Genomic DNA, 55,866 nt, shown 5'->3' with positions numbered 1-55,866 from the left:
CGATTCTGACCGAAGACAACACCAACGCCGCCGCGCTGATCCTGTACGCGCGCTGCCTGGCCGAGCGCGGCGAGATTGCCGAAGCGCGCACCGTACTGGACGCGGTCAAGGGCGATGAGCACAAGGCGGCGCTGGCTGGCGCCAAGGCGCAACTGACCTTCCTGGCCGAAACCGCTGCGCTGCCGGATGTCGCGGATCTGAAAACGCGCCTGGCGCAGAATCCGCAGGACGATGAAGCGCTGTACCAACTGGCGATTCATCAGTTGTCGCGCCAGCAATACGAAGCGGCGCTGGAAGGCCTGCTCAAGCTGTTCATTCGCAACCGCAGCTACAACGAAGGCCAGCCGCACAAGACGCTGCTGCAGGTGTTCGATCTGCTGGGCAACGACCATCCGCTGGTGACCACCTACCGCCGCAAGTTGTTTGCTGCGTTGTATTAACGCGTGACGCCAAACCTGTAGGAGCGAATTCATTCGCGAAAAATTTATCAGGCGACAAAGGTGTATCGCCTGAAAGATTTTCGCGAATAAATTCGCTCCTACAGGGTTTTGGCGCGATTACTCAACCCAGTAATACTCCGGCGCATCGCCATGGCTCTCGACCCTGACGTTGGGGCTGTGGCGCATGCGCACCATCAGGCGCTTGCCCGCCGCCGTGCTGCCCGCCAGCCCCTCCAGTTGCCCCAACAGATCCGGCCCGCTCAGGTGCCCGGCCTTGCGCAGCAGATCCTGGGCGATGTCCCACGCCGCGTCGTTGCGGCTGGCCACAGGCCTGGCGGGCGAGTCGGCGGGAACAGCGTCTGGTTGTACTTGGGCGCCAAGCTGCACACCCAGCTTCGCCCAGTCGCCATCGTCCATTTCCACAGTCAGATCCACCGGCACATCGCCAACGGTTCCACGGATTCGCAACATGTCATTTGCCCTCTGTTTGCCTGAGGCGCATGGTCCCACAGGTAGTATTGCGTTGCATGCCCCGTAGCAGCACGGCTTGCCGGCGGTCACGGTGTGTCAGCGCCGAAGATGTAGGCTGACACACCGCCCCGCCGGCAAGCCGTGCTGCTACGGATCATTACCACCCATATGGATGGCGCCGAATGCCACGGCATCGAAAAAGTTAAGAACCGCCGCAAAATATTGTTATAAGATCACATAACAATTTTTAACCCCTTCCCGGAGCCCTCCCTATGCGTCGTCTGTTACTCGCCCTGCCCTTCGCGCTGCTGCCTTTGACCCTCGCCCACGCCGCTGACGAACATGACCACGATCATGAACACGGCAGCCTGGGTGCGCATGTGCATGGCGTGGCGCGTCTGGACATGGCGCTGGACGGCCGTACGCTGGAGTTCGAGCTGGACACCCCGGCGATGAACATCGTGGGCTTTGAGCACGCCGCCACCAGCGATGCCGACAAGATGAAACTGGCGCTGGCCAAGGAAACCCTGCTCAAGCCGCACGCGCTGTTCAGCATTCCCGAGGCCGCTGGCTGCTCGGTCACCAAGGCCCGGGTGGAAAGCCCGCTGTACGGTGACAAGGACGACGACGGCGACGCCGACGAGCATGAACACGAGCACAGCGAAATTCACGGCCACTACCAGTTCACCTGCAGCGTGCCTGCGGTGCTGAACAAGCTGGACCTGACGCAACTGTTCACCAGCTTCCCGGCCACCCAGACCATCCAGGTGCAACTGGTCACGCCAAAACGCCAGATGGGCGCCGAAGTGCGTCCGAGCAATCCAGTGGTCAAGTTCTGAACATGACCCAGGCACTCATCGAGCTGTCCGAACTCAGCTTTGCCTGGCCCGGCCACGCGCCGCTGCTGGACATTCCGGCGTTTCGTCTGGAACCCGGCGAAACGCTGTTCCTCAAAGGCCCCAGCGGCAGCGGCAAGACCACCTTGCTGGGCCTCTTGGGCGGGGTGCAGAAGCCTGATCGCGGCAGCATTCGTTTGCTCGGCCAGGAGCTGACGCAGTTGTCCGCCGGTGCCCGCGACCGCTTTCGCGTCGATCACACCGGCTACATTTTCCAGCAGTTCAATCTGTTGCCGTTTCTCTCTGTGCGGGAAAACGTCGAGTTGCCCTGCCACTTCTCCCGGCTGCGTGCAGAGCGGGCGACCCAGCGCCACGGCAGTGTCGACAAGGCCGCCGCGACCTTGCTCGCGCACCTGGGCCTGAAAGACCCGGCCTTGCTGGAACGCCGCGCGGATTCCCTGTCCATCGGCCAGCAACAACGGGTCGCTGCGGCCCGTGCGCTGATCGGCCAGCCGGAACTGGTGATCGCCGACGAACCGACCTCGGCACTGGACGCCGACGCCCGCGAGGCGTTCATCCGGTTGCTGTTCGCCGAATGTCGCGAAGCCGGGGCCAGCCTGCTGTTCGTCAGCCACGATCAGAGCCTGGCGCCGCTGTTCGACCGCAACCTGTCGCTGGCCGAACTCAATCGCGCCGCCGTCGCCATAGAGGTTTGAGATGTATCTTCTTCGCCTGGCGCTGGCCAGCCTCGCCAACCGCCGCTTCACCGCGTTTCTCACGGCCTTCGCCATCGCCCTGTCGGTCTGCCTGCTGCTGGCAGTAGAGCGGGTGCGCACCGAAGCCCGCGCCAGTTTCGCCAGCACCATCAGCGGCACCGACCTGATCGTCGGCGCCCGCTCGGGCTCGGTGAACCTGCTGCTGTATTCGGTGTTCCGCATCGGTAACGCCACCAACAACATTCGCTGGGACAGCTTCGAGCACTTCGCCAACAGCAAACAGGTGAAGTGGGCGATTCCGATTTCCCTCGGCGACAGCCATCGCGGCTACCGGGTGATGGGTACCAACGAATCGTATTTCGAGCATTACCAGTACGGCCGCCAGCAGCATCTGCAAATCGCCGATGGCCGGCCGTTCGCCACCGACCCGTTCGAAGTGGTGCTCGGCGCGGAAGTCGCCGAAGCGCTGCACTACAAGCTGGGCGACAAGCTGGTGCTGGCCCACGGCGTGGCGACGGTGAGCCTGGTCAAGCATGACGACAAACCTTTCACCGTGGTCGGCATTCTCAAGCGCACCGGCACCCCGGTCGACCGCACGCTGCACATCAGCCTGGGCGGCATGGAAGCGATTCACATCGACTGGCACAACGGCGTGCCCGCCCAGGGCGCCGGGCGCATCAGTGCCGATCAGGCGCGCAACATGGACCTGACGCCGACCCAGATCACCGCCTTCATGCTCGGCCTGAACAGCAAGATTTCGACCTTCGCCCTGCAGCGCGAGATCAACGAATTCCGTGGCGAGCCGATGCTGGCGATCCTGCCCGGCGTTGCCCTGCAGGAGTTGTGGAGCCTGATGGGCACCGCCGAAAAAGCCTTGTTCGTGATTTCGCTGTTCGTGGTGCTGACCGGTTTGATCGGCATGCTTACGGCGATTCTGACCAGCCTCAACGAACGTCGCCGCGAGATGGCGATCCTGCGTTCGGTGGGCGCGCGGCCCTGGCATGTCGCCAGCCTGTTGATTCTGGAAGCCTTCGCGCTAGCCTTCGCCGGAGCGGTCAGCGGCCTGGCGCTGCTGTACATCGGCATCGCCTCGGCTCAGGGTTACGTGCAGGCGAACTATGGTCTGTACTTGCCGCTGTCGCTGCCGAGCAGCTATGAATGGACGTTGCTGGGCGGCATTCTGTGCGCGGCGCTGTTGATGGGCACCGTGCCCGCGTGGCGCGCCTATCGCCAGTCGCTGGCCGACGGTTTGTCGATTCGCTTGTGAGGACGTTGTGATGCGCAGGGTGTGGGTACTGTTTTCATTGCTGCTGAGCGCGCAGGCCTGGGCGCAGGATCTGCGGGTGCTGACCTGGCAGGAAATGATCCCGCCCGATGCGCCGCCGGTGAAGCTGATCACCGCGCCCATCCACGACTTGTCGAAAATGGCCGACACCCTGTCGATGGAATCCGCCCCCGCCGCCCATCAACTGGCGCCCAATGCGCCGGTGGTCAAGTCGCTGGACGGCCAGATGGTGCGCCTGCCCGGTTATATCGTGCCGCTGGAAGTCAGCGAAGAAGGCCGGGTGACCGACTTTCTGCTGGTGCCGTATTTCGGCGCCTGCATCCACGTTCCGCCCCCGCCGCCCAACCAGATCGTGCACGTCACCAGCGAGCTGGGCGTGAAGGTGGACGAGCTGTACCAGCCGTACTGGATCGAGGGGCCGATGCAGGTCAAAGCCACCAACACCGACCTGGCCGAGGCCGGGTATCAGATGGAAGCGGACAAGATTCTGGTTTACGAGCTTCCTGACCAATAGGCATCTCTCATGATCTGTGCCTTCACTGGCCTCTTCGCGAGCAAGCTCACTCCTACAGACGAACGCGATCCCCTGTAGGAGCGAATTTATTCGCGAAGATTGGTCAGGCAATAGAGATGCATCGCCTGACCCGGCCATTCGCGAATGAATTCGCTCCTACAGGTCAGCCGGCTTAATCGACCGTCTCTTGAGCCAGGTCAAAACCCTCGCCCCAGACGCTTCGTACCCTAAGGCATCCCTTTTCAATGCCTTTACGGAGCCCCCATGAACAAGTCCCTGCTCGGCGCGCCGCTGGTTGCGCTCGCCCTTCTCACACCTTTGGGCGCCCAGGCGCACGTGGAAGGCGATGTCATCGTGCGCGCAGGCGCGGCGCGGGTCGTGCCCAATGAAGACAGCGGCAATGTGAAGCTGGACGGCACCAAGGTCGCGGGCACCAAGGCCACGGCCGACAATTCGACCCAGCTGGGCCTGACCTTCGCCTACATGCTCACCGATCACGTGGGCCTGGAACTGCTCGCCGCCACGCCGTTCAGCCACACAATCGGCGTGAAAGGTCTGGGCCCTGGTCTGGACGGCAAGCTGGCGGACGTCAAACAGCTGCCGCCCACCCTGTCGCTGCAGTACTACCCGATGGACAGCGCCTCGAAGTTCCAGCCCTACGCCGGGGTCGGCCTGAACTACACCAAATTCTTCAACGAAGACCTCACCGGCGAGCGCAAGCAGCAGGGCTTCAGCAACCTGAAACTCAAGGACTCGGTCGGCCTGGCCGCGCAGATCGGCATGGACTACATGCTCACCGACCACGTCATGCTCAACGCCTCGATCTGGTACATCGACATCGACACCAAGGCCAGTGTCGACGGCCCGTCGGCGTTGAGCGTGGGCAAGACCAAGGTGGATGTGGATATCGACCCGTGGGTGTACATGGTGGGGTTGGGTTACAAGTTCTGAGAACGATGTGAATTCAATGTGGGAGTGAGCTTGCTCACGAATGATTTCGCCACCCGCCAAAGGTGCTGCGAATGCAACGCCCTCTTCGTGAGCAAGCTCACTCCCACACACCCTCATTCGGCCATATCGTTTTTCGGGCACAAAAAAGGCACCTGAACAGGTGCCTTTTTGCGTCTGCGGATTCAGCGCCCCAGCAAGCGCGCCAGCCCGACTTTCAACGGCGTCGGCTCGGGCACCATGAAACGCTCGAGCAAACGCTGGTTGTTGGCCCGCGAATGCTTGATGTCCCCCGAGCGCGCAGCCAGGTGAGTGACCGCTGGCAGCCCTCCGACCACCTCAGCCAGGGCCGCGAGCAGTTGGTTCAGCGACGTGGTGGCATTCAGGCCGACGTTGACCGCCCCCTCCTCCACAGCAGGCTTCTCGAAGCCCTGCACCACCAGGTCCACCAGGTCCTCGACGTAGAAGAAATCCCGGGTCTGTTCGCCATCGCCGAACACCGAAATCGGCAGGCCCTTCTCGGCGCGCTCGGCAAAGATGCTGATCACCCCCGAATACGGCGAAGACGGATCCTGGCGTGGGCCGAAGATGTTGAAGAAGCGGAACACCACCGGCTCCAGGCCGTGCTGGCGACGATAGAAATCGAAGTAGTACTCGCTGGCCAGCTTGTCCGACGCATAGGGCGTCAGCGGTGCCTTGGGCGTGTCTTCGGTGATCGCCTCGCCCTCGCCATTGTTGCCGTATACCGCCGCGCTGGAAGCGAACACCACGCGCTTGATGCCCGCCTGGCGCATGGCCTCGCAGACATTGAGCGTGCCGATGAAATTGCTCTGATGGGTCTTCACCGGGTCATCCACCGAGGCCTGCACCGAGGCCACGGCCGCCAGATGTGCGACCGCCTGGCAGCCCTGCGCGGCGCGGGCGACCAGCGCGGCATCGGCGACGTCGCCCTCGATCAGCTCGACCCGGGGATTGTCCAGCGGCAGGTTGCTGCGCTTGCCGGTCGACAGATCGTCGAGGACGCGCACGGCGTAACCCTTGGCGAGCAAGGCGTCGACCAGGTGCGAGCCGATGAAACCGGCGCCGCCGGTGATGAGAACAGGTGCATCAGACATGACGGTAATAGCGGTCCAGTAAGCTGGGCAAACCGGCACGCCAGGCGCGGGGTTTGATACCAAAGGTGTGAAGGATTTTCTTGCAGGCCAGCACTGCGTTCTGCGGCTCGTCGCTCACGTCGGGGCTTGCGGCATGGGCCTGGGCGGTCGGCGCCTCGACCTTGAGCGCGTGCAGCGCGCGGGCTTCGGTCAACACCGCCTGGCCCAGCGCCAGCGGCGTGGTGGCCTCGTGCCCGGCGTAGTGATAGGTGCCCCACAGCGGCGCGGCGCAGTCGAGCTGCTTGAGCACCGAAATGATCACCCGGGCGGCGTCGTCCACCGGCGTCGGATTGCCCCGGCGGTCATCGGCCATGAGGATTTCGTCCAGGCGCTCGGCGCGGTCCAGGAACCGTCCCAGCAGCCCGTCGGCGCTGTCATCGAGCAGCCAGCCGAAGCGCAGCAAGACATGCTGCGGGCAGGTGGCGCGCACGCTCTGTTCGATCCGCCACAGCGCCTGGCCCCGGGCGCCCAGCGGCACCGGTTCATCTTTTTCGCTGTAGGCAGTCGCCCGCGAGCCATCGAACACCCGATAGCTCGAAGGCTGGAGCAGAATGATGTTGTGGTGCTGGCACAGCTCGGCAAGACGCTCGACGGAGCGCTCCTGCGTGTCCAGCCTCTCGGTGCTCACACTCTGCGCCTGAAACCAGTCGAAGTAGTAAGCCAGATTGATCAAGGCATCCGGGCGGGTGTCATCGAGCAGTTGCGTCAGGCTTGCCGCATCCCAACCGTCTTGCGGTGGACGCGGTGCGAGGAAGCCAATGTCCTCCTCGGCACCCAGACGGATCAACGCCTGCCCAAGGGCATTCCCGCCGCCCAACAGCATAAGGCGCATTCGCATAGAGTCAGCAGGCTCGGTCTTGGAATTCAGTTGAAAACAGGTGAAAAACGGTCGCAAACATAACACGTCCTGTGGATAAGTCCCAAGGGGTGCAAAGCCCCGCCCGCCGATCAATGACCGGTTTGCACCCTTGCATCACGCGGCCCGTACCCGCATAACTGGCTGCATGAACCTCATCCAGACTCCCGCGCCTGTGCCCGTTGCCTTTCACCCGGCGGTCAGCGCGTGGTTTGCCAGCCGGTTTGCCGCGGTCACGCCAGCCCAGGCCCAGGCGTGGCCGCTGATCAAGCAACGGCAGTCGACGCTGATCGCCGCGCCCACCGGCTCGGGGAAAACCCTCACCGCGTTTCTGGCGGTGATCGACGATCTGGTCCGCCTCGGCCTTGAAGCGGGCGGCGAGTTGCCGGAGCAGACCTACGTGGTCTATGTCTCCCCGCTCAAGGCGCTGTCCAACGACATCCAGATCAACCTGCAGGAGCCGCTGGCCGGGATCACCGAGCATCTGCGCCTGATGGGCCTGCCGCAATTGCGCATCAGCACCGCCGTGCGCACCGGCGACACGCCGCAGAAGGAGCGCAGCGCGATGCGCAAGACCGCGCCGCACATTCTGGTGACCACGCCCGAATCCCTGTACGTGCTGCTGGGCTCAGACTCGGGCAGGCGCATGTTGTCGAGCACGCAGACGGTGATCGTCGACGAAATCCACGCCATCGCCGCCAGCAAACGCGGCAGCCATCTGGCGTTGAGCCTGGAGCGCCTGCAAGGCTTGTGTGACCAGCCGTTACTGCGCATCGGCCTGTCGGCGACGCAGAAACCCATCGAGCGGGTGTCGCGCTTTCTGGCAGGCAGCGATCCGCTCAGCCGGCCTTGCGCCATTGTCGACATCGGCCACGCCCGCCCGCGCGATCTGGCCATTGAAGTGCCGCCCGTGCCACTGACCGCGGTGATGGCCAATGATGTCTGGGAGCGGGTCTATGACCGGCTCGCCGAGCTTGCCCGCGAGCACCGCACCACGCTGATTTTCGTCAACACCCGGCGCCTGGCCGAGCGCATGGCCCGGCACCTGAGCGAACGTCTGGGCAAGCAGGCCGTGGCCGCCCACCACGGCAGCCTGGCCAAGGAGCAGCGGCTGGACGCCGAGCAACGGCTCAAGCGTGGCGAACTGCAAGTGCTGATCGCCACCGCCTCGCTGGAACTGGGCATCGACATCGGCGATGTGGATCTGGTCTGCCAGATCAGCTCGCCGCGCTCCATCGCCGCCTTTCTGCAACGGGTCGGCCGCTCGGGGCACCATGTCGGCGGTACGCCCAAGGGCCGGCTGTTCGCCATTTCCCGCGACGACCTGATCGAATGCGCGGCGCTGCTGGACTGCGTGCGCCGCGGCGAACTCGACACCTTGCTGATCCCCAAGGCGCCGCTGGATGTACTGGCGCAGCAAATCATCGCCGAGGTGAGCTGCCGGGAATGGCAGGAACAGGACCTGCTCGCGCTGTTTCGCAACGCCTGGCCCTACGCCGAGCTGGACGAAGCACACTTTCAGACGCTGCTGGCCATGCTCGCCGAGGGATACAGCGGGCGCCAGGGCGTGCGCGCGGCGTATCTGCACCGTGACGCCGTAACCCGCACCCTGCGCGGGCGGCGCGGCAGCAAGCTCACCGCCGTGACCAGCGGCGGGACGATCCCCGACAACGCCGACTACAGCGTGATCCTCGAACCCCAGGCGCTGAACATCGGCACGGTCAACGAAGACTTCGCGGTGGAAAGCATCGCCGGTGACATCTTCCAGCTGGGCAACACCTCGTACCGGATCCTGCGCATCGAAGCGGACCGGGTGCGAGTCGACGACGCCCAGGGCATGGCGCCGAATATCCCGTTCTGGCTGGGCGAGGCGCCGGGCCGCAGCGACGAGCTTTCATTCGCCGTCGCCCGCCTTCAGGCCGACATCGATCAGCACCTGAGTGAACATCCGGGCGATCTGCAACCCGCCATCGACTGGCTGACGAGCACACTGGGGCTGAACGCAGACAGCGCCGGGCAAATGGTCGAGTACCTGGCCCGCGCCCACGCCGCCCTCGGCGCCTTGCCGTCGCAAGACACCTTGGTCATGGAGCGCTTTTTCGACGAATCCGGCGGCACTCAACTGGTGATCCACACGCCATTTGGCAGCCGCATCAACCGCGCCTGGGGCCTGGCCCTGCGCAAGCGCTTCTGCCGCAACTTCAATTTCGAGCTGCAGGCCGCCGCCAGCGAAGACGCCATCGTGCTGTCGCTGTCCACCAGCCACAGTTTCGCGCTGGATGAAGTCTGGCGTTACCTGCATTCGAACAGTGCCGAACATCTGTTGATTCAGGCGGTGCTCGATGCGCCGCTGTTCGGCGTGCGCTGGCGCTGGAACGCCGGGGTCGCCCTGGCCCTGCCGCGCTATGCCGGCGGGCGCAAAGTGGCGGCGCAACTGCAGCGCATGAAGGGCGAAGACCTGATCGCCACGGTGTTTCCCGACCAGATCGCGTGCCTGGAAAACCTGGTGGGCGAGCGCGAGGTGCCGGATCACCCGCTGGTCGAGCAGACCCTCGACGATTGCCTGCACGAAGCGATGGACGCCGAAGGCTGGCTGGCCCTGCTGCGCCGTATGGAAAGTGGCGACGTGCACCTGATCAGCCGCGACCTGCCCGCGCCGTCACCCCTGGCCGCGGAAATCCTCAACGCCAAACCGTACAGTTTTCTCGACGACGCGCCGCTGGAAGAACGTCGGACCCAGGCGGTGCTCAATCGCCGCTGGAGCGACCCCGAATCGGCTGATGATCTCGGTGCCCTCGATGCCGACGCCATCGACGCCGTGGGCATCGAGGCCTGGCCGCAACCGCAGAACGCCGACGAAATGCACGAAGCGCTGATGAGCCTGGGCGGCATCAGCGGCGTCGAAGCGCGGGACAATCCGCACTGGATGAAATGGCTGGAAAGCCTGGCCCGCGCAGGGCGTGCGACGCGTCTGCAAATCACGTCGGAAAACGCCCTGTGGATACCGCTGGAGCGTCTGACGTGCTTGCAGGCACTTTACCCTGCTGCCGAAATGCATCCGCCGCTGGCCGCTCTGGCCGGATTCGATGAAGCCTGGAATGACAACGAAGCCCGGGTGGAGATCCTGCGCGCACGCTTGAGCGGCTTCGGCCCACTGCCGGTTCAGGCCATCGCCGAACCGCTGGCCATGACGGCAAGTGACGTCACCCAGGGCCTGGCCCAACTGGAAAGCCAGGGCTATGTGCTGCGCGGGCGTTTCAGCCCCGGCACCCGCGAGGAGCAATGGTGCGAGCGGCATCTGCTCTCGCGTATTCATCGCTACACGGTCAAACGCCTGCGTCGGGAAATCGAGCCGGTCTCGCTGCAGGACTTCACCCGTTTTCTGTTCGACTGGCAGCACCTGTCCGCATCGACCATCAGCCAGGGCAAGGCGGCGCTGCCGGAAGTGCTGGATCAGCTCGAAGGTTTTTCCGCAGCGGCAGGCGCCTGGGACAGCGATATTCTTCCGGCGCGCCTGAAGGATTATTCCCAGAGTTGGCTGGATGACCTGTGTCGGTCCGGCAAAGTGGTGTGGATGCGTCTGACCAGCCGCAACAAGGTGGCCAGTGTCGCGCTGCGCAGCACGCCAATCGTGTTGCTGCCCCGCCCACAAGTGCGTTTGTGGAGCGGCCTGACCGAACAGACGTCGCCTGACGAGTTGTCATTGCGCGCGCAAAAGGTTCATCAGGTGCTGTCGGAAAACGGCGCGATGTTCTTCGATGAGCTCACCGGCGAGGCGCATCTGCTGCGCACCGAACTGGAAAACGCGCTGCAGGAGCTGGTGGGCGCCGGGCTGGTTAACGCTGACAGCTTCGCCGGCCTGCGCGCCCTCGTGACCCCGGCCAGCAAACGCGCGGCGCACACCAGCCGACGCAATCGCGGGGCCTTTATCGGTGGCATGGACGACGCCGGGCGCTGGGCCCTGCTGCGTCGTGCGCCCACATCGGCGGCGCCCGCGCAACTGGACAATGACACGCTGGAGCACATAGCGATGACTCTGCTGCGTCGCTACGGCGTGGTGTTCTGGCGCCTGCTGGAACGTGAGGCGGATTGGCTGCCCAGCTGGCGCGAGCTGCTGCGCACCTTTCATCGGCTGGAGGCTCGCGGGGAGATTCGCGGCGGGCGTTTCGTGGCCGGGCTGGCAGGCGAGCAATTCGCCCTGCCCGAGGCCATTCCATTGCTGCGCGAAGTGCGCAAACGGCCACTGGATGGCAGCTTGATCGGGGTCAGCGGGGTCGATCCGCTGAACCTGGCCGGCACGCTGTTACCCGGCGCGAAGGTGCCGGCGGTGGTGGGCAATCGCCTGGTCTATCGCGACGGCGTTCCCATTGCCGCGATCATCGCGGGCAAGCCGCAGTATTGGGGCGAGCTGGATCAGCAGGTGATGTTGCAGGTGCGGGATCGGTTGTTTAGGTGAGCCATTCTCGATTCTCCGGCTCGACGCAAAACCTGTGGGAGTGAGCTTGCTCGCGAATGCGGTCTGGCAAACGCTAAATTGGTGCCTGATGGGCCGCATTCGCGAACAAGCTCACTCCTACAGAAGCACGTCTAAACCGGGCTCTCGGAGCCATCCTTGTTCACCACCGAGGTCTTGCCCGGCACCGGCTGCGGCGCATCGCCCTCCTCCATCTGCGAGAACTGCCCGTTGTGCGGGCTCATCACCAGTTGTGGATAAGTTTGCGCGAAGCGCACGTCGGTGGACTTATCCACAAGGCGCTTGAGCTTGTCGTTGAACGCACGGCTCACCGCGTATTGCCCGCCCGATGAGGTGCGGAACTGCGCGGTGATGACGATGCCGTTCATGTCCATGCGATCGAGCCCGAACACCTCCAGCGGCCCTTGCAGCTTGCTGGCGAGCAGGAAGTCGTCAGACACCGCCTGCCCCGCCTCGCGAATCAGCGAAGTCGCCGAGTCGACATCCGAGTCGTAGGTGAACTGGAACGAGAAGAACGCGTAGGCAAATTGCCGGGACTGGTTGGTAACGGCCTTGATCTGGCCGAACGGCACCGAATGCACGAAACCCTTGCCGTCGCGCAGGCGCAGCGTGCGGATGGTCAGGCTCTCCACGGTGCCCGCGTGGCCGGAGTCGAGCACCACCCAGTCGCCGATGGAAATAGTGTCTTCGATAATGATGAACAGGCCGGTGATCACGTCCTGCACCAGTTGCTGGGAGCCGAAACCGATGGCCAGGCCGACCACCCCGGCACCGGCCAGCAGCGGTGCGACGTTGATCCCCAGGTTGGCCATGGTGGTGATGGTGCAGATCACCACCAGGATGATTTTGATCGCGTTGCGCAACAGCGGCAGGATGGTTTTCACCCGGGTGCTGGGTTGGCGCGAGGAGCGGCTGTTGGTCGGCGGCTTCAGGGCTTCCTGGATCGCGGTGTCCATCACCACCCACAACAGCCAGGTGACCAGGAAGATCAGGCCGATGCTGCTCAGCGAATCACTGATGACCTTGCCAAGGGCGTTGCGCTGGGCAAATTCGAACAGCGAAAAGCCCCAGATCCTGCCCAGAATCTCGATAAATCCTACCGCCAGGGCGATGCGCAGCACGGCATGCAGCAGGCTGAGCAAGCGCTCCTTGTAGACCCGCTCGGTGCGCGCTTCCGCCGGTTTGAACATGTGCTGGAACAGCGTGCTGAGGAACACCGTGCCGATCAACAGCACCGTGGTCAGCAAGGCGCAGCGCAAGGCTTCCTGGCTGTCCTCGCCCGCGCCGATCAGGTTGACCGCCGACACCAGAATCATCAGCAGAATCGGCAAGTGCCAGAGGCTGGAGAAGATCTTCAGGGTCTGCTGCAAGGCCGGGCGAGCCAGCCGCGCGCTCAGGGAGCGGTTGCGAATCAGGTGCGCCACCGGCCGACGCATGCGAATCACCACGATGCAGAACATGACCGAGGCCATCAGCCCGGTGAACGCCGCGACGCTGGTGGTCACGTTGCCGCCGAATTGCCGGACGATCTGCGGGCTGGTCAAGGCGTCGCTCAAGGCCGCGAGAAAACCGATGATGAACAGCGGGTGCGGCGCGTAGCCACGGATGATGCGCACCGCCGTGCGTTTGTGGCCGAAATTGAACAGCACCACGACAGACATCAGCACCGATGTGGAGAAGATGCCGCTACTGGTCGCGTAGGAAAAACACAGCGCCAGCGCGCGCCCAATGGAAGGCGACATGAAATGGCTGACATAAAGCGTCAGCGGCAGGCAGACCAGCGCCGGCAGAGTGAACGGCAGCACATAGCCGAGCACGCCCAGCGTGCGCTCGCGTTGCGCCAACAACCGGTGTCGCGACAGACGGCTGACGACGAAGGTCGCGATGCGATTGATCAGCAGGAAGCTGCCGATCCACACCAGCGACAGAATCAGGAAGTCACCGACGATGCTCCAGGGCGAGCGAGTCAGCGGCTTGTTGACCAGCGTATCGATTTCATCCGCCGCACGATCAGCCCTCAGCCGCCAGGCGTCGATCAGGTTGCCGTCCAGATCGAGTTTGTCCTGCACGCTGTCGATGCTGGAGCTGATCGCCCCCAGCAATCCCCCCTTGACCAGCAGCTCCGGCTTGGCGGGCTCCGCTGCCGGTGCAGGATCGGCCGCAGCGGCGGATTGAGCGGTACTGGCCGCCGGTGCAGGGTCGGCCGCCCAAAGGTGAAAACTGCTGACGCAGAGCATCAGGCACAAGGCCAGGGCTGATTTGAAGTTCGACAAAACGCAGGTCACTCCCTGTGGGTTGAGGACAGTGGCGATGGACAGCCAAATCGGGGCGCTAAGGGAACTGATCGAATTTCAACCGGCAAGTTCGGCGGATCCACGAAACCTTCATCTGCAATTTCTCCCGCCCACCGACACACGAAGACTTTTTTCAACAGCGTCTTGACCAAGGAGAACGTGCGTTCTACTTTAGGCAGCATGAACACACCAACGACCGAAACACGCGAAAAAATCCTCGCCACCGCCGAGCGACTGATCTACGAGAACGGTATCCACGCCACCGGCATGGACCTTCTGGTCAAGACATCAGGCGTCGCGAGAAAAAGCATCTACCGTTACTTCGCCACCAAGGACGAAGTCGCCGCCGCAGCGCTGAACGCCCGCGACGTGCGCTGGATGAACTGGTTCAGGACCGAGTCCGACAAGGCCGAAACGCCGCAAGGGCGCATCCTCAACATGTTCACGGTGCTCAAGGGCTGGTTCGAATCCGAAGGGTTCCACGGCTGTGCCTTCATCAACACCGCCGGCGAGGTGAGCGATCCGAATGATCCGATCCGGCTGATCGCCAAGCTGCACAAGCAGAAGTTGCTCGATTACGCACAGGAGCTGTGCGAGCAACTGAACATCAAGCAACCGTCAGCACTGGCCACCCGGTTGCTGATTCTGATGGAAGGCGCCATCACCATCGCTCGCGTCATGGGCGACTACAGCGCCGCGGACAGCGCAAGGGACGTTGCGCAGTTGTTGCTGAAACAGGCCTTGCCTCAGTCTCGCTGAAGGCCTGCGCTTCACGAACGCTCACTCACTGCCGTATCCACCGACTGTCTGGAGGCTTCGCCATGTCCACTGCCCCAACTCGTCCACCCCTGCCGCCGTTTACCCGTGAATCGGCCATCGAGAAAATCCGCCTGGCCGAAGACGGCTGGAACAGCCGCGACCCGGAAAAGGTGTCGCTGGCCTATACCCTGGACACGAAATGGCGCAACCGCGTCGAGTTCGCGACCAACCGCCAGGAAGCCAAGGATTTCCTCACCCGCAAGTGGAAAAAGGAACTGGACTACCGGCTGATCAAGGAGCTGTGGGCGTTCACCGACAACCGCATCGCCGTGCGCTACGCCTACGAATGGCACGACGACTCGGGCAACTGGTTCCGCTCCTACGGCAACGAGAACTGGGAATTCAACGAAGACGGCCTGATGCGCCACCGCTTCGCCTGCATCAACGACATGCCGATCAAGGAGTCGGAGCGCAAGTTCCACTGGCCCCTGGGGCGTCGTCCGGATGATCATCCGGGGCTGAGCGATTTGGGGCTCTAGGCTCTAGGCACCGCCGCCCGCCCCGCGTAGCAGTCCGGCTTGCCGGCGGTAGCGGTGTGTCAGGCGACATCTTCGTCACAGACACACCGCCCCGCCGGCAAGCCGTGCTGCTACGGGTGGAGCTTTAACATTCGAGTTTTTCGAATATCTACGGCGAACTACCTGTAAGTCATTCGAACAACAACCGCGCAACATCACCTCCAGATTCGTTCACATTCCTCTGGAGGTCACCATGTTCAAGATCAGCCTGTCCCTCGCAGCCGCATCCCTTGTCGGCGCCCTGACCTCGGCAACTGCCCTGGCCGATATCAAACCCTTTCCCGAAAGCTTCACCACCCAGGAAATCACCACCAACGGCACCACCCTGCATGTGCGCGTCGGCGGCAAAGGCCCGGCGGTGGTCCTGTTGCACGGTTTTGCCGACACCGGCGACATGTGGCAGCCCCTGGCAGCAGAGCTTGCGAAAAACCATCAGGTCATCGTTCCGGACCTGCGCGGCATGGGCCTTTCCGAGCACCCTGCCGACGGCTATGACAAGCAGAACCAGGCCAAGGACATTGCCGGTGTGCTGGATACGCTCAAGGTCGGCCCGACCGAAGTCGTCGCCCACGACATCGGCAACATGGTCGCCTACGCCTTTACCTCGCAGTACCCCGACCGCGTCAGCCGCCTGGTGCTGATGGACGCGCCGCTTCCGGGGCTGGGTCAGTGGCAGGAGTTTCTGCTGAACCAGGGCGTGTGGCACTTCAACTTCCGCGGCCCGGATGTCGAGCGTCTGGTGGCCGGCCGTGAGCGCATCTACCTGGATCGGTTCTACAACGAGATGTCCTACGCCCCTTCAAAGATCGACGAAGAAACCCGCAATCACTACACCGCGCTCTACGCCCGCCCGGGTGCGATTCACTCGGCCTTCAATCAGTTCGCTGCGTTCTCCCAGGATGCCAAAGACAATCAGGCGCGCTTCGCGCAGATCGGCAAGCTGAATATGCCGGTGCTGGCCATCGGCGGCGAGAAATCCTTCGGCGCCAGCATGCAGACCTACGTCGCGTCGGCCTTCAATCACGTGGATGGCCTGGTCGTCCCGAAAGCCGGGCACTGGATCATGGAAGAACAACCCGCGTTCGTGGTGCCGAAGATCCAGGCCTTCCTGGACAGCAAGAACTGAGCGCCAGAACCTTGTACCTGATCTAAGCTTGGGCGGCCCACTCGTTCGAAGGATCGGAACATGTTGTCCAGCGACGACTTCGCCCTGCTCGATGCCATCCGCGAAACCGGCAGCCTTTCACGGGCTGCCGCTCGTCTGGGCAAGGCGCCCTCCAGCGTCTCCTACGCCGCCCGCCAACTGGAAGAACGTTTCGATGCCCTGCTCTTCGACCGCCGCCGCTATCGCCTGCAACTGACACCCGCCGGCCAATTGCTGGTCGAGGAAGCCGCCAGGCTCATGCAGGAAGTGGGTCGGCTCACTCAGCGCGTGCAGCAGGTGGCCAGCGGTTGGGAAAGCCGCCTGCGCATCGTCACCGATGAGCTGCTGGAATTCGAAACCTTGCTGCCGGTCATCCAGGAATTCGACGCCCTCGAATCCGGGGTGCCGCTGCGCTTCACCCACGAAGTGCTCAAGGGCGTATGGGAAGCGCTGCAGAACGGTCATGCCGATCTGGTCATCGGCGCCACCAACGAGCCAACCAAGATAGCCTCGCTGCGCTGGATGCAACTGGGGCAGATGGACTGGGTGTTCGCCGTCTCGCCTCGACACCCGCTGGCCAGGGTGCAGGGCAATATCGACCGGGCAACGATCCTGCTGCATCGCGCGGTGGTCGTCGCCGATTCCTCACGCACCAGCGAAGGCCGCACTTACGGGGTTTCCGGCGGCCAGGCAACGCTGGCCGTTCCCAGCATGCAGGCCAAGATCCGCGCCCAACTCATGGGCCTGGGCGTCGGCTGGCTGCCGCGCCATCGGGTCAGCGCGTTACTGGACAGCGGCCAGTTGCTGGAGAAACAGATGGCCGATCCGCGCGAGCCCAACATCCTCTACGTCGGCTGGCGCGGCGACGACGAAGGCCGCGCGCTGAAGTGGTGGCTCGAAAAACTCAAACAGCCATGGCTGGCCAAACGGCTGGTAGACGGCGTGCGCTTTGGCTGAGCGATCCTGGTGAAATGAAAAAGCCCCCGGAAAGCTGAGCTTGCCGGGGGCTTTGCATAACGTTATCGCGTTCGATCCACAGGGATCAGAACGGAATATCGTCCTCAAAGCTGTCGAAATCAGGAGCCGGTTGTGGCGCCTGTTGCGGAGCCGGGCGCGATTCGCGCATTGGCTGCGGAGCCGGTTGCGGACGCGACTGTTGAGGACGCGGTGCGGAGTTCTGGTAACCGCCGCCGCCCTGGCCCTGTTGCGCATCACCCTGTGGACGACCGCCCAGCAGCTGCATGGTGCCCTGCATGTCGACGATGATCTCGGTGGTGTAACGCTTGATGCCGTCCTTTTCCCACTCGCGGGTCTGCAGTTTGCCTTCGATGTAGACCTGCGAGCCTTTGCGCAGGTACTCGCCGGCGATTTCCGCGACCTTGCCGAACAGCGACACACGGTGCCACTCGGTCTTTTCGACGCGCTGGTTGGTTTGCTTGTCGGTCCACTGTTCGCTGGTCGCCAGACTCAGGTTGGTCACGGCATTACCGTTGGGCATGTAGCGAACTTCGGGATCCTGGCCGCATGTGCCGACCAATATGACTTTGTTAACCCCACGGGCCATAACGTTCTCCTAGGCTTCACACGTTTCCGACGCTGGACTGATCACCTCGTCGAAAGACGCCCGATCCAACAGTTCTTTATCAAATTTGATGTAGATGGCGCCTTCTTCGGCGACCACTACTGCATCTGTTACTCCACGTACGGCCAGCACGCGTTCGGCCAGGCCTGTGTCGCGTTGAGCCTCGGACGACAAGGGCAAGCGAAGGCTGGTCACGTACGGAGGTTCGCGCATGGTAACAGCAAACGCCAACCAGAGGGCGGCCAGACCCGCGCCGCCGAGGAACACCACGTCCAGGCCGCCATGCTGGAACAGCCAGCCGCCAAGGATGCCACCGGCCGCCGATCCGAGGAACTGGCTGGTGGAATAGATCCCCATTGCCGTGCCTTTTCCGCCCGCCGGAGACACCTTGCTGATCAGCGAAGGCAACGAGGCTTCCAGCAGGTTGAAGGCGGTGAAGAACACAACGGTGCCGATGACCAGCGCGCGCAATGTGTTGCCGAACTCCCAGAAGAATAGCTCAGTGGCCAACAGCACCAGCACTGCGCCCAGCAAAACCCGCTTCATCTGACGCTTCTTTTCGCCGTAGATGATGAACGGGATCATGGCGAAGAAGGAGATCAGCAACGCGGTGAGGTAAACCCACCAGTGCTGCTCCTTGGGCAGGCCGGCCTTCTCGACCAGCGCCAGCGGCAATGCGACGAAACTGGACATGAGCATCGCGTGCAGCGCGAAGATACCCAGATCCAAGCGCAGCAGATCCGGATGGCGCAGGGTGGCGCCCAGTGCCTGTTTGGCCAGGCCCGACTCACGGTGCTGCAGCGTCACTGTCGCCTTGGGCACCGCGAAGGCTACGATCAGAATTCCGACGAGCGCCATGGCGCCCGTGGCCAGGAACAGCCCCTTGAGACCCCAGGCGCTGGTCAGCACCGGGCCCACGACCATGGCGATAGCAAAAGACACGCCGATGGTCATGCCGATCATCGCCATGGCCTTGGTGCGGTGTTGCTCGCGGGTCAGGTCGGAGAGCAGCGCCATCACGGCCGCGGAGATCGCGCCTGCGCCTTGAAGAATGCGGCCGGCGATCACGCCCCAGATGGAGGTCGACTGCGCAGCGAGCACGCTGCCCAGGGCAAAGACGATCAAGCCCAGGTAAATGACCGGGCGACGGCCGATGCGATCGGAAATGATGCCGAACGGGATTTGCAGAACCGCCTGGGTCAGGCCGTAGGCGCCAATCGCCAGACCGATGAGTGCCGGGCTCGCGCCAGCCAGGTCCATGCCGTAGGTGGCCAGGACCGGCAAGACCATGAACATGCCAAGCATACGGAACGCGAACACCAGCGCCAGGCCGCCCGCTGCGCGGGTTTCGCTGGCACTCATGCGCTCGCTGTGAGAATCGTGCATGGAAAAACCTCGTGTGAACCGGCGGCGATTCTACCAGTCCCATCGAGGGAGAGCACATACGACGCTTTGCCGCGCATCGCAGGAAATTTCTTTTTCTCCTGTGAGCCGACATCTCGCGCAATAGTGTGCATCCATCCAGTATTTGGCCGTATACTCCAGCGTTTTACGCCCGCCGTGCGAGGCCACCTTGGACAAGATCCTGATTCGTGGGGCTCGAACCCACAACCTGAAAAACATCGACCTGACCCTGCCACGCGACAAGCTGATCGTCATCACCGGGCTTTCCGGCTCCGGCAAGTCGTCGCTGGCTTTCGATACGCTCTACGCCGAGGGGCAACGACGCTACGTCGAATCGCTCTCGGCGTACGCGCGCCAGTTCCTGTCCATGATGGAAAAGCCGGATGTGGACACCATCGAGGGCCTGTCGCCGGCCATCTCGATCGAGCAGAAATCCACTTCGCACAACCCGCGCTCCACCGTGGGCACCATCACCGAAATCTACGACTACCTGCGCCTGCTGTATGCCCGCGTGGGTACGCCGCGCTGCCCGGATCACGACATCCCGCTGGAGGCGCAGACCGTCAGCCAGATGGTCGACCTGGTGCTGGCTCAGCCCGAAGGCAGCAAACTGATGCTGCTGGCACCCGTGGTGCGCGAGCGCAAGGGCGAACACCTGGCGGTCTTTGAGGAGTTGCGCGCTCAGGGCTTCGTCCGCGCCCGGGTCAACGGCAAGCTCTGCGAGCTCGACGAGCTGCCCAAGCTGGATAAACAGAAGAAGCATTCCATTGACGTAGTGGTCGACCGCTTCAAGGTCCGCGCCGACCTGCAGCAGCGTCTGGCCGAGTCGTTCGAAACCGCGCTCAAGCTGGCCGACGGCATCGCCCTGGTGGCGCCGATGGATGACGAGCCCGGCGAGGAGATCATCTTCTCGGCGCGCTTTGCCTGCCCGATCTGCGGCCATGCGATCAGCGAGCTGGAACCCAAGCTGTTTTCCTTCAACAACCCGGCCGGCGCCTGCCCGACCTGCGACGGGCTGGGGGTCAAGCAGTTCTTCGACACCAAGCGTCTGGTCAACGGCGAGCTGACCCTGGCCGAAGGCGCGATCCGCGGCTGGGACCGGCGCAACGTCTATTACTTCCAGATGCTGGGTTCGCTGGCCAAGCATTACGACTTCAGCCTGGAAATGCCGTTCAAGGAACTGTCGGCCGAGCACCAGAAGATCCTGCTCAGCGGCAGTGGCACGCAGAACGTCGATTTCCGCTATCTGAATGACCGCGGCGACATCGTCAAGCGCGCCCACCCCTTCGAAGGCATCGTGCCAAACCTGGAGCGCCGCTACCGCGAAACCGAGTCGGCGACCGTGCGCGAGGAGCTGGCCAAGTTCCTCAGCACCCAACCCTGCCCTGACTGCCGCGGCACCCGCCTGCGTCGCGAGGCACGTCACGTGTGGGTCGGCGAAAAAACGTTACCGGCTGTGACCAACCTGCCGATCGGCGATGCCACCGATTATTTCGGCGGGCTGAAGCTGACCGGGCGGCGTGGAGAAATCGCCGACAAGATCCTCAAGGAAATCCGCGAGCGCCTGCAGTTCCTGGTCAACGTCGGCCTGGACTACCTGACCCTGGATCGCAGCGCCGACACACTGTCCGGCGGCGAAGCCCAGCGTATCCGCCTGGCGAGCCAGATCGGCGCCGGCCTGGTGGGCGTCATGTATATCCTCGACGAGCCGTCCATCGGCCTGCACCAGCGCGACAACGACCGCCTGCTCGATACCCTGCGTCACCTGCGGGACATCGGCAACACAGTGATCGTGGTCGAGCATGACGAGGACGCCATTCGCCTGGCCGACTACGTCGTCGACATCGGCCCCGGCGCCGGCGTGCACGGAGGCGCGATCGTCGCCGAAGGCACGCCGCAGGAAGTGATGTCGCACCCCGACTCGCTCACCGGCAAGTACCTCTCCGGGCGGGTGAAGATCGAAGTGCCGGCCAAGCGCACACCGCGTAACAAAAAGCTGTCCATCAAGCTCAAGGGCGCACGCGGCAACAACCTGCGCAACGTCGACCTGGAAATTCCGGTCGGCCTGCTGACCTGCGTCACCGGCGTGTCGGGTTCCGGCAAATCGACGCTGATCAACAACACCCTGTTCCCGCTCAGCGCCACGGCCCTGAACGGCGCGACGACGCTGGAAGCCGCAACCCACGACAGCATCGACGGCCTGCAACACCTGGACAAGGTGGTGGACATCGACCAGAGCCCGATCGGACGTACGCCACGCTCCAACCCGGCGACTTACACCGGGCTGTTCACGCCGATCCGTGAGCTGTTTTCCGGCGTGCCCGAGTCGCGCTCCCGGGGTTACGGGCCGGGCCGTTTCTCCTTCAACGTCAAGGGCGGTCGCTGCGAAGCGTGCCAGGGCGATGGCCTGATCAAGGTCGAGATGCACTTCCTGCCGGACATCTACGTGCCGTGCGACGTGTGCAAGAGCAAGCGCTACAACCGCGAAACCCTTGAGATCAAATACAAGGGCAAGAGCATCCATGAGGTGCTGGAGATGACCATCGAGGAAGCACGCAGCTTCTTCGACGCGGTGCCAGCCCTGGCGCGCAAGCTGCAGACGTTGGTGGACGTAGGCCTGTCCTACATCAAGCTGGGGCAATCGGCGACCACTCTGTCGGGCGGTGAAGCCCAGCGGGTCAAGCTGTCTCGCGAGCTGTCCAAGCGCGACACCGGCAAGACCCTGTACATCCTCGACGAGCCGACCACGGGCCTGCACTTCGCCGATATCCAGCAACTGCTGGACGTGTTGCACCGTCTGCGCGACCACGGCAACACCGTGGTGGTGATCGAGCACAACCTGGATGTGATCAAGACGGCCGACTGGCTAGTGGACCTGGGGCCGGAGGGTGGCTCCAAGGGTGGCCAGATCATCGCCACCGGTACGCCGGAGCAGGTCGCCGAGATGAAGCAGTCCTACACCGGTCACTACCTCAAGCCGCTGCTTGAGAGGGATCGCGCCTGATGGTCTAACGACCGGCAACAAAAAGCCCCTGATCTCGCGAGAGGTCAGGGGCTTTTTACTGAGCCGGGATCAGAACTGCGACTGCAGGTAGTTTTCCAGGCCGATGGATTTGATCAGACCCATCTGCTTCTCGAGCCAGTAGGTGTGGTCCTCCTCGGTATCAGCCAACTGCAGGCGCAGGATGTCGCGGCTGATGTAATCCTTGTGCTGCTCGCAGAGCTCGATGCCCTTGCACAGCGCAGCGCGGACCTTGTACTCAAGACGAAGATCGCTGGCGAGCATCTCGGGAACGGTGGTGCCGACGTCGAGATCATCCGGGCGCATGCGCGGCGTGCCTTCGAGCATCAGGATCCGGCGCATCAATGCATCGGCATGACCTGCCTCTTCTTCCATCTCGTGGTTGATGCGCTCGTAGAGCTTGGTGAAGCCCCAGTCTTCATACATCCGCGAATGGATGAAATATTGGTCGCGCGCGGCCAGCTCGCCGGTCAGCAGCGTATTGAGGTAATCGATAACGTCCGGGTGGCCTTGCATCGCCGTGAATCTCCTTCGTGAAAGACGATAGTTTGAACCAGAGTGACTGGAAGGTCACGCTGTCAGCGGCAGAAAAACGAAGAAAAACCGTGATTTTCTGACATTTGGTGTCGAAAACACGAGTAAATGAGGGGAGTTCTCTTTATCGTTAACAATTCGCGCAATTTTCGTGCGCGCCAACTGATAACGCGTTGTATTCGCGCAATCCAGAAAACAAAAAACCGGGCGCTAGGCCCGGTTTCTTGTAAAGACTAACGTCTTATTCAGCAGCTTCTACGGTGCCGCCAACTGGACGATCGACCAGTTCGACGTACGCCATAGGAGCGTTGTCGCCAGCGCGGAAACCGCACTTCAGGATGCGCAGGTAGCCACCCTCGCGAGTTGCATAGCGCTTGCCCAGGTCGTTGAACAGCTTACCGACCATTTCTTTCGAGCGAGTACGGTCGAAAGCCAGGCGACGGTTAGCGACGCTGTCGACTTTAGCCAGGGTGATCAGCGGCTCGGCAACGCGGCGCAGTTCCTTGGCTTTTGGCAGAGTAGTCTTGATCAGCTCGTGCTCGAACAGCGACACCGCCATGTTCTGGAACATGGCCTTGCGGTGAGAGCTGGTACGGCTCAGGTGACGTCCACTTTTACGATGACGCATGGTTCATTCCTTACCAAACACTACGTTCGGTGATTACGACGATCAGGCAGTCGCCTTGTCGTCCTTCTTAAGACTTGCAGGCGGCCAGTTGTCGAGGCGCATGCCGAGGGAGAGACCACGAGAAGCCAGAACGTCCTTGATTTCGGTCAAGGATTTCTTGCCCAGGTTCGGAGTCTTCAACAGCTCTACTTCGGTGCGCTGAATCAGGTCGCCGATGTAGTAGATGTTCTCCGCCTTAAGGCAGTTGGCCGAACGTACGGTCAGTTCCAAATCGTCAACCGGACGAAGCAGGATCGGATCGATCTCGTCTTCCTGTTCGACAACAACCGGCTCACTGTCACCCTTGAGGTCGACGAACGCAGCCAGCTGCTGTTGCAGGATGGTTGCGGCACGACGGATGGCCTCTTCAGGATCCAGAGTACCGTTGGTTTCCAGATCGATGACCAGCTTGTCCAGGTTGGTACGCTGTTCGACACGGGCGTTTTCCACCACGTAGGCGATACGGCGTACAGGGCTGAACGAAGAGTCGAGCTGCAAGCGACCGATGCTGCGGCTTTCGTCTTCATCGCTCTGACGCGAGTCTGCTGGTTCATAACCGCGACCACGAGCTACAACGAGCTTCATGTTCAGGGCGCCATTGGACGCCAGGTTAGCGATTACGTGATCGGGGTTAACGATCTCGACATCATGATCCAGCTGAATATCGGCAGCGGTAACCACCCCCGAACCCTTCTTCGACAAGGTCAGCGTAACTTCGTCTCGACCGTGCAGCTTGATAGCCAGGCCTTTAAGGTTCAACAGGATTTCAATGACGTCTTCCTGTACACCTTCGATGGCGCTGTACTCGTGGAGTACACCGTCAATCTCGGCCTCGACTACTGCACAGCCGGGCATGGAGGACAACAGGATGCGGCGCAGCGCGTTGCCCAGGGTATGGCCGAAACCACGCTCGAGAGGCTCGAGCGTGATCTTGGCGCGGGTTGGACTGACAACCTGCACATCAATGTGGCGAGGTGTCAGAAACTCATTTACCGAAATCTGCATGGATGCACCTATTTTCTAGCCCTTACTTGGAGTAGAGCTCGACAATCAGGCTTTCGTTGATGTCGGCGGACAGATCACTGCGAGCTGGAACGCTTTTGAAAACGCCCGATTTCTTCTCAGTGTCTACTTCTACCCATTCTACGCGGCCACGTTGGGCACACAGATCGAGAGCCTGGACGATACGCAGTTGGTTCTTCGCTTTTTCGCGAATAGCTACTACGTCACCAGCGCGAACCTGGTAGGACGGAACGTTAACGGTTTTGCCGTTTACGCTGACCGACTTGTGCGATACCAGCTGACGAGATTCGGCACGCGTGGAGCCGAAGCCCATGCGATAGACGACGTTGTCCAGACGGCATTCGAGCAGTTGCAGCAGGTTCTCACCAGTAGCGCCTTTCTTGCTGGCAGCTTGCTTGTAGTAACCGCTGAACTGACGCTCGAGAACGCCGTAGATACGACGGACTTTTTGCTTTTCACGCAGCTGGGTGCCGTAGTCGGACTGACGGCCACGGCGCTGGCCGTGGATACCTGGGGCTGCTTCGATGTTGCACTTCGATTCGATAGCGCGCACGCCGCTCTTCAGGAAGAGATCGGTGCCTTCGCGACGAGCGAGTTTGCATTTTGGACCAATGTAACGAGCCATTCTTTACAATCTCCTGGATTACACGCGGCGCTTCTTCGGCGGACGGCACCCGTTGTGCGGGATAGGCGTCACGTCGGTGATGCTGGCGATCTTGTAGCCACAGCCGTTCAAAGCACGGACAGCGGATTCACGACCTGGACCTGGGCCCTTGACGTTGACGTCGAGGTTTTTCAGGCCGTATTCCAGCGCAGCTTGACCAGCACGCTCAGCAGCTACTTGAGCGGCGAACGGGGTGGACTTGCGGGAACCGCGGAAACCCGAACCACCGGAGGTAGCCCAAGACAGAGCGTTACCTTGACGGTCGGTGATGGTCACGATGGTGTTGTTAAAAGAAGCATGGATGTGGGCGATGCCATCAACCACTGTCTTTTTAACTTTTTTACGAGGACGAGCAGCAGGTTTTGCCATGATTTAATTCCTGTCGATTCGCTGGGGCGATTACTTGCGGATCGGCTTACGCGGACCTTTACGGGTACGCGCGTTGGTCTTGGTACGCTGACCGCGTACTGGCAGACCGCGACGATGACGCAGACCGCGGTAGCAACCGAGGTCCATCAAGCGCTTGATTTTCATGTTGATTTCGCGACGCAGGTCACCTTCAGTGGTGAACTTCGCGACTTCGCCACGCAGCTGTTCAATCTGCTCATCGCTCAGATCTTTGATCTTTGCCGCCGGGTTGACCCCGGTGGTAGCACAGATTTTCTGTGCAGTCGTGCGACCAACACCATAGATGTAGGTCAGCGAGATAACAGTATGCTTGTTATCTGGAATGTTAACGCCTGCAATACGGGCCATTCAGTGGGACTCCAATTGACAGCTACCTACGCCCCGGAAGCCAAGAAATAGGGCGCGAGATAATATCGCTGTAATAACAAATAATCAACCCAGCAGCGCACTAGCTGCTGGGCTTTTAGCACAGATCACACTCAGCCTTGGCGCTGCTTGTGACGTGGTTCCGCGCTGCAAATTACTCGAACAACACCTTCGCGGCGAATAATCTTGCAGTTGCGGCACAGCTTTTTCACCGATGCACGAACTTTCATCACCAACTCCTCGAACCTTATGGGTGCTTCAGCGCAGCATGCCGCTGCCGTAGCCCTTCAGGTTGGCTTTCTTCATCAGGGATTCATACTGGTGCGAAACGAGGTGAGATTGCACTTGGGACATGAAGTCCATCACAACCACGACCACGATCAGCAACGAGGTCCCGCCAAGGTAGAACGGCACGTTTGCAGCCACCACCAGGAACTGGGGAAGCAGGCACACGGCCATCATATAAAGAGCACCGAACATGGTCAGACGGGTCAGAACGCCATCAATGTAGCGCGCCGACTGCTCACCAGGACGGATACCCGGAATAAAGGCACCGGACTTCTTCAGGTTTTCCGCTACGTCTTTCGGATTGAACATCAACGCCGTATAGAAGAAGCAGAAGAAAATAATCCCTGCACTAAACAGCAGAATATTCAACGGCTGGCCAGGAGCGATCGACTGCGAGATGTCCTGCAACCAGCCCATACCTTCAGACTGACCGAACCAGGCACCCAACGAAGCCGGGAACAGCAAGATGCTGCTCGCAAAAATGGCCGGAATCACACCAGCCATGTTCACTTTCAGCGGCAAGTGGCTGGTCTGCGCAGCGAAGACCTTGCGGCCCTGCTGACGCTTGGCGTAGTGAACGGCGATACGACGCTGACCACGCTCAATGAACACCACGAAACCGATGATCGCTACTGCCAGCAAACCGATAGCGACCAAGGCGAAAATGTTGATATCACCTTGACGCGCAGACTCGAAAGACTGCCCGATCGCTCTCGGAAGACCGGCGACGATACCCGAAAAAATCAACATCGAGATACCGTTACCCACACCGCGCTCCGTGATCTGCTCGCCCAGCCACATCATGAACAGTGCACCAGCCACGAAGGTGGTGACCGCCACGAAGTGGAAGCCGATGCCAGCAGAGAAAGCAACGCCCTGACCGGCCAGGCCAATGGACATGCCAGTAGCTTGAACCAGAGCCAGGACGACGGTGCCATAGCGGGTGTATTGGCTGATCTTGCGACGACCAGCCTCACCTTCCTTCTTCAACTGCTCCAGCTGTGGGCTGACAGCGGTCATGAGCTGCATGATGATCGATGCCGAGATGTACGGCATGATCCCCAGTGCAAAGATGCTCATGCGCTCCAGCGCACCACCGGAAAACATGTTGAACAAGCTAAGAATGGTCCCCTCATTCTGTCGAAACAGGTCCGCCAGCCGGTCAGGGTTGATACCTGGAACTGGGATATGCGCACCGATCCGGTAGACGATAATCGCCAGGAACAGGAAACGCAGTCGAGCCCAGAGCTCGGACAACCCGCCGCTTTTGCTGAGCGCTGAGAGAGCACCTTGCTTAGCCATTTATTCCTCGAACTTGCCGCCAGCTGCTTCGATAGCCGCACGCGCACCTTTGGTGGCTGCGATACCTTTGAGGGTGACCGCGCGAGTAACCTCACCGGACAGCATGATTTTCACGCGCTGTACGTTTTGGTTGATCACGTTGGCATCCTTCAGGGACTGCACAGTTACAACGCCTTCGACCTTGGCCAGCTCGGAGGTGCGAACTTCAGCACGGTCCATAGCCTTCAGGGATACGAAGCCGAACTTTGGCAGACGACGATGCAACGGCTGTTGGCCGCCTTCGAAGCCCGGAGCGATGGTGCCACCGGAGCGGGAGGTCTGACCTTTGTGGCCGCGGCCACCGGTCTTGCCCAAACCACTACCGATACCACGACCCGGACGATGCTTCTCGCGACGGGAACCCGGCGCAGGACTCAGATCATTGAGTTTCATCGATTAACCCTCGACGCGCAGCATGTAGTAAGCCTTGTTGATCATCCCACGGTTTTCCGGGGTGTCAGCGACTTCTACAGTGTGACCGATGCGACGCAGACCCAGACCCTTAACGCACAGTTTGTGGCTAGGGATACGGCCGCTGACGCTCTTGACCAGCGTTACTTTTACGGTAGCCATGATCAGATGATCTCCTCAACGTTCAGGCCGCGCTTGGCAGCGATGGACTCAGGAGATTGCATCGACTTCAGGCCCTTGAACGTTGCGTGAACAACGTTGACCGGGTTGGTCGAACCGTAGCATTTAGCCAGAACGTTCTGAACGCCGGCGACTTCCAGGACAGCACGCATTGCGCCGCCGGCGATGATGCCGGTACCTTCGGAAGCAGGCTGCATGTAGACCTTCGAAGCGCCGTGGGCGGACTTCATGGCGTACTGCAGGGTGGTGCCGTTCAGATCAACCTGGATCATGTTGCGACGGGCAGCTTCCATTGCCTTCTGGATTGCAGCAGGCACTTCACGGGATTTGCCGCGGCCGAAGCCAACACGCCCTTTACCATCACCTACCACGGTCAGCGCGGTGAAGGTGAAGATACGGCCGCCTTTTACCGTTTTTGCTACGCGATTAACCTGAACCAGCTTCTCGATGTAGCCTTCGTCGCGTTTTTGGTCGTTATTTGCCATAACTTAGAACTCCAGCCCGCCTTCACGAGCAGCATCAGCCAGCGCTTTCACGCGACCGTGGTACTTGAAGCCGGAACGATCAAAAGCCACTTGAGATACACCGGCGGCTTTCGCGCGCTCAGCGATCAGCTGGCCAACTTTAGTGGCCGCGTCGATGTTGCCAGTGGCGCCATCACGCAGTTCTTTGTCCAAAGTCGAAGCGTTTGCCAGGACTTTGCTGCCGTCGGCCGAAATGACCTGGGCGTAGATGTGCTGCGAAGAGCGGTACACGCACAGACGCACGACTTCGAGTTCGTGCATCTTCAGGCGTGCTTTGCGAGCGCGACGCAGTCGGGTAACTTTTTTGACGGTCATTTGCTATGCCCTACTTCTTCTTGGCTTCTTTACGACGGACAACTTCGTCCGCGTAACGCACGCCTTTGCCTTTGTACGGCTCTGGACGACGGAAGTCGCGGATTTCCGCGGCCACTTGACCAACCAGCTGCTTGTCGATGCCCTTGATCAGGATATCGGTCTGGCTTGGGGTCTCGGCGGTAACGCCTTCCGGCAGTTCGTAATCCACTGGATGCGAGAAGCCCAGGGCCAGGTTCAGGACGCTGCCTTTAGCCTGTGCCTTGTAACCAACACCGACCAGCTGGAGCTTGCGCTCGAAGCCTTGGCTTACGCCCTGGACCATGTTGTTGACCAATGCACGAGTGGTACCGGCCATTGCGCGAGTCTGCTGGTCGCCATTGCGAGCTGCAAAACGCAGTTCACCGGCTTCATGGGAGACTTCAACGGACGAATGAACGTTCAGGTCCAGAGTGCCCTTGGCACCCTTTACCGAAAGCTGCTGACCGGCGATCTTGACTTCGACGCCTGCTGGCAACTTAACGGGGTTCTTAGCTACGCGTGACATGCTTATCCCCCCCCTTAGAACACAGTGCAAAGCACTTCGCCGCCGACACCGGCAGCGCGCGCAGCACGATCCGTCATCACACCTTTGTTGGTGGAGACGATAGACACACCGAGACCGCCACGAACTTTTGGCAGATCATCGACGGACTTGTACTGGCGCAGGCCTGGACGGCTGACGCGCTTGACTTCTTCGATGACCGGACGGCCTTCGAAGTACTTCAGCTCGATAGACAGCAGTGGCTTGGTTTCGCTGCTGATCTGGTAACCCGCAATGTAACCTTCGTCCTTCAGGACTTTGGCTACTGCCACCTTCAAGGTGGAGGATGGCATGCTTACGACGGGCTTTTCGGCCATCTGGGCATTACGGATACGAGTTAGCATGTCCGCTAACGGGTCCTGCATACTCATGGGCTAGACGCTCCTGATACAAAAAAAATGAGCCTTTCGGCTACAACGTTCGCCTGGAAATTCCGGCCGCGCGAAAACACGGGCTCTGGCGAGCCGGCAATTCTAGACGCACCCCACAAACGAATCAAGCCCCAAAAGGGGCTTGATTCGATCTCAGGCGTTACGCTGGTCGGGTTCCGAAGTCCCCTTCCAGCGTTGCACGAGAAGTGCGGCTTACCAGCTGGCTTTAACCAGACCTGGTACGTCACCACGCATGGCGGCTTCACGCAGCTTGTTACGGCCCAGGCCGAACTTGCGGTAAACGCCGTGCGGACGACCAGTCAGGCGGCAACGGTTACGCATGCGCGAGGCGCTGGCGTCACGTGGTTGCTTCTGCAGGGCAACTGTCGCTTCCCAACGTGCTTCTGGACTTGCGTTCAGGTCGACGATGATAGCTTTCAGTGCTGCACGCTTGGTGGCGTACTTGGCAACGGTGAGCTGACGCTTCAGCTCACGGTTTTTCATGCTCTTCTTGGCCATGGTCCTACTCCAATCAGTTGCGGAACGGGAACTTGAAAGCACGCAGCAGTGCGCGACCTTCTTCGTCCGTACGAGCAGTGGTGGTCAGGGTAATGTCCAGACCGCGCAGGGCATCGATCTTGTCGTAATCGATTTCCGGGAAGATGATCTGCTCTTTCACGCCCATGCTGTAGTTGCCACGACCGTCGAAGGACTTGGCATTCAGGCCGCGGAAGTCGCGAACCCGTGGCAGGGAGATCGACAGCAGACGATCCAGGAACTCGTACATACGATCGCGGCGCAGGGTCACTTTGACACCGATCGGCCAGCCTTCGCGGACTTTGAAGCCAGCGATGGATTTACGAGCGTGAGTCACAACGACTTTTTGGCCGGTGATCTTTTCCAGGTCGGCAACAGCGTGCTCGATGACTTTCTTGTCGCCGATCGCTTCGCCCAGACCCATGTTCAGGGTGATCTTTGTTACGCGTGGAACTTCCATCACGTTCGACAGCTTAAGTTCTTCCTTAAGCTTCGGTGCGATTTCCTTCCAGTAAAGCTCTTTCAGTCGTGCCATGGTCTTCTACCTAGCAGTGTTCAAGCATCAACCGCTTTTTGGGTCGACTTGAAGACACGAATTTTTTTGCCGTCTTCAACTTTGAAACCAACGCGGTCAGCCTTGTTGGTTGCGCCGTTGAAAATGGCGACGTTGGAAGCGTGCAGTGGCGCTTCTTTCTCGACGATACCGCCCTGTACGCCCGACATCGGGTTAGGCTTGGTATGACGCTTCACCAGGTTGATCCCACCAACGACCAGACGGTCGTCAGCGAGAACCTTGAGCACCTTACCGCGCTTGCCTTTGTCTTTGCCGGCGATCACGATGATCTCGTCGTCACGACGAATCTTTTGCATGTCGGATCTCCTTACAGCACTTCTGGGGCGAGCGAGACGATCTTCATGAACTTCTCAGAACGAAGTTCACGGGTCACTGGCCCAAAGATACGGGTGCCGATCGGCTCTTGCTTGTTGTTCAGCAGAACAGCAGCGTTGCCATCGAAGCGGATGATGGAGCCGTCTGCACGACGAACACCGTGGCGAGTGCGGACTACAACAGCAGTCATCACCTGGCCTTTCTTCACCTTACCGCGCGGAATTGCTTCCTTGACGGTCACTTTGATGATGTCACCGATACCAGCGTAACGACGATGGGAGCCACCCAGCACCTTGATGCACATAACGCGGCGAGCGCCGCTGTTATCGGCCACATCGAGCATGGATTGAGTCTGAATCATATAATTTCTCCGACCCCTAGCCCTTAGACTTCCACAGCGCGTTCGAGAACATCAACCAGCGCCCAAGACTTGGTCTTGGCCATCGGACGGGTTTCACGGATAGTGACCTTGTCGCCGATGTGGCACTGATTGGTTTCGTCGTGCGCGTGCAGCTTAGTCGAACGCTTAACGTATTTACCGTAGATAGGGTGCTTGACGCGACGCTCGATCAGTACGGTGATGGTCTTGTCCATCTTGTCGCTGACGACACGGCCAGTCAGCGTACGGACGGTTTTTTCGGCTTCAGCCATGATTACTTACCTGCCTGCTGGTTGAGCACAGTCTTCACGCGAGCGATGTCACGCTTAACTTGCGAGAGCAGGTGAGACTGCCCCAACTGGCCAGTTGCCTTCTGCATGCGCAGATTGAACTGGTCGCGCAGCAAGCCGAGCAGTTGCTCGTTCAGCTGCTGTGCTGATTTTTCACGAAGTTCATTCGCTTTCATCACATCACCGTCCGCTTAACAAAGGAGGTGGCGAGCGGCAGCTTTGCAGCAGCCAGGGCGAAAGCCTCACGCGCCAACTCTTCGGAAACACCCTCGATCTCGTACAGGACTTTGCCTGGCTGGATCTGGGCAACCCAGTATTCCACGTTACCCTTACCTTTACCCATCCGGACCTCGAGAGGCTTTTTGGAGATCGGCTTGTCCGGGAACACACGGATCCAGATCTTGCCGCCACGTTTTACGTGACGGGTCAGAGCACGACGTGCTGACTCGATCTGGCGAGCGGTGAGACGACCACGAGCAACAGACTTCAGCGCGAACTCGCCGAAGCTGACTTTGCTACCGCGCAGTGCCAAACCACGGTTGTGGCCGGTCATCTGCTTGCGGAACTTCGTACGCTTTGGTTGCAACATTTGGCGTACCCCTTACTTGGCAGCTTTTTTACGAGGCGCTGGTGCTTGAGGCTTCAGCTCTTCCTGGCGACCACCAATTACTTCGCCTTTGAAGATCCAAACCTTGACACCGATCACACCGTAAGTGGTGTGCGCTTCGTAGGTGGCATAGTCGATATCGGCACGCAGGGTGTGCAGTGGCACACGACCTTCGCGATACCATTCAGTACGTGCGATTTCAGCACCGCCGAGACGACCGCTCACTTGGATTTTGATGCCTTTGGCACCAATGCGCATGGCGTTCTGTACGGCGCGCTTCATGGCGCGACGGAACATCACACGACGCTCCAGCTGCTGAGCTACGCTCTGAGCAACCAGCATACCGTCAAGTTCCGGCTTGCGGATCTCTTCGATATTGATGTGCACAGGCACACCCATTTGCTTGGTCAGGTCCTGACGCAGTTTCTCAACATCTTCACCTTTCTTCCCGATAACGATACCTGGACGAGCGGTGTGGATGGTGATGCGTGCAGTTTGAGCCGGACGATGGATATCGATACGGCTAACGGACGCGCTTTTTAGTTTGTCTTGGAGATACTCACGCACATTCAGATCTGCGAGCAAATAGTCCGCATAAGTCCGACCGTCTGCGTACCAGACGGAGGTGTGCTCCTTGACGATTCCCAGGCGAATGCCAATGGGATGTACTTTCTGACCCATCTCTTCGACTCCGTTACTTGTCAGCAACCTTGACAGTGATATGGCAAGACCGCTTGACGATGCGATCAGCACGGCCTTTGGCACGTGGCATGATGCGCTTCAGCGAACGCCCTTCGTTGACGAAAACGGTGGAGACCTTCAGGTCATCAACGTCTGCGCCTTCGTTATGCTCGGCGTTGGCAACGGCCGACTCCAGCACTTTTTTCATGATCTCGGCGGCTTTCTTACTGCTGAAAGCCAACAGGTTGAGCGCTTCGCCCACCTTCTTCCCGCGGATCTGGTCGGCGACCAAGCGGGCTTTCTGGGCGGAGATTCGAGCGCCCGACAACTTAGCGGCTACTTCCATCGTTCCTTACCCCTTAACGCTTGGCTTTCTTGTCAGCCACGTGCCCACGATAAGTGCGGGTACCGGCGAACTCGCCCAGTTTGTGGCCGACCATGTCTTCGTTCACGAGAACTGGAACATGTTGACGACCGTTATGCACAGCGATGGTCAGACCGACCATCTGTGGCAGGATCATCGAACGGCGCGACCAGGTTTTCACTGGTTTGCGATCGTTCTTTTCCGCCGCCACTTCGATCTTCTTCAGTAGGTGAAGATCAATAAAAGGACCTTTTTTCAGAGAACGTGGCACTGTCGTATCCCTCTATTTACTTGCGACGACGGACGATCATTTTGTCGGTACGCTTATTACCACGAGTCTTCGCGCCCTTAGTCGGGAAGCCCCACGGCGATACCGGATGACGACCACCGGAGGTACGACCTTCACCACCACCATGTGGGTGGTCAACCGGGTTCATGGCAACACCACGAACGGTTGGGCGAACGCCACGCCAGCGTTTGGCACCAGCTTTACCCAGCGAACGCAGGCTGTGCTCGGAGTTCGAGACTTCACCCAGGGTTGCACGGCATTCAGCCAGAACTTTACGCATTTCACCGGAGCGAAGACGCAGAGTCACGTACACGCCTTCACGCGCAACCAGCTGAGCCGAAGCACCAGCGGAACGAGCGATCTGAGCACCTTTACCAGGCTTCAATTCGATACCGTGAACGGTGCTACCAACTGGGATGTTGCGCAGTTGCAGCGAGTTGCCCGGCTTGATTGGAGCCAACGCACCGGAGATCAGCTGGTCGCCAGCACTCACGCCTTTTGGCGCGATGATGTAACGACGCTCGCCGTCTACGTACAGCAGCAGTGCGATGTGAGCAGTACGGTTTGGATCGTATTCGATACGCTCGACGGTGGCAGCGATGCCATCCTTGTCGTTGCGACGGAAGTCGACCAGACGGTAATGCTGCTTATGACCACCACCTACGTGACGAGTAGTGATGCGGCCATTGTTGTTACGACCACCAGACTTCGATTTCTTCTCGAGCAGCGGTGCGTGAGGAGCGCCTTTGTGCAGCTCCTGGTTGACCACCTTGACCACGAAACGGCGGCCAGCGGAAGTCGGTTTGCATTTAACGATTGCCATGATGCGCCCCTTCCTTACTCAGCACTGCTGCTGAAATCGAGATCTTGGCCTGGCTGAAGGGAGATAACTGCCTTCTTCCAGTCATTACGCTTGCCCAGACCGCGAGCAGTACGCTTGCTCTTACCCAGAACGTTCAGGGTAGTCACGCGTTCCACTTTCACGCTGAACAGGCTTTCGACGGCCTTCTTGATTTCCAGCTTGGTTGCGTCAGTCGCAACCTTGAAAACGAACTGACCTTTCTTGTCTGCCAGAACCGTAGCCTTCTCGGAAACGTGCGGGCCAAGCAGAACTTTAAATACGCGTTCCTGGTTCATCCCAGCAGCTCCTCGAATTTCTTCACGGCCGACACAGTGATCAACACTTTGTCGTATGCGATCAGACTAACTGGATCGGAACCTTGCACGTCACGAACGTCAACGTGTGGCAGGTTGCGAGCAGCCAGGTACAGGTTCTGATCAACAGCGTCGGACACGATCAGAACGTCGGTCAGACTCATGCTGTTCAGTTTGCCCAGCAGATCTTTGGTTTTCGGAGTTTCAACAGCGAAATCCTCAACCACGACCAGACGGTCCGAACGGACCAGCTCAGCGAGGATGGAGCGCAGAGCTGCGCGGTACATCTTCTTGTTGAGCTTCTGGGAATGATCCTGAGGACGAGCTGCGAAAGTGGTACCACCGCCACGCCAGATAGGGCTACGGATAGTACCGGCACGAGCACGGCCAGTACCTTTCTGACGCCATGGGCGCTTACCGCCACCGGCTACGTCAGAACGGGTCTTCTGCTGCTTGGTACCTTGACGGCCGCCAGCCATGTAGGCCACGACTGCTTGGTGTACCAGCGTCTCGTTGAATTCGCCACCGAAAGTCAGTTCAGAAACTTCGATCGCTTGAGCGCCATTTACGTTTAATTGCATGTCAGCTTCCCCTTAACCGCGAGCCTTGGCTGCTGGACGTACAACCACGTTGCCGCCAGTAGCGCCAGGAACAGCGCCCTTGACCAACAACAGATTGCGTTCAGCGTCCACGCGCACTACTTCCAGGGACTGCACGGTCACGCGCTCAGCGCCCATATGACCGGACATTTTCTTGCCCTTGAATACACGACCAGGAGTCTGGCACTGGCCGATAGAGCCTGGGACGCGGTGGGATACGGAGTTACCGTGGGTGTTGTCCTGACCGCGGAAGTTCCAGCGCTTGATGGTACCGGCGAAGCCTTTACCTTTCGACTGACCGGTAACGTCTACCAGTTGGCCAGCAGCGAAGATTTCTGCGTTGATCAGGTCACCGGCCTTGTATTCGCCTTCTTCAAGACGGAATTCCAGGACGGTACGACCAGCGGCAACGTTAGCCTTGGCGAAGTGACCCGCTTGGGCTGCAGTGACACGCGAAGCACGACGCTCACCGACAGTGACTTGCACTGCACGATAGCCATCGCTTTCTTCGGTTTTGAACTGGGTGACGCGATTCGGTTCGATCTCGATGACCGTGACCGGAATGGAGACACCTTCTTCGGTGAAAATACGGGTCATGCCCGCTTTTCGACCGACTACACCAATAGTCATGTTGTAAACCTCATGAGTGTACGGGGCTTTCACCCGCTATGGCCGCCCATTTCAGAGCGTTACACGACCAAGACCCGAGTCTTAGCCGAGGCTGATCTGCACTTCCACACCTGCCGCAAGATCAAGCTTCATAAGAGCGTCAACGGTTTTATCCGTTGGCTGGACGATGTCCAGAACGCGCTTGTGAGTACGGATCTCGTACTGGTCACGCGCATCTTTGTTGACGTGCGGGGAGACCAGAACGGTGAACCGCTCTTTGCGAGTAGGCAGTGGAATTGGACCACGCACTTGAGCACCAGTACGTTTCGCGGTTTCCACGATTTCCTGGGTGGATTGGTCGATCAGGCGATGGTCAAAAGCCTTCAACCTGATACGGATTTGCTGATTTTGCATTGGATTTCAGACTCCGGCTGCTATTCCCACCGGGCGCAATGCGCCCGTTAAAAGGAGGCGCAATTCTATAGACGAGCAATCTGGGTGTCAACCCAATAAAAAAGCCCCCGCAGGGCGGGGGCTTTTTTGGCAAATCAACGCTTAGGCGATGATTTTGGCAACGACACCAGCGCCGACGGTACGACCGCCTTCACGGATGGCGAAACGCAGGCCGTCTTCCATTGCGATTGGCTTGATCAGGGTGACGGAAACTTTAACGTTGTCACCTGGCATAACCATTTCGGTGCCTTCCGGCAGTTCGCAAGAACCGGTCACGTCAGTAGTACGGAAGTAGAACTGTGGACGGTAGCCTTTGAAGAACGGAGTGTGACGACCGCCTTCTTCCTTGCTCAGAACGTAGATTTCAGCTTCGAACTGAGTGTGTGGCTTGACGGTGCCTGGCTTGGCCAGAATCTGACCGCGCTCAACGTCGTCACGCTTGGTGCCACGCAGCAGAACGCCGCAGTTCTCGCCAGCACGACCTTCGTCCAGCAGCTTGCGGAACATCTCAACGCCGGTGCAGGTAGTCTTGGTGGTGTCACGCAGACCAACGATTTCGACTTCTTCCTGGATGCGGATGATGCCACGCTCAACACGACCAGTCACAACAGTACCGCGACCCGAGATCGAGAACACGTCTTCGATTGGCATCAGGAACGGCTTGTCGATAGCGCGCTCAGGCTCTGGGATGTAGGTGTCCAGAGTCTCAACCAGCTTCTTGACAGCGCTGGTGCCCATTTCGTTGTCGTCTTTGCCTTCCAGCGCCATACGAGCAGAACCGATGATGATCGGAGTGTCGTCGCCTGGGAAGTCATAGGTGGACAGCAGGTCGCGAACTTCCATCTCGACCAGTTCCAGCAGCTCTGCGTCGTCAACCAGGTCAGCCTTGTTCAGGAAGACCACGATGTACGGAACGCCAACCTGACGGGACAGCAGGATGTGCTCACGAGTTTGTGGCATCGGACCATCGGCAGCCGAGCAAACCAGGATCGCGCCGTCCATCTGGGCAGCACCGGTGATCATGTTTTTGACGTAGTCGGCGTGGCCTGGGCAGTCAACGTGCGCGTAGTGACGAATGTTCGAATCGTACTCTACGTGTGCAGTGTTGATGGTGATACCACGAGCTTTCTCTTCTGGAGCGCTGTCGATCTTGTCGAAGTCAACAACGGCCGAACCGAAAACTTCGGAGCAGACGCGAGTCAGAGCAGCGGTCAGAGTGGTTTTACCGTGGTCAACGTGACCGATGGTGCCGACGTTGACGTGCGGTTTGGAACGTTCAAATTTTTCTTTAGCCACGACAGTGAACTCCTAGCCTAAAGGGGCTGAATCAGCCTTGTTTTTTAACGAGAGCTTCGACGATGTTCGACGGAGCTTCGGAGTATTTGGAGAATTCCATGGAGTAGCTCGCGCGACCCTGAGACATGGAACGAACATCGGTCGCGTAACCGAACATTTCACCCAGCGGCACTTCTGCGCTGATGACTTTGCCGGAGACCGAGTCTTCCATACCCTGGATCATACCGCGACGACGGTTCAGGTCACCCATCACGTCACCCATGTAGTCCTCAGGTGTTACAACTTCTACCTTCATGATCGGCTCAAGCACAACACCGCCACCCTTCTGGGCCAGCTGCTTGGTCGCCATGGAGGCAGCCACCTTGAACGCCATCTCGTTGGAGTCGACGTCGTGGTAAGAACCGTCAAAGACGGTCGCCTTCAGGCCGATGAGCGGATAGCCGGCAACGACGCCGTTCTTCATCTGCTCTTCGATGCCTTTCTGGATAGCCGGGATGTATTCCTTCGGAACCACACCGCCCACTACTTCGTTAGTGAACGCCAGACCTTCGGTGATGTTGCCCTTCTCGTCCACTTCAGGCTGCGAGAAACGGATCCAGCAATGACCGAACTGACCGCGACCACCGGACTGACGAACGAACTTGCCTTCGATCTCGATGTTGTCCTTCGTGATCTTCTCACGGTAGGAAACCTGAGGCTTGCCGATGTTCGCTTCGACGTTGAACTCGCGACGCATACGGTCAACCAGGATGTCCAGGTGCAATTCACCCATACCCGAGATGATCGTCTGGCCGGTTTCTTCGTCGGTCTTGACGCGGAAGGACGGGTCTTCCTGAGCCAGCTTGCCCAGTGCGATACCCATTCTTTCCTGGTCGTCCTTGGTCTTCGGCTCAACAGCTACCGAGATCACAGGCTCAGGGAAGTCCATACGCTCCAGGATGATTGGCTTGTCCAGGGCGCACAGGGTTTCACCGGTGGTGACGTCTTTCATGCCGATCAGGGCAGCGATGTCACCGGCCAGTACTTCCTTGATTTCTTCACGGCTGTTGGCGTGCATTTGAACCATACGGCCCACACGCTCTTTCTTGCCTTTGACCGAGTTCAGAACCGAGTCACCGGAGTTCAGGACGCCCGAGTAGACGCGAACGAAGGTGATGGAACCCACGAACGGGTCGGTCGCGATCTTGAACGCCAGAGCCGAGAACGGCTCGTTGTCGTCAGCGTGACGCTCGTCGTGACGAATGGCCGGATCATCTTTGGCCAGTTCCTGGTCGTCAGGGTTGATACCCTTGATCGCAGGGATCTCGACAGGAGCAGGCAGGTAGTCGATGACGGCGTCGAGAACCAGGGGAACGCCCTTGTTCTTGAACGAGGAACCGCAGACAGCCAGAACGATTTCGCCGGCGATGGTGCGCTGACGCAGAGCAGCCTTGATCTCTTCGACCGACAGCTCTTCACCTTCCAGGTACTTGTTCATCAGGTCTTCGCTGGCTTCAGCAGCCGCTTCGACCATGTTGGCACGCCATTCGTCAGCCAGGTCCTGCAGTTCAGCAGGGATGGCTTCGCGACGCGGGGTCATGCCCTTGTCGGCGTCGTCCCAGTAAACGGCTTCCATGGTCATCAGATCGATCTGGCCCTGGAAGTTGTCTTCCGAACCGATAGCCAGCTGGATAGGCACCGGAGTGTGACCCAGACGCTTTTTGATCTGATCGACAACGCGCAGGAAGTTCGCACCGGCACGGTCCATCTTGTTTACGTAAACAAGACGTGGAACGCCGTACTTGTTGGCCTGACGCCATACGGTTTCCGACTGTGGCTCGACACCGGAGGTGCCGCAGAACACAACGACAGCACCGTCGAGTACGCGCAGCGAACGTTCTACTTCAATGGTGAAGTCAACGTGGCCGGGGGTATCGATGATGTTGAAGCGATACTTGTCTTTGTGCTGCTTGACAGAGCCCTGCCAGAAAGCGGTGGTCGCAGCAGAAGTAATGGTAATACCACGCTCCTGCTCCTGCACCATCCAGTCCATGGTCGCGGCGCCATCATGCACCTCGCCCATTTTGTGGTTTACGCCCGTGTAAAAAAGGACGCGCTCGGTGGTGGTGGTTTTACCAGCATCCACGTGAGCAACGATACCGATGTTACGGTAGCGGTTAATCGGAGTAGTACGAGCCATAAAGCCCTCGCAAATTGATTGACGCTGGAATTAGAAGCGGTAGTGCGAGAAAGCCTTGTTGGCTTCAGCCATACGGTGCACGTCTTCACGCTTCTTGACCGCAGCACCTTTACCTTCAGCAGCATCCAGCAGTTCGCCAGCCAAGCGCAGAGCCATGGATTTCTCACCGCGCTTGCGCGCGAAGTCTACCAGCCAACGCATTGCCAGAGCATTACGACGGGATGGACGAACTTCGACCGGAACCTGGTAAGTAGCACCGCCAACACGGCGCGACTTCACTTCGACCAGCGGAGCGATGGCGTCGAGTGCTTTTTCGAAGAGTTCCAGGGGATCGGTACCAGCCTTACGAGCCTTGACCGTGTCCAGGGCACCGTAAACGATACGTTCGGCAACGGCTTTCTTGCCGCTTTCCATTACGTGGTTCATGAACTTGGCGAGAATCTGGGATCCGTACTTCGGATCGTCAAGAATCTCACGTTTTGCTGCTACGCGACGTCTTGGCATGATAAGCCCTCAAACGGTCTTCAGGTTCGCTCGGGACAGTGCGCAGCGAAGCGCGTTGCCCGACCTTACTCTTATCGACACAATAAATTTTAGAAACAACTTCAGGCGGCGCGAATTACTTCGGACGCTTGGTACCGTATTTCGAACGACCCTGGTTACGACCTTTGACGCCGGAGGTATCCAACGAACCGCGAACGGTGTGATAACGAACACCTGGCAAGTCTTTTACACGGCCGCCACGAATCAGGACGACGCTGTGCTCTTGCAGGTTGTGGCCTTCACCACCGATGTACGAGGAAACCTCGAAACCGTTGGTCAGACGCACACGGCATACTTTACGCAGTGCCGAGTTAGGTTTTTTCGGCGTAGTGGTGTACACACGGGTGCACACGCCACGACGTTGCGGGCAGTTCTGCAGCGCAGGTACGTCGGATTTCTCGACGATACGCTTGCGCGGCTGACGTACCAGCTGGTTGATAGTTGCCATCTACTAGCTCCACTGTTGTCTTGCGACGCTATTGTCTTGCAAGAAAAGCAAAATGGCAGGACGCGAGTCCCGCCAGATTTTGGGGTACAAGAGTCTAAAGAGGATCCTGCCCCCAGTCAAGACGGCGCCCCGACTCACACACCCTCCCCTCCCGGCCAGTGACCGGGAGAGGTGAGCATGAGAACCGGGGCGCCACTCTCAATACTGCATGAATCAGTTGCTGCTCGAATTCAACGCTTCGGTCAGAGCGGCTTCGACTTCGCTCGCGCTCACACGCAGAGGTTTGTCGGCATCGCGGCGACGCTTACGCTCGCTGTGATACGCCAGACCGGTACCGGCCGGGATCAGACGACCCACGACCACGTTTTCCTTCAGGCCGCGCAGGTAGTCGCGCTTGCCGGTTACCGCCGCTTCAGTCAGTACGCGGGTGGTCTCCTGGAAGGAGGCCGCCGAGATGAACGATTCGGTCGACAGCGACGCCTTGGTGATACCGAGCAGTACGCGAGTGAATTTCGAAATGAATTTCTCCTCTTGTACCAGGCGCTCGTTCTCGACCAGCACGTGGGTGAGTTCCATCTGGTCGCCCTTGATGAAGCTCGAATCGCCGGACTCGGTGATCTCGACCTTGCGCAGCATCTGACGAAGAATCGTTTCGATGTGCTTGTCGTTGATCTTCACGCCCTGCAGACGGTAAACGTCCTGAATCTCGTTGACGATGTATTTCGCCAGCGCGCTGACACCCAGCAGACGCAGAATGTCATGAGGATCGCTAGGACCGTCGGAGATAACTTCGCCGCGGTTCACTTGCTCACCTTCGAAGACGTTCAGGTGACGCCATTTCGGGATCAGCTCTTCGTACGGATCGCTGCCATCGTTCGGCGTAATCACCAGACGACGCTTGCCCTTGGTCTCTTTACCGAAGGCGATCGTACCGCTGACTTCCGCCAGGATCGACGCTTCTTTCGGACGACGCGCTTCGAACAAGTCGGCAACGCGTGGCAGACCACCGGTGATGTCACGGGTCTTGGAAGTCTCTTGCGGGATACGGGCCAGAACATCACCCACGCCCACTTGAGCACCGTCCGCCACACCTACCAGGGCGTTCGCCGGCAGGAAGTACTGGGCCGGTACGTCGGTACCTGGCAGCAGCAGATCCTTGCCATCGGCGCCGACCATCTTGACCGCAGGACGGATGTCCTTGCCGGCAGCCGGACGGTCTTTCGGATCCAGGACCTCGATGTTGGTCAGACCGGTCAGTTCGTCGGTCTGGCGCTTGATCGTGATGCCTTCTTCCATGCCCACGTAGGTCACGGTACCTTTCAGTTCGGTAACGATCGGGTGAGTGTGCGGGTCCCACTTGGCCACGATGGCACCAGCGTCGACCTTGTCGCCTTCCTTCACCGAAATCACCGCACCGTACGGCAGCTTGTAGCGCTCGCGCTCACGACCGAATTCGTCAGCAATTGCCAGCTCACCGGAACGCGAAACCGCGACCAGGTTGCCATCGGCACGCTCGACCTGCTTCAGGTTGTGCAGACGAACCATACCGCCGTTCTTCACCTGGACGCTGTCGGCCGCCGAAGTACGGCTTGCCGCACCACCGATGTGGAACGTACGCATGGTCAGCTGGGTACCCGGCTCACCGATCGACTGTGCAGCGATAACGCCGACAGCTTCACCGATATTCACCTGGTGACCACGGGCCAGATCGCGACCGTAGCACTTGGCGCAGATGCCGTAGCGGGTTTCGCAGCTGATTGGCGAGCGAACGACCACTTCGTCGATGCTGTTCAGCTCGATGAATTCAACCCACTTCTCGTCCACCAGCGTACCGGCCGGAACGATGACGTCTTCGGTGCCCGGCTTGAACACGTCACGGGCGATAACACGACCCAGAACGCGCTCACCCAGAGGCTCGACCACGTCGCCGCCTTCAATGTGCGGCGTCATCAGCAGGCCTTGCTCGGTACCGCAATCGATCTCGGTCACGACCAGGTCTTGCGCAACGTCTACCAGACGACGAGTCAGGTAACCGGAGTTCGCGGTTTTCAACGCGGTATCCGCCAGACCCTTACGAGCACCGTGAGTCGAGATGAAGTACTGGAGTACGCTCAGACCTTCACGGAAGTTCGCGGTGATTGGCGTCTCGATGATCGAGCCGTCCGGCTTGGCCATCAGACCACGCATACCGGCCAGCTGACGAATCTGTGCAGCGGAACCCCGCGCACCCGAGTCGGCCATCATGTACATCGAGTTGAAGGACTCTTGATCAACGGTTTCGCCGTGACGGTCGACAACCTTCTCTTTCGAGAGGTTGGACATCATCGCTTTGGAAACTTCGTCGTTCGCCTTCGACCAGAGGTCGATCACCTTGTTGTACTTCTCGCCCTGGGTGACCAGGCCCGACGCGTACTGGCTTTCGATCTCTTTAACTTCTTCGGTCGCGGTGTCGATGATGCGAGCTTTCTCATCCGGGATAACGAAGTCGTTAACGCCGATGGAAACACCCGAGATCGTCGAGTAGGCAAAACCGGTGTACATCAGCTGGTCAGCGAAGATCACGGTCTCTTTCAGTCCAACCACGCGGTAGCATTGGTTGATCAGCTTGGAGATCGCCTTCTTCTTCATCGGCTGGTTGACCACGTCATACGACAGGCCGGCCGGGACCACCTGGAACAGCAGCGCACGGCCGACAGTGGTGTCGACGATGCGGGTGTTCTTGACGCTGTTGCCGTCACGGTCGTTCACGGTTTCGTTGATACGAACCTTGATTTTCGCGTGCAGCGCAGCTTCGCCGGCGCGGAATACGCGATCGACTTCCTGCAGGTCAGCGAACACACGACCTTCGCCCTTGGCGTTGATCGCTTCACGGGTCATGTAGTACAGACCCAGTACAACGTCCTGCGACGGAACGATGATTGGCTCACCGTTGGCTGGCGACAGAATGTTGTTGGTCGACATCATCAGCGCACGGGCTTCGAGCTGGGCTTCCAGCGTCAGCGGCACGTGAACAGCCATCTGGTCACCGTCGAAGTCGGCGTTGTACGCCGCACAGACCAGCGGGTGCAGCTGGATTGCCTTACCTTCGATCAGCACCGGTTCAAACGCCTGGATACCCAGACGGTGAAGGGTCGGTGCACGGTTGAGCAGGACCGGGTGTTCGCGAATCACTTCAGCGAGAACGTCCCAGACCTCTGGCAGCTCGCGCTCGACCATCTTCTTGGCCGCCTTGATGGTGGTCGCCAGACCACGCATTTCCAGCTTGCCGAAAATGAACGGCTTGAACAGCTCGAGAGCCATTTTCTTCGGCAGACCGCACTGGTGCAGACGCAGGGTCGGACCTACGGTAATTACCGAACGACCCGAGTAGTCAACGCGCTTACCGAGCAGGTTCTGACGGAAACGACCTTGCTTACCCTTGATCATGTCGGCCAGGGATTTCAGAGGACGCTTGTTGGAACCTGTGATGGCGCGACCGCGACGACCGTTGTCCAGCAGTGCATCCACAGCTTCCTGCAGCATGCGCTTTTCGTTGCGCACGATGATGTCAGGAGCCGACAGATCCAGCAGACGCTTCAGACGGTTGTTACGGTTGATGACGCGACGATACAGATCGTTCAGATCGGAAGTCGCGAAGCGGCCGCCATCCAGTGGAACCAGTGGACGCAGATCTGGCGGCAGAACCGGCAGAACGGTCAACACCATCCACTCAGGCAGGTTGCCGGAGCCCTGGAAGGCTTCCATCAACTTCAGGCGCTTGGATAGCTTCTTGATCTTGGTTTCGGAGTTGGTTTGCGGAATCTCTTCGCGCAGACGGCCAATCTCGTGCTCCAGATCGATAGCGTGCAGCAGCTCGCGGACAGCCTCGGCACCCATGCGGGCATCGAAGTCGTCGCCGAATTCTTCGAGGGCTTCGAAGTACTGTTCGTCGTTCAGCAGCTGCCCCTTCTCCAGGGTAGTCATGCCCGGGTCGATAACGACATAGCTCTCGAAGTAGAGAACGCGTTCGATATCACGCAGGGTCATGTCCATCAGCAGGCCGATACGCGACGGCAGCGACTTCAGGAACCAGATGTGAGCAACCGGCGAAGCCAGTTCGATGTGAGCCATGCGCTCACGACGGACCTTGGCCAGTGCAACTTCAACGCCGCACTTCTCGCAGATCACGCCACGATGCTTCAAGCGCTTGTACTTACCGCACAGGCACTCGTAATCCTTGACCGGGCCAAAGATCTTGGCGCAGAACAAGCCGTCACGCTCAGGCTTGAACGTACGGTAGTTGATGGTTTCCGGCTTTTTAACTTCACCGAACGACCACGAACGGATCATCTCAGGCGAGGCCAATCCGATACGGATGGCGTCGAACTCTTCGACTTGACCCTGGTTTTTCAGCAAATTCAGTAGGTCTTTCAAGGCCTTTCCTCCTGGCGGAGCAGAGAGTGGTCAAACCGACCCACTCTCGATCGCGTCACGTGTTATTCGGTTTCCAGATCGATATCGATACCGAGCGAACGGATTTCTTTGATCAACACGTTGAAGGACTCGGGCATGCCCGGCTCCATACGGTGATCGCCGTCCACGATGTTTTTGTACATCTTGGTACGACCGTTCACATCGTCCGACTTCACTGTGAGCATTTCTTGCAGAGTGTAAGCCGCGCCGTATGCTTCCAGCGCCCAGACCTCCATCTCCCCGAAACGCTGACCACCGAACTGTGCCTTACCACCCAGCGGCTGCTGGGTGACCAGGCTGTAAGAACCAGTGGAACGCGCGTGCATCTTGTCGTCCACCAAGTGGTTCAGCTTCAGCATGTACATGTAGCCAACGGTGACCGCACGCTCGAACTTGTTGCCGGTGCGACCGTCGAACAGTTGCATCTGGCCACTGTCCGGCATGTCCGCCAGGCGCAGCATCGCCTTGATTTCGCTCTCCTTGGCACCGTCGAATACCGGGGTTGCCATTGGAACGCCGCCACGCAGGTTCTTCGCCAGATCCAGAACTTCCTGGTCGGACAGGTCGTCGATGCTTTCCTGACGGCCGCCGATCTCGTTGTAGATCTCGTTCATGAACTTGCGCAGTTCAACCACTTTGCGCTGCTCTTCGAGCATGCGGTTGATCTTCTCACCCAGACCCTTGGCCGCCAGGCCCAGGTGGGTTTCGAGAATCTGACCAACGTTCATACGCGAAGGTACACCCAACGGGTTGAGGACGATATCCACAGGGGTGCCGTTGGCATCGTGTGGCATGTCTTCAACCGGCATGATCACGGAGACCACACCTTTGTTACCGTGGCGACCGGCCATCTTGTCGCCCGGCTGGATGCGGCGACGAATGGCCAGGTAGACCTTGACGATTTTCAGCACGCCTGGAGCCAGGTCGTCGCCCTGCTGCAGTTTGCGCTTCTTGTCTTCGAACTTGTCGTCCAGCAGACGGCGACGATCAACGATGTAAGCCTGGGCTTTCTCGAGTTGTTCGTTCAGCGCGTCTTCGGCCATGCGCAGTTTGAACCACTGACCGTGTTCCAGACCGTCCAGCACTTCGTTGGTGATTTCCTGACCTTTCTTAAGGCCCGCACCACCTTCGACAACCTGACCGACCAGAGCCGAACGCAGACGCTCGAAGGTCGCGCCTTCGACGATGCGGAACTCTTCGTTCAGGTCCTTGCGGATCTCGTCCAGCTGGCTCTTCTCGATGGACAGGGCGCGCGAGTCGCGCTCTACGCCATCACGGGTGAAGACCTGTACGTCGATGACAGTACCCTTGGTGCCGGTCGGCACGCGCAGGGAGGTGTCCTTAACGTCGCTGGCCTTCTCACCGAAGATCGCACGCAGCAGTTTTTCTTCCGGAGTCAGCTGGGTCTCGCCTTTCGGAGTGACTTTACCGACCAGGATGTCGCCAGGGCCGACTTCGGCACCGACGTAAACGATACCGGCTTCGTCCAGCTTGTTCAGCGCCGCTTCACCCACGTTCGGGATGTCGGCGGTGATTTCCTCTGGGCCCAGCTTGGTATCACGCGCCACACAGGTCAGTTCCTGGATGTGGATCGTGGTGAAACGGTCTTCCTGAACAACACGCTCGGACAGGCAGATGGAGTCTTCGAAGTTGAAGCCGTTCCATGCCATGAACGCGATGCGCATGTTCTGACCCAGTGCCAGTTCACCCATGTCGGTGGACGGGCCGTCGGCCATGATATCGCTGCGCTGAACGCGGTCCCCCTTGCTCACCAGCGGACGCTGGTTGATGCAGGTGTTCTGGTTCGAGCGGGTGTATTTGGTCAGGTTGTAGATGTCGACACCGGCTTCGCCCGGCTCAACTTCGTCATCGGCAACACGAACCACGATACGGCTGGCATCGACGGAATCGATCACACCGCCACGACGAGCCACGACGCAAACGCCGGAGTCACGCGCAACGTTGCGCTCCATACCGGTACCGACCAGCGGCTTGTCGGCACGCAGGGTAGGTACAGCCTGACGCTGCATGTTCGAACCCATCAACGCACGGTTGGCGTCGTCGTGCTCGAGGAACGGGATCAGCGACGCTGCGACCGAAACAACCTGCTTCGGCGAAACGTCCATCAGGGTGACGTCTTCCGGCGCCTTGACGGTGAATTCGTTCAGGTGACGTACGGCTACCAGCTCGTCGATCAGCACTTTCTGGTCGTTCATGGCCGCCGAAGCCTGCGCGATCACGTGATCGGCTTCTTCAATAGCGGACAGGAAGACGATGTCGTCGGTGACTACACCTTCTTTCACCACACGGTACGGGCTTTCCAGGAAGCCGTACTGGTTGGTGCGAGCGTACGCTGCCAGGGAGTTGATCAGACCGATGTTCGGACCTTCCGGCGTTTCGATCGGGCATACACGACCGTAGTGCGTCGGGTGTACGTCACGGACTTCGAAGCCTGCGCGCTCACGGGTCAGACCGCCTGGGCCCAGTGCCGATACACGGCGCTTGTGGGTGATCTCGGACAGCGGGTTGTTCTGGTCCATGAACTGCGACAGCTGGCTGGAACCGAAGAACTCCTTGACCGCAGCAGCCACCGGCTTGGCGTTGATCAGGTCCTGAGGCATCAGGCCTTCGCTTTCGGCCATCGACAGACGCTCTTTGACCGCACGCTCAACACGTACCAGGCCAACGCGGAACTGGTTCTCGGCCATTTCGCCTACGCAACGAACACGGCGGTTACCCAGGTGGTCGATGTCGTCGACGATGCCTTTGCCGTTACGGATATCGACCAGGGTCTTGAGGACCGCAACGATATCTTCCTTGCACAGCACGCCCGAACCTTCGATCTCGGTGCGACCGATACGACGGTTGAACTTCATCCGGCCCACAGCCGACAGATCGTAGCGCTCAGGGCTGAAGAACAGGTTGTTGAACAGGGTCTCGGCAGCATCCTTGGTTGGCGGCTCGCCAGGACGCATCATGCGATAGATTTCGACCAGGGCTTCCAGCTGGTTGCCGGTCGAATCGATCTTCAAGGTGTCGGAGATGAACGGACCGCAATCGATGTCGTTGGTGTACAGCGTTTCGATACGGACAACCTGAGCCTTGGCGATCTTGGCCAGGATCTCGGTGTTCAGCTCGGTGTTGCACTCGGCAATGATTTCGCCGGTGGCCGGGTGCACGATCGCCTTGGCGGTGGTGCGGCCAATGACGTAGTCCAGCGGAACGTCCAGCGCCTTGATGCCGGCTTTTTCCAGCTGGTTGATGTGGCGAGCGGTAATACGACGGCCCTGCTCGACAATCACCTTGCCCTTGTCGTCCTGGATGTCCAGGACGGCAACTTCACCACGCAGGCGCGAAGGCACCAGCTCCAGGCTCAGGGTCTCGCCATGAACGTGGAATACGTTGGTGGTGTAGAAAGCTTCCAGCACTTCTTCAGTGGTGTAGCCCAGCGCGCGCAGCAGAACCGACGCAGGCAGCTTGCGACGACGGTCGATACGGACGAATACACAGTCCTTTGGATCGAACTCGAAGTCCAGCCACGAACCGCGGTAAGGAATGATGCGAGCCGAGTACAGCAGTTTGCCGGAGCTGTGCGTCTTGCCACGGTCGTGGTCGAAGAACACGCCCGGGGAACGGTGCAGCTGGGAAACGATCACGCGCTCGGTACCGTTGATTACGAAGGTACCGTTTTCAGTCATTAGGGGGATTTCACCCATGTAGACTTCTTGCTCTTTGATGTCCTTGATCGCTTTGTTCGACGATTCTTTGTCGAAAATGATCAGGCGTACTTTTACCCGCAACGGTACGGCGTACGTCACGCCACGCAGCACACATTCCTTGACATCAAAGGCCGGTTCGCCCAGGCGATAACCAACGTACTCCAGAGCAGCATTGCCGGAGTAGCTGATGATCGGGAAAACAGATTTGAAGGCCGCATGCAGGCCCACGTCGCGGAACTGATCTTTGGACGCCCCCGCTTGCAAGAATTCACGATACGAATCCAGCTGGATGGCCAGGAGGTAAGGCACATCCATGACGTCCGGCAACTTGCTAAAGTCCTTGCGGATACGTTTTTTCTCAGTGTATGAGTAAGCCATCAGCGTTCCCCAGCTTGGTCACCTGCTTGTTTGGCCCCTCCCGGCGGGAGCAGCCAGAAAATCTTGCAAACCCCATGGTTTGCCACCCGCTATGGGTGTCTACAGCGCGTTATCGGGGCCGATCTGATCGGCCAGCCAATAACGGAAAAAGGCCGGTGGCAGAAGCCACCAGCCATCAGCCTTTCGCTTGACGCTCGGGCTGGAGACGCACAGTCGAAATTTACTTAACTTCGACTTCAGCGCCTGCTTCTTTCAGTGCAGCAGCAGCTTTGTCAGCTGCGTCTTTGGCAACGCCTTCCAGCAGAACCTGAGGAGCGGTGTCAACCTTCTCCTTGGCTTCTTTCAGGCCCAGACCGGTCAGTTCACGAACAGCCTTGATCACGTTGACTTTCTTCTCGCCAGCAGCGACCAGAACAACGTTGAACTCGGTTTGTTCTTCAACAACAGCGGCAGCAGCAGCTGGGCCGGCAGCGGCGACAGCAGCGGTCACGCCGAAGGTTTCTTCCATTGCCTTGATCAGCTCGACAACTTCCAGAACGGTTTTCTGGCCGATTGCTTCGATGATTTGTTCGTTAGTCAGAGACATGACTTTGAATCCTGTATTGTGCTGACAGCTTACGCAGCCATCAAATTAAATAGATGATTTTGAAAGAACCGACAGAGCCTTAGGCTGCTGCAGCTTCTTTCTGGTCGCGTACGGCTGCCAGGGTGCGAGCCAGCTTGCTGGTTGCGCCTTGGATCACGCTCATCAGCTTCGCGATAGCCTCGTCGCGGGTCGGCAGAGATGCCAACACGTCGATCTGGTTAGCGGCGAGCAGATTGCCATCAAACGCAGCTGCCTTGATCTCGAACTTCGCCTGACCTTTAGCAAACTCTTTGAACAGACGAGCAGCAGCGCCCGGGTGTTCGTTCGAGAAAGCGATCAGGGTAGGGCCGGTGAACACGTCGTTAAGAACACTGAATTCAGTGTCAGCAACAGCGCGCTTGAGCAGGGTGTTACGTACGACACGTACATAAACGCCAGCTTCACGAGCCTCTTTACGGAGTCCGGTCATTGCGCCTACTGTTACGCCACGGGCATCAGCCACGACAGCGGACAGAGCGACTTTGGCAGCCTCGTTGACTTCAGCGACGATGGCCTTCTTGTCTTCGAGATTAATTGCCACGGGTTTAACTCCTGCTTGTTACCGTTTCATCTGGCCAAGGCCGGATGTCGTTTTGGTGTCTGATTCGGTAAGGAACCGGGAGCACCATCTGCGTAGGCTTGTGGTTTAAGACTCGCGTCGCCTACGGTCTTGGATAGCCCCCGCCAGGCAGGGACCCCAATTTTTGCGGCGGTGCAGTTACCTGCACCGCGGCGTGTCTTACGCGCTCAGCGAGCTCTGGTCGATGACCAGACCTGGACCCATGGTGGTGCTCAGGGTAACGCGCTTGACGTAGATACCTTTCGAAGAAGCTGGCTTGATACGCTTCAGATCAGCGATCAGGGCTTCAACGTTTTCGCGCAGCTTGTCAGCTTCGAAGCCGATCTTGCCCACGGAAGTGTGGATGATGCCGTTTTTGTCGGTGCGGTAGCGAACCTGACCAGCCTTCGCGTTCTTGACCGCGGTGGCTACGTCTGGAGTCACGGTACCTACTTTCGGGTTAGGCATCAGGCCGCGAGGACCCAGAACCTGACCCAGTTGACCTACAACGCGCATGGCATCAGGGGATGCGATGACGACGTCATAGTTCAGGTCGCCGCCTTTCATTTCGGCAGCCAGGTCATCCATACCAACGCGGTCGGCGCCAGCAGCCAGAGCAGCTTCAGCAGCTGGGCCCTGGGTGAAGACAGCAACGCGGACAGTCTTGCCAGTGCCGTGTGGCAGCACGGTAGCGCTACGAACGACCTGGTCGGATTTACGAGGGTCAACACCCAGGTTTACAGCGATGTCGTAGGACTCGCTGAACTTGACGGTGGACAGCTCGGCCAGCAGAGCGGCTGCATCGTTGAAGCTATAGGATTTGCCAGCTTCAACTTTGGAAGCGATTGCCTTTTGGCGTTTGGTCAGCTTAGCCATTACACACCCTCCACGTTAAGGCCCATGCTACGAGCAGAACCGGCGATGGTACGCACGGCTGCATCCATGTCAGCAGCAGTCAGATCCGCGTTTTTGGTTTTCGCGATTTCTTCCAGCTGAGCACGGGTAACAGTGCCAACTTTAACGGTGTTCGGACGAGCAGAACCGCTGGTCAGGCCAGCTGCTTTCTTCAACAGAACCGAAGCAGGGGTGCTCTTGGTTTCGAAAGTGAAGCTGCGGTCACTGTAAACAGTGATGATCACAGGCGTCGGCAGACCTGGCTCCATACCTTGGGTACGGGCGTTGAAGGCCTTGCAGAATTCCATGATGTTCACGCCGTGCTGACCCAGAGCAGGACCAACGGGCGGGCTTGGGTTAGCCTGAGCGGCTTTCACTTGAAGCTTGATGTAAGCGGTAATCTTCTTGGCCATGAGGCACTCCAATTACGGGTTCAAACGCCTCGAGAGGCTCCCCGGTTACTTGCACGTTTATCCCAGTGACGACAAAACCCCACAGCCTAGGGCTGTGGGGTAAGGGATGTCTTGCTCAACTAGACCTTTTCGACCTGGCTGAACTCGAGCTCTACCGGAGTAGAGCGTCCGAAAATACTGACCGCGACCTGGATCCGGCTCTTTTCGTAGTTGACTTCTTCGACGGTGCCGCTGAAATCAGCGAACGGACCATCAGCAACGCGAACCACCTCGCCCGGCTCGAACAGAGTCTTGGGCTTGGGCTTGTCGCTACCATCAGCTACGCGACGCAGAATCGCTTCTGCTTCTTTATCGGTGATCGGTGCCGGCTTGTCCGCCGTACCGCCGATGAAACCCATGACACGTGGAGTGTCCTTGACCAAGTGCCAAGTACCCTCATTCATGTCCATCTGGACAAGCACATAACCAGGGAAGAATTTACGCTCGCTCTTGCGCTTCTGGCCATTGCGCATCTCTACCACTTCTTCGGTAGGGACCAGAATCTCGCCGAAGCCATCTTCCATGCCTGCCAGCTTTACGCGCTCGATCAGAGAGCGCATCACATGCTTCTCGTAACCCGAGTAGGCATGCACTACGTACCAACGCTTAGCCACGGGACACCCTTAGCCAACAATCAGGGAAACAAGCCAGCCGAGCAGGGAATCAAGACCCCACAGCAGCAGCGCCATAACCAGAACCACAGCCACCACGATCAGGGTAGTCTGGGTGGTTTCTTGACGAGTAGGCCATACGACTTTACGAATCTCAGCGCGAGCTTCCTTGGCCAACACGAAGAAAGCCTTGCCCTTGCCAGTCTGCAGGCCTACGTAGGCTGCGACAGCGGCGATGACGAGCAAAGCGAGCACGCGATACAGGATTGGCTGTGCCGAGTAGTATTGATTTCCGACAACACCCACAACGACCAAAAGGACTACAGCGAGCCACTTTACGAGATCAAAACGGGAGTCTGGGGCTTCAGCCTTTGGATTCATCTACTAAAATCCTGTGAAAAGAAAGCCAGATACGTTACGCGAATCTGGCAGGTCAGGAGGGAATCGAACCCCCAACCTACGGTTTTGGAGACCGTCGCTCTGCCAATTGAGCTACTGACCTAAAAGCGAAATCAGGCCGACCATTATGCAGGCCTGACAGAAAGATTTCAACAGCCGCTCGAGATTCCGAAAAATCACCACCTCGAGCCACTGCTACCGACCACCTGGACCCAGGTCTGAAGCCAAAACACCGAGCCCAACCAACCGCTTAAAACAAAGGCAGATACTTTCATATCTGCCTTTATAATGGAGCTCTTGAGCGGATTTGAACCGCTGACCTCACCCTTACCAAGGGTGTGCTCTACCAACTGAGCTACAAGAGCGAAACACTTTGCACAACCAGCAAACTTGGAGCGGGTAGCGGGAATCGAACCCGCATCATCAGCTTGGAAGGCTGAGGTTCTACCACTAAACTATACCCGCCGAGCATGCTGCTTACGCTCGAAATTTGGTGGAGGGGGAAGGATTCGAACCTTCGAAGTCGTAGACGTCAGATTTACAGTCTGATCCCTTTGGCCGCTCGGGAACCCCTCCTAAGCGAGGCGACATATTAACTTATGCCACCCTTCTGTCAACCTTTTTCTCAATAAAATCTTGAGGTTACAAACGTTGACGCTTGCTTCGCTGCCAGATCAATTTGCTCTGCACTGCGAAGCGGGCGCCATTCTATGCAAACTATTCCGCGCTTGCAACACCTTCGCATGACATTATTTTACTTTTTAGTTGCGGGAAGTCCTGAGCGAGCCTCGAGAGCATCGCATCATCAATAAGACGGCGGCTTTCAGGCTCGATCTTCAGCCAATAAACGGCGCCGGACTCATCTGTGCGCTTGCCGAATTGGGTCTGAATATCGAGGCTTGTGAGCCGCTGCTCGATAGTGCGAGCTTGTGCCGGCGCTATTTCTCCACCCAGGTACAGGCATTGAGTGCTGACCGCCGCACCTGCGCCGGAGCCGGATTCACTGAGCAAGCGAATATCCTGATGCACGCCCTTGTACTGCGACAGGGGCGTAACCTCTTTGGGCCGCAGGGGCGCCTGCTGTTGATGCCAGAGGTAATAGAACCCGTTCAGCATGACCAGCAACAAAAATACCCAACGCATAACATCCCCGTCCGCACTGACTCGTCACGACAACCGCCCTTCCGGCGAGCGCCGCTATCAATACCTATTACAAAACCCTATTCGGCCCTGAGACGCAGGCTCAATTCGCCGCCGCTGAACAGCTGCACATCATCCCCGACCTTCAGTTTCAATGCACCGACAGGGTCGATACCCTGCACCACGCCCTCGATCGCCGTCGAGCCGGCTAGCAGCGTGACCGGCTTGCCCTGCCATACGTGATTCGCCTCCCACTCTTCACGGAAGGCGCCAAAGCCTTTTTCCTGGTGCTCGGCAAGGTAACGCGCCAAGTGCCTGCTCAGAGAAGCCACCACCTGATTGCGATCCAGCGCGCTTCCTGCCTCGAGCATCATCGACGTCCACGCCTGATCCACCTCGGCGGCCGAGCGCATGTTCACATTGATGCCAATCCCCATGACGACGTGACACACGTCTGCAGGGTCGCCCGTGAGCTCCAGGAGCACGCCTGCCAGCTTGCGCTGGCCGACCAGGATGTCGTTGGGCCACTTCAGCCCCGCTGCCTCTATACCCAGCTCCTTGAGCATGCCAACGACAGCAAGCCCGACCAGCAGGCTCAAACCTTCCAGCTGACGCATCCCGCCCTCTACGCGAATCACCAGGCTGTAGTAAAGGTTCTCTGCGAATGGACTGACCCACTTGCGCCCTCGACGCCCTCTGCCGGCCGTCTGCTGCTCAGACAGCACCACAAGCGGCAGCGAGACATCCGCGCCCACCTGGCGCAACGCATGGGCATTGGTCGAGTCGATCGTGTCATGCACCTGGACCGACCAGCCGTGTTGTTGCAGCTCGTGAGCGAGCGTCGGCTGATCCAGGAGAAAGAGAGGATTGGCCAGGCGATAACCGCGGCCGCGGATCTTGTGGATTTCAATGCCGGTTTCGGCCTGAAGCTGCTGCAGCTTTTTCCAGACAGCGCTACGACTGACGCCCAGCGCGACCCCAAGGTCTTCGCCAGAGTGAAACTCGCCATCCTCAAGAAGCTTTAGCAACGTCCGCATTCGTATCACGCCTGTCAATGAGGGACGCATCATAGCCACGCGTGCCGTGGATGCATAGAACCCGGTGGCTATGATGTTTTCCGGGCGCAAAAACAAAACCCCAACCGCGTTGGCGATTGGGGTCTTGGAATTT

61 protein-coding genes and 4 tRNA genes (1 of these 65 only partly in view) are annotated in these 55,866 nt (G+C 59.3%); 12 read left to right on the top strand and 53 right to left on the bottom strand.

The features are described from left to right. Positions 1 to 440 carry the 3' portion of a thioredoxin gene (gene trxA / locus AC1MEK_RS25230; protein WP_480398966.1) on the top strand. It extends 433 nt beyond the left edge of the window, so 440 of the gene's 873 nt are visible here — the last part of the coding sequence; the start codon falls outside the window, past its left edge; its stop codon occupies positions 438 to 440. Positions 441 to 557: 117 nt separating this feature from the next. Here the strand turns inward: trxA and AC1MEK_RS25225 are convergent, their stop codons facing one another. Then, on the bottom strand, positions 558 to 911 hold the full coding sequence (locus AC1MEK_RS25225) for a hypothetical protein (RefSeq protein ID WP_480398965.1): 354 nt from the start codon (positions 909 to 911) through the stop codon (positions 558 to 560). Positions 912 to 1,183: 272 nt separating this feature from the next. Here AC1MEK_RS25225 and AC1MEK_RS25220 point away from each other — a divergent pair, with 272 nt between their 5' ends. The 5 genes from AC1MEK_RS25220 to AC1MEK_RS25200 all read left to right on the top strand — a co-directional run bounded on the left by AC1MEK_RS25220 (position 1,184) and on the right by AC1MEK_RS25200 (position 5,213). Further along, positions 1,184 to 1,750, top strand: a complete 567-nt coding sequence (locus tag AC1MEK_RS25220) for a DUF2796 domain-containing protein (protein ID WP_480398964.1) — start codon at positions 1,184 to 1,186, stop codon at positions 1,748 to 1,750. 2 nt (positions 1,751 to 1,752) lie between these two features. After that, positions 1,753 to 2,463 (top strand): ABC transporter ATP-binding protein, encoded by a 711-nt coding sequence (locus AC1MEK_RS25215; RefSeq protein WP_480398963.1) that lies wholly within the window; start codon positions 1,753 to 1,755, stop codon positions 2,461 to 2,463. Between the two features lies 1 nt (position 2,464). Continuing rightward, positions 2,465 to 3,730, top strand: a complete 1,266-nt coding sequence (locus tag AC1MEK_RS25210; protein ID WP_480398962.1) for an ABC transporter permease — start codon at positions 2,465 to 2,467, stop codon at positions 3,728 to 3,730. Between the two features lie 10 nt (positions 3,731 to 3,740). Beyond that, a complete protein-coding gene (locus AC1MEK_RS25205) occupies positions 3,741 to 4,262 on the top strand; it encodes a DUF3299 domain-containing protein (RefSeq protein ID WP_480398961.1) in 522 nt (173 codons plus the stop codon). Positions 4,263 to 4,526: 264 nt separating this feature from the next. Then, entirely contained in the window at positions 4,527 to 5,213 is a 687-nt protein-coding gene (locus AC1MEK_RS25200; protein ID WP_480398960.1) for an OmpW/AlkL family protein, read from the top strand. Between the two features lie 182 nt (positions 5,214 to 5,395). On the opposite strand, the gene AC1MEK_RS25195 is transcribed toward AC1MEK_RS25200, so the two are convergent. Next, entirely contained in the window at positions 5,396 to 6,325 is a 930-nt protein-coding gene (locus AC1MEK_RS25195; RefSeq protein ID WP_480398959.1) for an NAD-dependent epimerase/dehydratase family protein, read from the bottom strand. After that, positions 6,318 to 7,202 (bottom strand): sugar nucleotide-binding protein, encoded by an 885-nt coding sequence (locus AC1MEK_RS25190; protein ID WP_480398958.1) that lies wholly within the window; start codon positions 7,200 to 7,202, stop codon positions 6,318 to 6,320. Before AC1MEK_RS25190 ends, AC1MEK_RS25195 begins: the two co-directional genes overlap by 8 nt. Positions 7,203 to 7,368: 166 nt before the next feature. Here AC1MEK_RS25190 and AC1MEK_RS25185 point away from each other — a divergent pair, with 166 nt between their 5' ends. Continuing rightward, entirely contained in the window at positions 7,369 to 11,676 is a 4,308-nt protein-coding gene (locus tag AC1MEK_RS25185) for a DEAD/DEAH box helicase (RefSeq protein WP_480398957.1), read from the top strand. Between the two features lie 131 nt (positions 11,677 to 11,807). Here AC1MEK_RS25185 and AC1MEK_RS25180 read toward each other — a convergent pair whose 3' ends face one another. Then, positions 11,808 to 13,931, bottom strand: coding sequence for a mechanosensitive ion channel family protein (locus AC1MEK_RS25180; protein WP_480399037.1), 2,124 nt, complete (start codon positions 13,929 to 13,931; stop codon positions 11,808 to 11,810). Between the two features lie 237 nt (positions 13,932 to 14,168). On the opposite strand from AC1MEK_RS25180, the gene AC1MEK_RS25175 reads away from it, so the two are divergent. From AC1MEK_RS25175 to AC1MEK_RS25160, 4 genes are all read left to right on the top strand, one after another. Beyond that, the gene (locus AC1MEK_RS25175; protein ID WP_480398956.1) at positions 14,169 to 14,747 is read left to right on the top strand and encodes a TetR/AcrR family transcriptional regulator; all 579 of its coding nucleotides are present in this window, start codon (positions 14,169 to 14,171) and stop codon (positions 14,745 to 14,747) included. Positions 14,748 to 14,809: 62 nt separating this feature from the next. Then, positions 14,810 to 15,286, top strand: a complete 477-nt coding sequence (locus AC1MEK_RS25170) for a nuclear transport factor 2 family protein (protein WP_480398955.1) — start codon at positions 14,810 to 14,812, stop codon at positions 15,284 to 15,286. A gap of 232 nt (positions 15,287 to 15,518) precedes the next feature. After that, the gene (locus AC1MEK_RS25165; protein ID WP_480398954.1) at positions 15,519 to 16,451 is read left to right on the top strand and encodes an alpha/beta fold hydrolase; all 933 of its coding nucleotides are present in this window, start codon (positions 15,519 to 15,521) and stop codon (positions 16,449 to 16,451) included. Between the two features lie 60 nt (positions 16,452 to 16,511). Further along, positions 16,512 to 17,426 (top strand): LysR family transcriptional regulator, encoded by a 915-nt coding sequence (locus AC1MEK_RS25160; protein ID WP_480398953.1) that lies wholly within the window; start codon positions 16,512 to 16,514, stop codon positions 17,424 to 17,426. 85 nt (positions 17,427 to 17,511) lie between these two features. On the opposite strand, the gene AC1MEK_RS25155 is transcribed toward AC1MEK_RS25160, so the two are convergent. Both AC1MEK_RS25155 and AC1MEK_RS25150 read right to left on the bottom strand, forming a co-directional pair. Next, the gene (locus AC1MEK_RS25155) at positions 17,512 to 18,033 is read right to left on the bottom strand and encodes a single-stranded DNA-binding protein (RefSeq protein ID WP_480398952.1); all 522 of its coding nucleotides are present in this window, start codon (positions 18,031 to 18,033) and stop codon (positions 17,512 to 17,514) included. Positions 18,034 to 18,042: 9 nt separating this feature from the next. Continuing rightward, the gene (locus AC1MEK_RS25150; protein ID WP_480398951.1) at positions 18,043 to 19,437 is read right to left on the bottom strand and encodes an MFS transporter; all 1,395 of its coding nucleotides are present in this window, start codon (positions 19,435 to 19,437) and stop codon (positions 18,043 to 18,045) included. Between the two features lie 187 nt (positions 19,438 to 19,624). Between AC1MEK_RS25150 and uvrA the strand changes: the two genes are divergently transcribed. Continuing rightward, the gene (uvrA, locus tag AC1MEK_RS25145; protein WP_480398950.1) at positions 19,625 to 22,459 is read left to right on the top strand and encodes an excinuclease ABC subunit UvrA; all 2,835 of its coding nucleotides are present in this window, start codon (positions 19,625 to 19,627) and stop codon (positions 22,457 to 22,459) included. Positions 22,460 to 22,528: 69 nt separating this feature from the next. Here the strand turns inward: uvrA and bfr are convergent, their stop codons facing one another. The 47 genes from bfr to birA form a co-directional block, all read right to left on the bottom strand. Next, positions 22,529 to 22,993, bottom strand: a complete 465-nt coding sequence (gene bfr / locus AC1MEK_RS25140) for a bacterioferritin (protein WP_480398949.1) — start codon at positions 22,991 to 22,993, stop codon at positions 22,529 to 22,531. 259 nt (positions 22,994 to 23,252) lie between these two features. Continuing rightward, positions 23,253 to 23,639, bottom strand: a complete 387-nt coding sequence (rplQ, locus tag AC1MEK_RS25135) for a 50S ribosomal protein L17 (RefSeq protein ID WP_480398948.1) — start codon at positions 23,637 to 23,639, stop codon at positions 23,253 to 23,255. 42 nt (positions 23,640 to 23,681) lie between these two features. Then, a complete protein-coding gene (locus AC1MEK_RS25130) occupies positions 23,682 to 24,683 on the bottom strand; it encodes a DNA-directed RNA polymerase subunit alpha (RefSeq protein WP_007970428.1) in 1,002 nt (333 codons plus the stop codon). Between the two features lie 22 nt (positions 24,684 to 24,705). Beyond that, positions 24,706 to 25,326 carry a 30S ribosomal protein S4 gene (gene rpsD / locus AC1MEK_RS25125; protein WP_421422990.1) on the bottom strand — a complete coding sequence of 207 codons (621 nt, stop codon included), beginning with the start codon at positions 25,324 to 25,326 and terminating at the stop codon, positions 24,706 to 24,708. An 18-nt stretch (positions 25,327 to 25,344) separates the two neighbouring features. Continuing rightward, a complete protein-coding gene (gene rpsK / locus AC1MEK_RS25120) occupies positions 25,345 to 25,734 on the bottom strand; it encodes a 30S ribosomal protein S11 (RefSeq protein WP_002555466.1) in 390 nt (129 codons plus the stop codon). 30 nt (positions 25,735 to 25,764) lie between these two features. Next, a complete protein-coding gene (rpsM, locus tag AC1MEK_RS25115) occupies positions 25,765 to 26,121 on the bottom strand; it encodes a 30S ribosomal protein S13 (protein ID WP_004883692.1) in 357 nt (118 codons plus the stop codon). A gap of 131 nt (positions 26,122 to 26,252) precedes the next feature. Next, positions 26,253 to 26,369, bottom strand: a complete 117-nt coding sequence (gene rpmJ / locus AC1MEK_RS25110) for a 50S ribosomal protein L36 (RefSeq protein WP_002555468.1) — start codon at positions 26,367 to 26,369, stop codon at positions 26,253 to 26,255. 28 nt (positions 26,370 to 26,397) lie between these two features. Then, on the bottom strand, positions 26,398 to 27,729 hold the full coding sequence (gene secY, locus AC1MEK_RS25105; RefSeq protein ID WP_480398947.1) for a preprotein translocase subunit SecY: 1,332 nt from the start codon (positions 27,727 to 27,729) through the stop codon (positions 26,398 to 26,400). Continuing rightward, complete coding sequence (gene rplO, locus AC1MEK_RS25100) at positions 27,730 to 28,161, bottom strand: 50S ribosomal protein L15 (protein WP_037017733.1); 432 nt, start codon at positions 28,159 to 28,161, stop codon at positions 27,730 to 27,732. Positions 28,162 to 28,164: 3 nt separating this feature from the next. After that, on the bottom strand, positions 28,165 to 28,341 hold the full coding sequence (rpmD, locus tag AC1MEK_RS25095) for a 50S ribosomal protein L30 (protein ID WP_108240399.1): 177 nt from the start codon (positions 28,339 to 28,341) through the stop codon (positions 28,165 to 28,167). Between the two features lie 2 nt (positions 28,342 to 28,343). Beyond that, positions 28,344 to 28,844, bottom strand: a complete 501-nt coding sequence (gene rpsE, locus AC1MEK_RS25090; RefSeq protein ID WP_108240400.1) for a 30S ribosomal protein S5 — start codon at positions 28,842 to 28,844, stop codon at positions 28,344 to 28,346. A gap of 3 nt (positions 28,845 to 28,847) precedes the next feature. After that, positions 28,848 to 29,198: a 50S ribosomal protein L18 gene (gene rplR, locus AC1MEK_RS25085; protein WP_037017727.1), complete on the bottom strand. Its 351-nt coding sequence runs from the start codon at positions 29,196 to 29,198 to the stop codon at positions 28,848 to 28,850. Positions 29,199 to 29,208: 10 nt separating this feature from the next. Further along, positions 29,209 to 29,742: a 50S ribosomal protein L6 gene (gene rplF / locus AC1MEK_RS25080; protein ID WP_480398946.1), complete on the bottom strand. Its 534-nt coding sequence runs from the start codon at positions 29,740 to 29,742 to the stop codon at positions 29,209 to 29,211. Between the two features lie 14 nt (positions 29,743 to 29,756). Next, positions 29,757 to 30,149, bottom strand: coding sequence for a 30S ribosomal protein S8 (gene rpsH / locus AC1MEK_RS25075; protein WP_020290698.1), 393 nt, complete (start codon positions 30,147 to 30,149; stop codon positions 29,757 to 29,759). A 213-nt stretch (positions 30,150 to 30,362) separates the two neighbouring features. Continuing rightward, the gene (gene rpsN, locus AC1MEK_RS25070) at positions 30,363 to 30,668 is read right to left on the bottom strand and encodes a 30S ribosomal protein S14 (RefSeq protein ID WP_003228726.1); all 306 of its coding nucleotides are present in this window, start codon (positions 30,666 to 30,668) and stop codon (positions 30,363 to 30,365) included. A gap of 13 nt (positions 30,669 to 30,681) precedes the next feature. Further along, positions 30,682 to 31,221 carry a 50S ribosomal protein L5 gene (gene rplE, locus AC1MEK_RS25065; RefSeq protein ID WP_400731560.1) on the bottom strand — a complete coding sequence of 180 codons (540 nt, stop codon included), beginning with the start codon at positions 31,219 to 31,221 and terminating at the stop codon, positions 30,682 to 30,684. A 20-nt stretch (positions 31,222 to 31,241) separates the two neighbouring features. Next, on the bottom strand, positions 31,242 to 31,556 hold the full coding sequence (gene rplX / locus AC1MEK_RS25060; protein ID WP_002555478.1) for a 50S ribosomal protein L24: 315 nt from the start codon (positions 31,554 to 31,556) through the stop codon (positions 31,242 to 31,244). A gap of 11 nt (positions 31,557 to 31,567) precedes the next feature. Next, a complete protein-coding gene (gene rplN, locus AC1MEK_RS25055; RefSeq protein WP_003243907.1) occupies positions 31,568 to 31,936 on the bottom strand; it encodes a 50S ribosomal protein L14 in 369 nt (122 codons plus the stop codon). 23 nt (positions 31,937 to 31,959) lie between these two features. Beyond that, positions 31,960 to 32,226 (bottom strand): 30S ribosomal protein S17, encoded by a 267-nt coding sequence (gene rpsQ, locus AC1MEK_RS25050; protein ID WP_003194644.1) that lies wholly within the window; start codon positions 32,224 to 32,226, stop codon positions 31,960 to 31,962. Positions 32,227 to 32,228: 2 nt separating this feature from the next. Continuing rightward, entirely contained in the window at positions 32,229 to 32,420 is a 192-nt protein-coding gene (gene rpmC, locus AC1MEK_RS25045) for a 50S ribosomal protein L29 (protein WP_002555481.1), read from the bottom strand. Then, entirely contained in the window at positions 32,420 to 32,833 is a 414-nt protein-coding gene (gene rplP, locus AC1MEK_RS25040; protein WP_003228729.1) for a 50S ribosomal protein L16, read from the bottom strand. The genes rpmC and rplP overlap by 1 nt, the downstream gene beginning before the upstream one ends. Before the next feature lie 12 nt (positions 32,834 to 32,845). Continuing rightward, positions 32,846 to 33,532: a 30S ribosomal protein S3 gene (gene rpsC, locus AC1MEK_RS25035; RefSeq protein WP_007924192.1), complete on the bottom strand. Its 687-nt coding sequence runs from the start codon at positions 33,530 to 33,532 to the stop codon at positions 32,846 to 32,848. Between the two features lie 13 nt (positions 33,533 to 33,545). Then, positions 33,546 to 33,878, bottom strand: coding sequence for a 50S ribosomal protein L22 (rplV, locus tag AC1MEK_RS25030; RefSeq protein ID WP_003103908.1), 333 nt, complete (start codon positions 33,876 to 33,878; stop codon positions 33,546 to 33,548). Positions 33,879 to 33,891: 13 nt separating this feature from the next. Beyond that, the gene (gene rpsS / locus AC1MEK_RS25025) at positions 33,892 to 34,167 is read right to left on the bottom strand and encodes a 30S ribosomal protein S19 (protein ID WP_002555486.1); all 276 of its coding nucleotides are present in this window, start codon (positions 34,165 to 34,167) and stop codon (positions 33,892 to 33,894) included. A 16-nt stretch (positions 34,168 to 34,183) separates the two neighbouring features. Continuing rightward, entirely contained in the window at positions 34,184 to 35,008 is an 825-nt protein-coding gene (gene rplB / locus AC1MEK_RS25020) for a 50S ribosomal protein L2 (RefSeq protein WP_108240407.1), read from the bottom strand. Positions 35,009 to 35,022: 14 nt separating this feature from the next. Next, on the bottom strand, positions 35,023 to 35,322 hold the full coding sequence (gene rplW / locus AC1MEK_RS25015; protein WP_002555488.1) for a 50S ribosomal protein L23: 300 nt from the start codon (positions 35,320 to 35,322) through the stop codon (positions 35,023 to 35,025). Continuing rightward, complete coding sequence (rplD, locus tag AC1MEK_RS25010) at positions 35,319 to 35,921, bottom strand: 50S ribosomal protein L4 (protein ID WP_480398945.1); 603 nt, start codon at positions 35,919 to 35,921, stop codon at positions 35,319 to 35,321. Before rplD ends, rplW begins: the two co-directional genes overlap by 4 nt. A gap of 12 nt (positions 35,922 to 35,933) precedes the next feature. Continuing rightward, entirely contained in the window at positions 35,934 to 36,569 is a 636-nt protein-coding gene (gene rplC, locus AC1MEK_RS25005) for a 50S ribosomal protein L3 (protein WP_108240409.1), read from the bottom strand. Between the two features lie 81 nt (positions 36,570 to 36,650). Continuing rightward, complete coding sequence (rpsJ, locus tag AC1MEK_RS25000) at positions 36,651 to 36,962, bottom strand: 30S ribosomal protein S10 (RefSeq protein ID WP_003186070.1); 312 nt, start codon at positions 36,960 to 36,962, stop codon at positions 36,651 to 36,653. A gap of 141 nt (positions 36,963 to 37,103) precedes the next feature. Beyond that, entirely contained in the window at positions 37,104 to 38,297 is a 1,194-nt protein-coding gene (gene tuf / locus AC1MEK_RS24995; protein WP_480398944.1) for an elongation factor Tu, read from the bottom strand. Positions 38,298 to 38,328: 31 nt separating this feature from the next. Then, entirely contained in the window at positions 38,329 to 40,476 is a 2,148-nt protein-coding gene (fusA, locus tag AC1MEK_RS24990) for an elongation factor G (protein WP_480398943.1), read from the bottom strand. 30 nt (positions 40,477 to 40,506) lie between these two features. Continuing rightward, positions 40,507 to 40,980, bottom strand: coding sequence for a 30S ribosomal protein S7 (gene rpsG / locus AC1MEK_RS24985; RefSeq protein ID WP_007970418.1), 474 nt, complete (start codon positions 40,978 to 40,980; stop codon positions 40,507 to 40,509). A gap of 115 nt (positions 40,981 to 41,095) precedes the next feature. Next, positions 41,096 to 41,467, bottom strand: coding sequence for a 30S ribosomal protein S12 (gene rpsL / locus AC1MEK_RS24980; protein ID WP_003186084.1), 372 nt, complete (start codon positions 41,465 to 41,467; stop codon positions 41,096 to 41,098). A 213-nt stretch (positions 41,468 to 41,680) separates the two neighbouring features. After that, complete coding sequence (gene rpoC, locus AC1MEK_RS24975) at positions 41,681 to 45,880, bottom strand: DNA-directed RNA polymerase subunit beta' (RefSeq protein ID WP_480398942.1); 4,200 nt, start codon at positions 45,878 to 45,880, stop codon at positions 41,681 to 41,683. A 62-nt stretch (positions 45,881 to 45,942) separates the two neighbouring features. Continuing rightward, entirely contained in the window at positions 45,943 to 50,016 is a 4,074-nt protein-coding gene (rpoB, locus tag AC1MEK_RS24970) for a DNA-directed RNA polymerase subunit beta (protein WP_480398941.1), read from the bottom strand. Between the two features lie 220 nt (positions 50,017 to 50,236). Continuing rightward, positions 50,237 to 50,602 (bottom strand): 50S ribosomal protein L7/L12, encoded by a 366-nt coding sequence (gene rplL, locus AC1MEK_RS24965; RefSeq protein WP_480398940.1) that lies wholly within the window; start codon positions 50,600 to 50,602, stop codon positions 50,237 to 50,239. A 79-nt stretch (positions 50,603 to 50,681) separates the two neighbouring features. Further along, positions 50,682 to 51,182 (bottom strand): 50S ribosomal protein L10, encoded by a 501-nt coding sequence (gene rplJ / locus AC1MEK_RS24960; protein WP_480398939.1) that lies wholly within the window; start codon positions 51,180 to 51,182, stop codon positions 50,682 to 50,684. Between the two features lie 198 nt (positions 51,183 to 51,380). After that, positions 51,381 to 52,076 (bottom strand): 50S ribosomal protein L1, encoded by a 696-nt coding sequence (gene rplA / locus AC1MEK_RS24955; protein WP_480398938.1) that lies wholly within the window; start codon positions 52,074 to 52,076, stop codon positions 51,381 to 51,383. After that, positions 52,076 to 52,507, bottom strand: coding sequence for a 50S ribosomal protein L11 (gene rplK / locus AC1MEK_RS24950; RefSeq protein ID WP_339081136.1), 432 nt, complete (start codon positions 52,505 to 52,507; stop codon positions 52,076 to 52,078). The genes rplA and rplK overlap by 1 nt, the downstream gene beginning before the upstream one ends. 119 nt (positions 52,508 to 52,626) lie before the next feature. After that, the gene (nusG, locus tag AC1MEK_RS24945) at positions 52,627 to 53,160 is read right to left on the bottom strand and encodes a transcription termination/antitermination protein NusG (protein WP_480398937.1); all 534 of its coding nucleotides are present in this window, start codon (positions 53,158 to 53,160) and stop codon (positions 52,627 to 52,629) included. Positions 53,161 to 53,169: 9 nt separating this feature from the next. Then, positions 53,170 to 53,538, bottom strand: a complete 369-nt coding sequence (gene secE, locus AC1MEK_RS24940) for a preprotein translocase subunit SecE (RefSeq protein WP_480398936.1) — start codon at positions 53,536 to 53,538, stop codon at positions 53,170 to 53,172. A gap of 45 nt (positions 53,539 to 53,583) precedes the next feature. After that, positions 53,584 to 53,659: transfer RNA gene (locus tag AC1MEK_RS24935), tRNA-Trp, on the bottom strand. A gap of 186 nt (positions 53,660 to 53,845) precedes the next feature. Further along, positions 53,846 to 53,921, bottom strand: a tRNA-Thr gene (locus AC1MEK_RS24930). Between the two features lie 26 nt (positions 53,922 to 53,947). Next, positions 53,948 to 54,021: transfer RNA gene (locus AC1MEK_RS24925), tRNA-Gly, on the bottom strand. Between the two features lie 26 nt (positions 54,022 to 54,047). Continuing rightward, positions 54,048 to 54,132, bottom strand: a tRNA-Tyr gene (locus AC1MEK_RS24920). Between the two features lie 141 nt (positions 54,133 to 54,273). After that, a complete protein-coding gene (locus AC1MEK_RS24915; RefSeq protein WP_480398935.1) occupies positions 54,274 to 54,699 on the bottom strand; it encodes a hypothetical protein in 426 nt (141 codons plus the stop codon). A gap of 77 nt (positions 54,700 to 54,776) precedes the next feature. Continuing rightward, positions 54,777 to 55,733 (bottom strand): bifunctional biotin--[acetyl-CoA-carboxylase] ligase/biotin operon repressor BirA, encoded by a 957-nt coding sequence (birA, locus tag AC1MEK_RS24910; protein ID WP_480399036.1) that lies wholly within the window; start codon positions 55,731 to 55,733, stop codon positions 54,777 to 54,779. Between the last annotated feature and the right edge of the window lie 133 nt (positions 55,734 to 55,866).

Source organism: Pseudomonas sp. 2, assembly GCF_056627435.1.
Note: the sequence above shows the minus strand (reverse complement) of the source record. Positions and strands in the feature narration are given on the sequence as shown.

Bases quoted from the DNA above. Each gene is read 5' to 3' on its own strand.
- secY (WP_480398947.1), bottom strand. From the start codon at position 27,729: ATGGCTAAGCAAGGTGCTCTCTCAGCGCTCAGCAAAAGCGGCGGGTTG.
- rpsE (WP_108240400.1), bottom strand. From the start codon at position 28,844: ATGGCAAATAACGACCAAAAACGCGACGAAGGCTACATCGAGAAGCTG.
- AC1MEK_RS25220 (WP_480398964.1), top strand. From the start codon at position 1,184: ATGCGTCGTCTGTTACTCGCCCTGCCCTTCGCGCTGCTGCCTTTGACC.
- secE (WP_480398936.1), bottom strand. From the start codon at position 53,538: ATGAATCCAAAGGCTGAAGCCCCAGACTCCCGTTTTGATCTCGTAAAG.
- rpsH (WP_020290698.1), bottom strand. From the start codon at position 30,149: ATGAGTATGCAGGACCCGTTAGCGGACATGCTAACTCGTATCCGTAAT.
- rpsN (WP_003228726.1), bottom strand. From the start codon at position 30,668: ATGGCCAAGAAGAGCATGAAAAACCGTGAGCTGAAGCGTCAGCTCACC.
- rplE (WP_400731560.1), bottom strand. From the start codon at position 31,221: ATGGCACGACTGAAAGAGCTTTACTGGAAGGAAATCGCACCGAAGCTT.
- rpsD (WP_421422990.1), bottom strand. From the start codon at position 25,326: ATGGCTCGTTACATTGGTCCAAAATGCAAACTCGCTCGTCGCGAAGGC.
- rplP (WP_003228729.1), bottom strand. From the start codon at position 32,833: ATGTTGCAACCAAAGCGTACGAAGTTCCGCAAGCAGATGACCGGCCAC.
- rpsC (WP_007924192.1), bottom strand. From the start codon at position 33,532: ATGGGTCAGAAAGTACATCCCATTGGCATTCGCCTGGGAATCGTCAAG.
- rpsQ (WP_003194644.1), bottom strand. From the start codon at position 32,226: ATGGCTGAAGCCGAAAAAACCGTCCGTACGCTGACTGGCCGTGTCGTC.
- rpmJ (WP_002555468.1), bottom strand. From the start codon at position 26,369: ATGAAAGTTCGTGCATCGGTGAAAAAGCTGTGCCGCAACTGCAAGATT.
- rplK (WP_339081136.1), bottom strand. From the start codon at position 52,507: ATGGCCAAGAAGATTACCGCTTACATCAAGCTTCAAGTGAAAGCCGCT.
- AC1MEK_RS25180 (WP_480399037.1), bottom strand. From the start codon at position 13,931: ATGCTCTGCGTCAGCAGTTTTCACCTTTGGGCGGCCGACCCTGCACCG.
- fusA (WP_480398943.1), bottom strand. From the start codon at position 40,476: ATGGCTCGTACTACTCCGATTAACCGCTACCGTAACATCGGTATCGTT.
- rpmC (WP_002555481.1), bottom strand. From the start codon at position 32,420: ATGAAAGCGAATGAACTTCGTGAAAAATCAGCACAGCAGCTGAACGAG.
- AC1MEK_RS25200 (WP_480398960.1), top strand. From the start codon at position 4,527: ATGAACAAGTCCCTGCTCGGCGCGCCGCTGGTTGCGCTCGCCCTTCTC.
- rplW (WP_002555488.1), bottom strand. From the start codon at position 35,322: ATGAACCAGGAACGCGTATTTAAAGTTCTGCTTGGCCCGCACGTTTCC.
- rplC (WP_108240409.1), bottom strand. From the start codon at position 36,569: ATGACTATTGGTGTAGTCGGTCGAAAAGCGGGCATGACCCGTATTTTC.
- rpmD (WP_108240399.1), bottom strand. From the start codon at position 28,341: ATGGCTACCGTAAAAGTAACGCTGGTCAAGAGCGTCAGCGGCCGTATC.
- rplQ (WP_480398948.1), bottom strand. From the start codon at position 23,639: ATGCGTCATCGTAAAAGTGGACGTCACCTGAGCCGTACCAGCTCTCAC.
- rpsM (WP_004883692.1), bottom strand. From the start codon at position 26,121: ATGGCCCGTATTGCAGGCGTTAACATTCCAGATAACAAGCATACTGTT.
- rplL (WP_480398940.1), bottom strand. From the start codon at position 50,602: ATGTCTCTGACTAACGAACAAATCATCGAAGCAATCGGCCAGAAAACC.
- rpsK (WP_002555466.1), bottom strand. From the start codon at position 25,734: ATGGCAAAACCTGCTGCTCGTCCTCGTAAAAAAGTTAAAAAGACAGTG.
- rplD (WP_480398945.1), bottom strand. From the start codon at position 35,921: ATGCAATTAAACGTAAATGGCGCTCAAGCGATCGAAGTTTCTGAACTG.
- AC1MEK_RS25210 (WP_480398962.1), top strand. From the start codon at position 2,465: ATGTATCTTCTTCGCCTGGCGCTGGCCAGCCTCGCCAACCGCCGCTTC.
- AC1MEK_RS25185 (WP_480398957.1), top strand. From the start codon at position 7,369: ATGAACCTCATCCAGACTCCCGCGCCTGTGCCCGTTGCCTTTCACCCG.
- AC1MEK_RS24915 (WP_480398935.1), bottom strand. From the start codon at position 54,699: ATGCGTTGGGTATTTTTGTTGCTGGTCATGCTGAACGGGTTCTATTAC.
- rpoB (WP_480398941.1), bottom strand. From the start codon at position 50,016: ATGGCTTACTCATACACTGAGAAAAAACGTATCCGCAAGGACTTTAGC.
- rpsJ (WP_003186070.1), bottom strand. From the start codon at position 36,962: ATGCAAAATCAGCAAATCCGTATCAGGTTGAAGGCTTTTGACCATCGC.
- rplX (WP_002555478.1), bottom strand. From the start codon at position 31,556: ATGCAAAAGATTCGTCGTGACGACGAGATCATCGTGATCGCCGGCAAA.
- AC1MEK_RS25175 (WP_480398956.1), top strand. From the start codon at position 14,169: ATGAACACACCAACGACCGAAACACGCGAAAAAATCCTCGCCACCGCC.
- AC1MEK_RS25225 (WP_480398965.1), bottom strand. From the start codon at position 911: ATGTTGCGAATCCGTGGAACCGTTGGCGATGTGCCGGTGGATCTGACT.
- rplA (WP_480398938.1), bottom strand. From the start codon at position 52,076: ATGGCTAAGCTGACCAAACGCCAAAAGGCAATCGCTTCCAAAGTTGAA.
- AC1MEK_RS25150 (WP_480398951.1), bottom strand. From the start codon at position 19,437: ATGCACGATTCTCACAGCGAGCGCATGAGTGCCAGCGAAACCCGCGCA.
- birA (WP_480399036.1), bottom strand. From the start codon at position 55,733: ATGCGGACGTTGCTAAAGCTTCTTGAGGATGGCGAGTTTCACTCTGGC.
- rpsG (WP_007970418.1), bottom strand. From the start codon at position 40,980: ATGCCAAGACGTCGCGTAGCAGCAAAACGTGAGATTCTTGACGATCCG.
- rpsL (WP_003186084.1), bottom strand. From the start codon at position 41,467: ATGGCAACTATCAACCAGCTGGTACGTCAGCCGCGCAAGCGTATCGTC.
- AC1MEK_RS25160 (WP_480398953.1), top strand. From the start codon at position 16,512: ATGTTGTCCAGCGACGACTTCGCCCTGCTCGATGCCATCCGCGAAACC.
- AC1MEK_RS25165 (WP_480398954.1), top strand. From the start codon at position 15,519: ATGTTCAAGATCAGCCTGTCCCTCGCAGCCGCATCCCTTGTCGGCGCC.
- AC1MEK_RS25155 (WP_480398952.1), bottom strand. From the start codon at position 18,033: ATGGCCCGTGGGGTTAACAAAGTCATATTGGTCGGCACATGCGGCCAG.
- AC1MEK_RS25205 (WP_480398961.1), top strand. From the start codon at position 3,741: ATGCGCAGGGTGTGGGTACTGTTTTCATTGCTGCTGAGCGCGCAGGCC.
- AC1MEK_RS25170 (WP_480398955.1), top strand. From the start codon at position 14,810: ATGTCCACTGCCCCAACTCGTCCACCCCTGCCGCCGTTTACCCGTGAA.
- bfr (WP_480398949.1), bottom strand. From the start codon at position 22,993: ATGCAAGGCCACCCGGACGTTATCGATTACCTCAATACGCTGCTGACC.
- rplN (WP_003243907.1), bottom strand. From the start codon at position 31,936: ATGATTCAGACTCAATCCATGCTCGATGTGGCCGATAACAGCGGCGCT.
- rplB (WP_108240407.1), bottom strand. From the start codon at position 35,008: ATGGCAATCGTTAAATGCAAACCGACTTCCGCTGGCCGCCGTTTCGTG.
- AC1MEK_RS25130 (WP_007970428.1), bottom strand. From the start codon at position 24,683: ATGCAGATTTCGGTAAATGAGTTTCTGACACCTCGCCACATTGATGTG.
- AC1MEK_RS25190 (WP_480398958.1), bottom strand. From the start codon at position 7,202: ATGCGAATGCGCCTTATGCTGTTGGGCGGCGGGAATGCCCTTGGGCAG.
- rplV (WP_003103908.1), bottom strand. From the start codon at position 33,878: ATGGAAGTAGCCGCTAAGTTGTCGGGCGCTCGAATCTCCGCCCAGAAA.
- rplO (WP_037017733.1), bottom strand. From the start codon at position 28,161: ATGAAACTCAATGATCTGAGTCCTGCGCCGGGTTCCCGTCGCGAGAAG.
- AC1MEK_RS25195 (WP_480398959.1), bottom strand. From the start codon at position 6,325: ATGTCTGATGCACCTGTTCTCATCACCGGCGGCGCCGGTTTCATCGGC.
- rplR (WP_037017727.1), bottom strand. From the start codon at position 29,198: ATGACCGTCAAAAAAGTTACCCGACTGCGTCGCGCTCGCAAAGCACGC.
- rplF (WP_480398946.1), bottom strand. From the start codon at position 29,742: ATGTCACGCGTAGCTAAGAACCCCGTTAAGTTGCCAGCAGGCGTCGAA.
- AC1MEK_RS25215 (WP_480398963.1), top strand. From the start codon at position 1,753: ATGACCCAGGCACTCATCGAGCTGTCCGAACTCAGCTTTGCCTGGCCC.